This window comes from Burkholderia sp. APQ4-4ca, from assembly GCF_057837105.1.
In genome coordinates this window covers 162,830-206,973 of sequence record NZ_JBYQCG010000242.1, presented here as the reverse complement: position 1 = coordinate 206,973, position 44,144 = coordinate 162,830, and the positions used below count along the sequence as shown (strand labels likewise).

Here is a 44,144-nt window from a genome sequence, read left to right as displayed (position 1 = left end):
GAAGGTCGAGCACGTCGTGCATATCGACCAGCCGTATTTCTTCGGCGAAGCGCAGCCGGGCGAGACGCCGGAAGCATTCGGCCTCGCGCGGGCGCAGCAGCTCGAAGCGAAGATCCTCGAACTCGGCGCGGAGAACGTCGCGGCATTCATCGGCGAGCCGTTCCAGGGCGCGGGCGGCGTGATCTTCCCGCCGTCGACGTACTGGCCGGAAATCCAGCGGATCTGCCGCAAGTACGACATCCTGCTCGTCGCCGACGAAGTGATCGGCGGCTTCGGCCGCACCGGCGAATGGTTCGCGCACCAGCACTTCGGCTTCGAACCGGACCTGATCACGATGGCGAAGGGCCTCACGTCGGGCTACGTGCCGATGGGCGCGGTGGGCATTCACGAGCGCGTCGCACGCCCGATCATCGACAACGGCGAATTCAATCACGGCCTCACGTATTCGGGCCATCCGGTGGCGGCGGCCGTCGCGGTCGCGAACCTGAAGCTGCTGCGCGACGAAGGCATCGTCGAGCGCGTGAAGACCGATATCGGCCCGTATTTCCAGCGCCGGTTGCGCGACACGCTGGGCGACCATCCGATCGTTGGCGAGATCTCGGGGAGCGGGCTGGTCGCGGGCGTTCAACTGGCGCGCGATCGTGAGCGGCGCGAGCGTTTCGATGCGAGTGTCGATATCGGCACGATCTGCCGCGACTTCTGCTTCAACGGCAACCTGATCATGCGCGCGACTGGCGACCGGATGCTGCTGTCGCCGCCGCTCGTGATCCGCGAGGCGGAGGTCGACGAGATCGTCGACAAGGCGAAGCGCGCGTTCGATGCGACGGCGGAGCGGGTGGGGGACGTGCGGTAAACAGGGCGGACCTGCGTGAGGAGGGCGCGGCGTCGAATGACGCGGCGCCCGTATCGCGCCGGGCACGCGCGACGCCAAAACGAAAAGGGCCTGCGTCGTGAGACGCAGGCCCTTGAATTCTTTGGTGGGCGCCGTCGCAGGTAAAAGGCGAATCGGGCTTGTTCTTTCGTAGCGTCAATGAAACAAACTGCCGCTGGTTTAGTGAAGTGCCTGTCAACGGTGACAGGTAGGCCGACGTGACCGGTATGCGAAAATTATGCGCTTGATCCGGAGCGTTGCCCATGCCGACATGCCCGAGCTTCTTTGAAGCCTTCCAGACGAACATGACCGCACTGCATATGCCCGTTCCGACAACGCTTTTCGCGACGCTACAAACGTCGGTTGCGGCTGTCAGTACGATGATGGGGACGCTAAAGGCGCTTGGCCCCGACGCGACGGTGGGCGAAATGCTCGGTGCGACCACGCTAGTCGAAAAGGTGGGTGTTGTCGGTTCGATCCTTGGCAGCGCCTACCTGGGCGCGGTCATCGGTAGCCTGATGGTCGCAACCGATTCGACATTAGCTTGCGGCGCAGGCAAGGGCAACGCGAACACGTCGCTTGCAGTCGCTCGATGGGGCACACGCTATGGGCTGGCGATTCATCCGCTCGTTATGGCGCAAATCCTGCGGCATCCGGAAGTTCTCGCGCCCGGCCCGCATAGCTATTTCGGGTTGAAGACGAACACGGCGATCCGAGGTGCGCGATGAAGTGGATTGCCGACCGCCTACTTCTTATCGGCACGGCGATAGTCTGTTTCGCCGTTGCTTGGGCCATCATCGCCGGAACCGGCGAATGGTTCCCCACCGTCATGATGCTGATCGCCTTCGCAACGCTATGGGGCGATAACGCCCGCCTGCGAAAGCTACTCGAACAAAACGGCATCGATCCGCGACGGCGCAAGCGTTAATACGGGAATCGTAAGGGGCGGTGCGCGGAAACGTGATGGCATTGTGAGCGAGTTAGGCTTAGAGTCACCGCAAAAGAAAAAGGCCCTCGGCTTACGCCTGAGGGCCTTTGTTCTTCGGGCTTCACACACCGATGAATCCTTGGTGGGCGGTACTGGGATCGAACCAGTGACCCCTGCCGTGTGAAGGCAGTGCTCTACCGCTGAGCTAACCGCCCAAAGAAGAATCAAATTATGTCAGAGCTTTTGGGGTTCGTAAAGCCCTTTCTGCAAATTTTTTCAAATGCCCCGCAACCACCGGTTCGCCGGCCGCGTGCTCAGCCCGCGAGCGCGGGCAGTGCGTCGATCGATGCGCGCACGTAGTCGGCAAAGCGCAACGCCACCGGTTCGGCGGTGCCGCTGCGTTTCAGCGCGAGCGTGCGCGATTCGAGCGACGCGTCCTTCAGCGGCACGAACGCGAGCCGGTCGCTTTTCGCCTGCTGCAGCACGCGCGGCACCAGCGCGATGCCCATCCCGAACTCGATCATCGACAGGATCGTCTGCCACAGCCGCGCCTCGTGGCGGATCAGCGGACTGAACCCGGCGTTCACGCACTGCGCGATGATCAGGTCGTGATAGTGCGGCGCGGCGTCGCGCGGAAACAGGATGAACGGTTCCGCGGCCAGCGCGGCGAGTACGACCTGGCGGCGCCGCGCGAGCGGATGCGCCGCGGGCAGGCAGCATACGAACGGCTCCGCATAGACGGGCACCGATTCGACGTCGGCTGGGAAGCGGCCCCAGTGCGCATAGCCGAGATCGATCTGGCCGCGCTGGATCGCCTGCACCTGCGCGTGCGTGTTCATCTCGCTCAGCACGACCTCTACGCCCGGATAGTCGGCCTCGAAGCGCCGCACCGCATCGGGCAGCCCGCGATACAGCATCGAGTGGACGAAGCCGATCCGCAGCCGCCCCCCGAGGCCGGATGCCGAACGCACCGTGAGCCGCTCGGCTTCGGCCGCCTGCAGCAACAGCCGCCGTGCTTCGCCGAGCAGCACCTCGCCCGCGTTGGTCAGCGCGACGGTCTTGTTGGTGCGCGAGAAGAGCTGCACGCCGAGCGCGTCCTCGAACTTGCGGATGTCGAAACTCAGCGCCGGCTGCGAGATGAACAGGCGCTTCGCCGCGCGCCCGAAATGCAGCTCCTCGGCGACCGCCACGAAGTAGCGCAACTGCCTTAGTTCCATGGTGTCTCCTCCCGGCGTCGACATCGATAAGCGATATCTATCGTACCGGACAAATCCTGTATTGGACGCTTATCGACTGCGCGCCTACGCTCTCCGGAAGGCTTGATGCAGGACCAGCCGGCCGTGGTGGCACGCGGCCCCGGCAACTGCGCAGGCAACCCAGGAGACGCATGCATGAACGACACCGCTCGCACGCCGGACGCCGGCGCATCCAACATCCCCGACAGCCGGGGCCTCAATTTCTTCACCGTCGATCCCGATCTCGGCGCGTTGCTGAAGCTGCATCTCGGCGACGCGCACTATGCCGAACTCGAGCCGCGGCTGCGTGCGCTCGGCGCGCGCGTATCGGGCGAGCTCGACGAATGGGCGTCGCGCGCGGACAAGCATCCGCCCGTGCTCGAGCATCGCAACCGGCGCGGCGAGGCCGTGCAGCGGATCGACAAGGATCCGGCGTACGTCGCGCTCGAACGCGTCGCGTATGCGGAACTCGGGCTCGCGTCGCTGAGCCATGGATCCGACACCGTGCCGCCGCTCGTCAAGTACGCGCTGACGTTCCTGTTCGTGCAGGCGGAATTCGGGCTGTGCTGCCCGGTCAGCATGACCGATTCGCTGACGCGCACGCTGCGCCGTTTCGGCGATCCCGCGCTCGTCGCGCGCTACCTGCCGAGGCTCGCGTCGCGCGACTTCGACACGCTGTATCAGGGCGCGATGTTCATGACCGAGCAGGCGGCCGGCTCCGACGTCGGCCGGATCACGACGCGCGCGACCTGCGAAACCGACGCGCACGGCGAGACCGTCTGGCGCCTGACCGGCGACAAGTGGTTCTGTTCGAATGCGGACGCCGATCTCGCGATGGTGCTCGCGCGGCCCGACGGCGCGCCGGACGGCATCAAGGGCCTTGCACTGTTCCTGCTGCCGAAGACGCTGCCGGACGGCACGCGCAACCGCTACCGGATCGTGCGCCTGAAGGACAAGCTCGGCAGCCGTTCGATGGCGAGCGGCGAGATCGCGCTCGAAGGCGCGCAGGCCTGGCTGATCGGCGAGATCGGCCGGGGCTTTCACCAGATGGCCGACATGATCAACATGTCGCGTCTGTCGAACGGCGTGCGCGCGGCGGGGCTGATGCGGCGCGCGCTGAACGAAGCGCTGCACGTCGCCGCGCATCGCGACGCGTTCGGCCGCAAGCTGATCGAGATGCCGCTGATGCAGCGCCAGTTGATGAAGATGCTGCTGCCGGCCGAGGCCGCGCGCGCGATGTTCATGCAGATCGCGTTGCTGCTGCCGCAGGCGGATGCGGGCGACGAGCAGGCGGCGCGCTGCGTGCGGATCCTGACGCCGCTGATCAAGTTCCGCGCGTGCCGCGATGCGCGCCGCGTGACGGGCGATGCGATGGAAGTGCGCGGCGGCACCGGCTATATCGAGGAATGGAGCGACGCGCGGCTCGTGCGCGACGCGCACCTCGGATCGATCTGGGAAGGCACGAGCAACATCGTCGCGCTCGACGTCGCGCGCGCCGCGCAGCGCGAGCATGCGCTCGACGCGCTGCGCACGTTCCTCGGCGATCGTCTGGGCGCGGCGCCGCTGCCCGACGCGAGCCGCACGGCGCTGCGGCGCATTCTCGCGCGGGCGTGCGATGCGCTCGCACGGGTCGCCGGGGAAGGCGACGACGCGCGTGTGCGGCAGGCCGCGTCCGCGCTGTATTACGCGAGCGCGGCCGTGTTGATGGCCTGCGAGGGCGCACGGCTCGCGCCGGATTTCAGGCGTCTCGCGCTCGCGCACCTGATCGTGCGGCACAAGCTGTTGCCGGTCGATCCGGTCGCGCCGGCATCGCGCGACGATGAATCGGCTGCGTCCGACGCGCTGCTGCGCGGCACGCCGGTGCCGCTCGACATGGCGCTCGATCTGCTGCCGGAGGTCGAGCGATGAGCACGGCGACCGAGAACACTCCGCGCGGCGCGCTGCACGGCCTGAAGGTCGTTGACCTGAGCCGCGTGCTCGGCGGCCCGTACTGCACGCAGGCGCTCGCCGACCACGGCGCGACGGTGATCAAGATCGAGCCGCCCGACGGCGACGAGACGCGCGGCTGGGGGCCGCCGTTCCTTGGCGAGACGGCCTGGTATTTCATGGGCGTGAACCGCAACAAGGAAGGGCTCGCGCTCGACCTGTCGCGCGACGAAGGGCGCGCGATCCTGTGGCGGCTGCTCGAAAGCGCCGACGTGCTCGTCGAGAACTTCAAGCCGGGCACGCTCGCGCGCTGGGGGATGGACTACGCCCGCGACCTGCAGCCGCGCTTCCCGCGCTTGATCCATTGCGCGGTGACGGGCTTCGGCGACGACGGCCCGCTCGGCGGGCTGCCGGGCTACGACGCGGTGATTCAGGCGATGGCCGGGCTGATGAGCGTCAACGGCGAGCGCGATGGCGCCGCGACGCGCATCGGTTTGCCGATCGTCGACATGGTCACGGGGCTAAACGCGCTCGCCGGCATCCTGCTGGCGCTCGCGGAGCGCGACAAGAGCGGCCGCGGCCAGTCGATCGACGTGGCGCTGTACGACTGCGGCGTGTCGCTGCTGCATCCGCATCTGCCGAATTTCTTCGGATCGGGCCGCGTGCCGGAGCGCAGCGGTAACGCGCATCCGAACATCGCGCCGTACGACAGCTATCGCACGGCGACCGTGCCGATCTTTCTCGCGGTCGGCAACGACCGGCAGTTCGCGCGGCTCGTCGCGCATCTCGGCGCGCCGGCGCTCGCCGACGATCCGCGCTTCGTCGACAACCGCAGCCGCTGCGCGCACCGGCCCGAACTGAAGGCCGAACTGGAAACGCGGCTCGGCGCGCACGCGTGCGAGCCGCTCGCGCGCGACCTGATGGCGGCCGGTGTGCCGTGCGGGCCGGTGCGCACGGTGGCCGACGTCGCGCACGATCCGCATGCGCTGCATCGCGAGCTGTTCGTCGAGATCGGCGCGTATCGCGGCACCGCGTCGCCGGTGAAGCTGTCGCGCACGCCGGCGACCTACCGGTCGGTGCCGCCCGCGCTCGGCCGCGACACGCGCGCGGTGCTTGACCGGCTCGGCGTCGATCGCACGCTCCAGCAGCAACTGCTCGATGCCGGCGTGCTGAAGGTCGCGCCGGACGAGACGTGACGGGCGAGGGCACCTGCGGACGAGCGCCGTCCCGAACCGACCGATCGCAACGTCAGCGTCAACCCCAGGCAACGCAACGTAGCGCAACCCCGCCAGCCGGCGGCGCAAGGCCGGCCAACCGGCCGCGCGCGACAGCCGCGCCGCCGATCACAAACTTGGAGACATCGATGAGCCGTCCGCAATCCTCGCCCGCCGCACCGCCGCGGCCCGGCCGCGCCGCCCTCGCGGCGTTCGTCGGCACCACGATCGAATGGTACGACTTCTACATCTACGGCACGGCCGCCGCGCTCGTGTTCGGCAAGGTATTCTTTTCCAGCACGATGGATCCCGGCGTCGCGACGCTGCTCGCGTTCGTCACGTTCTGGGCCGGCTTCGCCGCGCGGCCGCTCGGCGGGATCGTGTTCGGCCATCTCGGCGATCGCGTCGGCCGCAAGACCGCGCTCGTGATCACGCTGGTGATGATGGGGCTCGCGACGACCGGCATCGGCCTGCTGCCCGGCTACGCGTCGATCGGCGTCTGGGCGCCCGCGGGCCTCGTCGTGCTGCGCGTGCTGCAGGGCATCGCGGTCGGCGGCGAGTGGGGCGGCGCGGTGCTGATCGCGAGCGAGAACGCGCCGAAGCATCGCAGCATCCTGTATGCGGCGTTCGCGCAGCAGGGCTCGCCCACCGGCAACCTGCTGGCCACGGCCGCGTTCTTCGCGCTGAGCGCGCTGCCGACGCCGTCGTTCCTGATGTGGGGCTGGCGCATTCCGTTCCTGCTGTCGGCCGTGCTCGTGATCATCGGGATGGTGATCCGGCTGCGCCTCGAGGAGTCGGTCGACATGCAGCGCGTGCTTGCGCGCAAGCGCACGGTGAAGCTGCCGCTGCGCGACGTCGTGCGCGACCACTGGGTCGTCGTGCTGCTGGCGGCCGGCACGCTGCCGGTGATCAACGTCACGTATTTCCGCAGCACGTTCGCGCTGTCGTGGGCGACGAAGACGCTCGGTTACGCGCAGGGCACGTTCCTCGGCATCCTGTCGATCTCGCTCGTCGTCCAATTCCTGATGCAGCCGGTCGGCGCGTGGTTCGTGTCGAAGGTCGACATGCGGCGCGCGATGTGCTGGATCCTGATCCCGGAAATCGTGCTGATGCCCGTGATGTTCCATGCGCTCGCGACGCGTTCGTACTGGGTCGCCGTCGCGGGCATGTGCATTTCGACGATTCCGTCGGCGATGTTCTACGGCGCGGTCGGCGGGGTGCTCGCGCGCGTGTTCCCTGCCAACATCCGCTATACGGGCCTGTCGCTCGCGTATCAGTTGAGCGCGCTGGTCGTCGGCGGCGGCACACCGGTGCTCGCGCAGGCGATCCTCAATGCGACCGGCAGCATCGTCGGCGTCGCGATCGCGTCGGGGCTCTATGCACTCGTGTCGCTCGCGTGCATGCTCGCGCTGCTCAATCGCACCGGGTATCGCGCCAACGAGTTGTCGAGCGCCGAACGCAGCGATGCGGCCGAGTGGGGTGTCGAGAGCACGGGGGCGGGAAGCCCCGCGGGCGAAGCCGTGCAACCGGACGATCGCGGCACGTTGAAACCGGCGGGTTGAGCCGGCAGGCATGGCGTCATGCGATGCGGTGAGGTGAGGTGGCGATGCGGCGAATCCACGGCGTCAGGCGTCGGACGGCCCGCGTCGCGTTGCCTTCGCGCGCGTCGGATCACGCATCCCAAAAGCAAACGGCACCGTGCGATACACGGTGCCGTTCGGGCGTTTGCTTCACATCGCGACGACGCCGGCACGGCCGGCCGTCTCGCGTCGCGTCGTCGCTCAGCCTTCCGTCGGCGGCACGTAGCCGGACGCCTGGTCCGCGCCCTCGCCGAAGAAGTACTTCTCCGTCTGCTTCATCAGATACTGGCGCGCGCGCGGGTCGGCCATGTTCAGGCGGTTTTCGTTGATCAGCATCGTCTGCTGCTTGAGCCAGCCTTGCCACGCTTCCTTCGAGACGCTCTCGTAAATGCGCTTGCCGAGTTCGCCCGGCAGCGGCGGGAAATCGAGGCCTTCGGCTTCCTTGCCGAGCTTCGCGCATTGGATCATTCGAGCCATCGTGTACTTCTCCTGTAATCGGTCTGGGGGGAAGGGCAGTCGTGCCTGCGCTCAGAGCTGCTTCATCAGCACGAGCGACTTGCGCTGCCAGTTATAGAGTTTGCGACGGTCTTCCGGCAGGTCGTCGACGCTGACCTTGACGAAGCCGCGCTTGAGGAACCAGTGCTCGGTGCGCGTCGTGAGCACGAAGATGTGCGTGAGGCCGCGCGCGCGGGCGCGCTGCTCGATGCGCTTGAGCAGGCGTTCGCCGTCGCCCGAGCCTTGCGCTTCCGGCGCGACCGTCAGGCACGCCATCTCGCCGATCTTTTCCTGCTGATACGGATACAGCGCCGCGCAGCCGAACAGCACGCCATCGTGCTCGATCACCGAGAAGTGGTCGATGTCGCGTTCGATCTGGTGGCGGCCGCGCCGCACCAGCGTGCCGTCGGATTCGAGCGGCTCGATCAGCGACAGGATGCCGCCGACGTCGTCCGGCGTCGCCTCGCGCAGGCTTTCGAGGTTCTCGTACGAGATCATCGTGCCGACGCCGTCGTGCAGGAACAGTTCGAGCAGCATGCTGCCGTCGAGCGATTGCGGGATCAGGTGGGCGCGGGTCACGCCGCCGCGGCATGCGCGGATCGAATGCTTCAGGAAGAACCCGTCGTCGCCCTGGATGTTGCCGGAATCGAGCAGCTCGGCCGCCGCGTCGAGCGACATTTCACGCACCAGCTCGCCTTCGTCGTCGACGATGCCGGGCCCTTCGGTCAGGAAGATGATCTTGTCGGCGCGCAGCGCGATCGCGGCCGCCGACGCGACGTCTTCCATCGACAGGTTGAACGCCTCGCCGGTCGGCGAGAACCCGAGCGGCGACAGCAGCACGAGCTTGCGGCTCGCGAGCGAATGACGGATCGATTCGGCATCGATCTTGCGCACGATGCCCGTGTGCGCGAAATCGACCCCGTCGAGAATCCCCACCGGCCGCGCGGTCACGAAGTTGCCCGACACGACGCTGATGTGCGCGTGCGCCATCGGCGAGTTCGGCAGACCCTGGCTGATCGCGGCCTCGATGTCCAGACGCACTTCGCCGGCCGCTTCCTTCGCGGATTCGAGCGCGCGCGCATCGGTGATGCGCAGCCCGTGCGAAAACTCGGATTCGACGCCGTGCAGGCTCAGTTGCTCCTCGACCTGCGGGCGCGACCCGTGCACCAGCACGATCTGGATGCCCATCGCCTGCAAGAGCGCGATGTCGGACACGAGCGCGTTCAGCAGCCCCTGCTGCACCACCTCGCCGCCGAACCCCACGACGAACGTGCTGTTGCGGAACTTGTGGATATAGGGCGCGACGGAGCGCATCCAGTCGACGAACTGCGCGTGGCTGGCGGCCGAATCGTCGGCTACCGGCGGCGTCGCGGCGCCGGTCTGGGCGGGAGGGAGGTCGGTTTGGGAATTCATGGGCGGGATTATAATGCGCCCCCATGTCGAATGTTTCTAAAAGTCCCGCGCCGACGCGGGCCAATACGCCGTCGGCGAAGCACCCGGATGGTGCGGCCGATGCGCGCGAGCAGCAAGGCCAGCCGCCGCGCCGGCAGCAGGACAAGCCGGCGGGCCAGCCGGCACCCGCGCCGCGCGGGCCGCGCCATGACGAACGGCGCGGCGACGCGCGCCAGCCGGCCGCGAAGGGCGCGCCGCAGCCGGCGGGCGAGCGCGCCCCGCGCCGCGAGCGTGCGCCGCGCGCCGCCGTTCCGCCGAATCCCGTCCCGCCGATCACCTACCCCGAAAGCCTGCCCGTGTCGGGCAAGCGCGACGAAATCGCGCGCGCGATCGCCGGTCATCAGGTCGTCATCGTTTGCGGCGAAACGGGCTCGGGCAAGACCACGCAGTTACCGAAGATCTGTCTCGATCTCGGCCGCGGCCTCGGCGCCGGCGGCACGGGCCTGATCGGCCATACGCAGCCGCGGCGCCTGGCCGCGTCGTCGACCGGCCGCCGGATCGCCGAGGAACTCGGCACGCCGTTCGGCGAGGTGGTCGGCTACAAGGTGCGCTTCACCGACAACCTCGCGCCGGGCGCATCCGTCAAGCTGATGACGGACGGCATCCTGCTCGCCGAGACGCAGACCGATCCGCTGCTGAAGGCGTACGACACGCTGATCATCGACGAGGCGCACGAGCGCAGCCTGAACATCGACTTCCTGCTCGGCTACCTGAAGGAAATCCTGCCGCGGCGGCCGGACCTGAAGCTGATCGTCACGTCCGCGACGATCGACGCCGACCGCTTCGCGCGCCATTTCGGCACCGACGAACGTCCGGCGCCCGTGATCGAGGTGAGCGGGCGGCTGTATCCGGTCGAGATGCGCTATCGGCCGGTGGCCGAGGATCGTCCTGCGGTGAAGAACGCCGAAGGCACGGGCGGCCGCGATCGCGTGAAGACCGCGCGCGAAGCCGAACGCGACCTGATGGACGCGATCGTCGACGCGGTCGACGAGCTGTGCCGCGAAGGCCCCGGCGACGTGCTGGTGTTCCTGCCCGGCGAGCGCGAGATTCGCGAGGCGGCCGAGGCGCTGCGCAAGCACCATCCGCCGCACACGGAGATCCTGCCGCTGTTCGCGCGGCTGTCCGCGGCCGACCAGGACAAGGTGTTCAAGGCGTCGAACGCGCGCCGGATCGTGCTCGCGACCAACGTGGCCGAAACGTCGCTGACGGTGCCGGGCATCCGCTACGTGGTCGACACCGGCCTCGCGCGCGTGAAGCGCTATTCGTACCGGAACAAGGTCGAGCAGCTGCAGGTCGAGTCGATCTCGCAGGCCGCCGCGAACCAGCGCGCGGGCCGCTGCGGCCGCGTGGCCGACGGCGTGTGCATCCGCTTGTACGAGGAAAGCGACTACCAGGCGCGCGCGCGCTTCACCGATCCGGAAATCCTGCGCTCGTCGCTCGCGTCGGTGATCCTGCGGATGAAGTCGCTGCACCTGACCGCGATCGAATCGTTCCCGTTCCTCGAACCGCCGCCCGGCCGCGCGATCGCGGACGGTTATCAGCTGCTCAACGAACTGGGCGCGGTCGATGACGACAACGCGCTGACGCCGCTCGGCCGCGAGCTCGCGCGGCTGCCGCTCGACCCGCGCGTCGGCCGGATGATTCTCGCCGCGCGCGACCAGCAGTCGCTGCGCGAGGTGCTGATCATCGCGAGCGCGCTGTCCGTGCAGGACCCGCGCGACCGCCCGATCGAAGCGCAGGAGCAGGCCGACCAGGCGCATCGCCGGTTCGCCGACGAGCGCTCCGAATTCCTGCAGTGGTTGAAGATCTGGGCGTGGTTCGAAGAGGCCGTCGCGCACAAGAAGTCGAATCGCCAGTTGATCGACGCATGCCGGCAGAATTTCCTGTCGCACCTGCGGCTGCGCGAGTGGCGCGACGTCCATTCGCAGTTGCTGACGGTCGTGCGCGAGCACGGCTGGCGGCTCAACGAAGTCGAGGCCACCTACGAGCAGATCCATCTGGCCCTGCTGACGGGCCTGCTCGGCAACCTCGGGATGAAGGCCGACGACGATCCGCACTACCTCGGCGCACGCGGGATCAAGTTCTACCTGTGGCCGGGCTCCGCGCTCGCGAAGAAGGCCGGCCGCTGGGTGATGGCGGCCGAGCTCGTCGAGACGAGCCGGCTGTACGCGCGCTGCCTCGCGAAGATCGAGCCGGAGTGGGTCGAGAAGATCGGCGCGCACCTGCTGAAGAAATCGCTGTCGGAGCCGCACTGGGAGAAGCGTCCTGCGCAGGTCAGCGCGTTCGAGCGCGCGACGCTGTACGGGCTGCCGATCTACCACCGGCGGCGCGTCGCGTTCGGCAAGCAGGACCCGGCGCGCGCCCGCGAGCTGTTCATCCGCGGCGCGCTGGTCGAAGGCGAATTCGACACGAAGCTGCCGTTCTTCGCGCACAACCGCAAGCTGCTCGCCGACATCGAGCAGCTCGAGCACAAGTCGCGCCGCCAGGACGTGCTGGTCGACGACGAACTGATCTACGCGTACTACGACCACGCGATTCCGGAAGGCATCCATACGGGCGCCGCGTTCGAGCGCTGGTATCGCGACGAGGTGAAGAAGGGCGGCCAGCCCGACGACAAGCAGCGGCTGCTATATCTGTCTCGCGACGACCTGATGCGCCACGAGGCGGCCGGCGTGACGACCGACCTGTTCCCGAAGCGCGCGACGATGGCCGGCGTCGAGATGGCGCTCACGTACCACTTCGAGCCCGGCACGCCGCGCGACGGCGTGACGCTCGCGGTGCCGCTCTACGCGCTGAACCAGGTCGACGCGCGCCGTTGCGAATGGCTCGTGCCCGGCATGCTGAAGGAGAAGGTGCAACTGCTGCTGAAGTCGCTGCCGCAGAAGCTGCGCCGGCACTGCGTGCCGCTGCCCGAGTACGCGGCCGGCTTCGTCGAGCGGATGGGGCGCGAGCGCTTCGGCGCCGGCGGGCTCGTCGAGGCGCTGATCGCCGACGTGCGCGGCGAGACGCAGGTCGCGATGAAAACGGCCGACTTCAAGCTCGAGACGTTGCCCGCGCACCTGTTCATGAATTTCAAGGTGATCGACGAGCACGGCCGCCAGCTCGCGATGGGGCGCAACCTCGCGCAGCTTCGCCAGGAGCTGGGCGCGCAGGCGCAGCAGCAGTTCCAGAAGATCGCGGCGGCGTCGACGATCGCGACCGGCGGCGACGCCGGCGCGGGCGACGCAGGCGACACGCCGGCGCCCGCCGCCGCGCCGGGTTCGGCGGCGAAGGGCGGCAAGCCGGGCAAGGGCGCGGCGCCGCAGACGGCCGCCCCGGCGGAAGGCGGCGCGACCGCGCTGTACGAGAACCTGACGACGTGGAATTTCGGCAAGCTGCCCGAGCTGCTGGAAATCCGCCGGCGCGGCCAGACGCTGTACGGTTACCCGGCGCTCGTCGACCGCGGCACGCATTGCGACGTCGAGGTGTTCGATTCGCCGGAGGAGGCCGCGCGCATCCACCGGGCCGGTTTGCGGCGGCTGTTCGCGCTGCAGCTGAAGGAGCCGATCAAGTTCCTGGAAAAGAACCTGCCGGGCCTGCGCGAGATGGCGATGCAGTACATGTCGCTTGGCACGCAGGACGAGCTGCGCGACCAGTTGATCGACACGGCGCTCGACCGCGCGTGCCTGCAGGATCCGCTGCCCGACGACGACGCGAGCTTCCACGCGCGCCGCGACGAGGGCCGCAGCCGCCTGAACCTGCTCGCGCAGGAAATCGCGCGGCTCGTCGGGCAGATCCTGGCCGAATACGCGGGCCTCGTGAAGAAGCTCGCGCAGGCGAAGCCGTTCGCGCAGGCCCATGCGGACCTGCAGCAGCAACTGGCCGCGCTGGTCGGCAAGCGCTTCGTGATCGACACGCCTTACGCGCAGCTTGCGCACTTCCCGCGCTACCTGAAGGGCATCGCGCTGCGGATCGACAAGCTGAAGGCCGATCCGGCGCGCGACGCGAAGCAGTCGGCCGAGCTGCTCCCGCTCGCCCAGCAGTACCAGCGCGCGGTGTCGCAGCGCGGCGGCGTCGTCGATGCGCGGCTCGCGGAATTCCGCTGGCTGCTCGAGGAATTGCGGATTTCGTTGTTCGCGCAGGAACTGCGCACGCCGATGCCGGTCTCTGTCAAGCGCCTGCACAAGGTCTGGGAGTCGATGCAGCGCTAGCGCGACATCGGTTGGCCGGGCTGGACGGGCGGCCGGCCCGGGCTCGCACCGCGGCGCCGGCGGCAGTGGCTCGTCCGGCCGCCGCGGCGTGCGGCGAGGTGACGCAACGGCGGCGCAAAAGCGGTGCAACACCGGCATGGGTCAACCGGAGGGGCCCGCCGAACGTTCTACAATGACAGCTGTTCCACGACGTGAGTCTTCATGCGCACTTTCCTTTCCTTCGGCCGCACGCTTGCGCTGGCCGCCGCCGTGCTGGCGCCCGCCGCACACGCGAATAACGTGATCGTCCTCAATTCGGCCGAAGCGACGCTTTCCCTGATCGACGAGCAGACCCGCGAAGTCGTGTCCACGATGCCGACCGGCAAGGAACCGCACCACTTGATGGCGACGCCCGACAATTCGTCGCTGATCGTCGCCAATTCGGTCTCGAACAGCCTGATGTTCGTCGATCCGAAGACGGGCAAGCTGCAGCGCACGGTCGAAGGCATCGAGGATCCGTACCAGCTCGGCTTCTCGCCCGACAAGAAGTGGTTCGTGTCGACCGGGCTGCGCCTCGACCGGCTCGACATCTACAGCTACGACGGCCGCGACCTGCATCTCGTGAAGCGCCTGCCGCTCGCGGTGATGCCGAGCCACCTCGCGTTCACGAAGGACAGCAAGACGGTGCTCGTGTCGCTGCAGGTGTCCGGCGAGATCGCGGCGGTCGACCTCGCGACGCAGACGGTCAAGTGGAAGATGCCGGTCGGCAAGGTGCCGGCGGGCCTGTGGATGACGCCCGACGACAAATACCTGCTGGTCGGCATGACCGGCGCCGATTACGTCGCGGTCGTCGACTGGCGCAATCAGAAGGTCGTGAAGACGATTCAGACGGGCAAGGGCGCGCACAACTTCCGCTCGCTCGCCGACGGCGCGCACGTCGCGATCACGAACCGGGTCGCGAATACGATCAGCATCATCGACGAGATCACGCTCACCAAGGTCGGCGACATCACCGGCCTGCTGCCGGGCCCGGACGACATGGAGCTGTCCGCCGACAAAAAAACGCTGTGGGTGACGTTCCGTTTCGCGAAGAAGGTCGGGATCATCGATCTGGCGTCGCGCAAGCTGGTGCAGACGATCGCCGTCGGCCGTTCGCCGCACGGCATCTACTTCTACGACCGCGCGCCGTGGAAGGCGGCGAACGGCGCGTGACGGGCGGAGGCGAACGATGCTGCACCTGATCGATGCGTTCGTGTCGGACGTCCAGACCTGGCTGTACGTCGACGTCGTGCAGCCGTTCCTCTTCAAGTTCAACCTGATGGACTACGACGAGGACACCTACGACGCGCTGTACTGGGTGATCGTCGGCGCGCTGCAGATGGTGCTGATGTTCGCGCTGCTGCGCCCGCTCGAGGCGCTGCTGCCGGTCGAGCGCTGGAAGAACCGCCGCGCGGTGCGGGTCGACGTGATCTACACCGCGATCTCGAAGCTCGGCATCTACGCGCTGTTTTTCTTCTTCGCGCTGCAGCCGGTATTCGACAACCTCCAGGCGTGGCTGCGCCTGCACGGCGTCGCGAACGTGAACCTCGACTATCTGTGGCCGGGCGTGACCTCGCGGCCGATCGTCGCGTTCGCGATCTACCTCGTCGTGCTCGACTTCGCCGGCTACTGGTATCACCGCTGGCAGCACAAGTTCGGCATCTGGTGGGAGCTGCACGCGGTCCATCACAGCCAGCGGCAGATGTCGCTGTGGTGCGACGACCGCAACCACCTGCTCGACGACGTGCTTCAGTCGTGCTTCTTCGCGGCGATCGCGCTCGTGATCGGCGTGACGCCGTCGCAGTTCGTCGTGCTGACCGCGGTCACGAACTTCCTGCAGAGCATCCAGCATACGAATGCGCGGCTGTCGTACGGCCGCATCGGCGAGCGCCTGCTCGTCAGCCCGATCTTCCACCGCCGGCACCATGCGGTCGGCTATGGCCACGAAGGCACCAAGTACGGCTGCAACTTCGGCGTGCTGTTCCCGTGGTGGGACATGATGTTCGGCACCGCGTCGTGGAACCGCACGGTCGAGCCGACCGGCATCCGCGAGCAGGTCGAGGGCGTGTCCTACGGCGACGGCTTCTGGTCGCAGCACGGCCTCGCGTTCGTGCGGATCTTCCGGCGCCTGTTCCCCGCCAAGCGCGGCGCGGCGTCCGCCTGATCCCGAGCGGGCCCGTCTCCCGTTGAACGACTTTTCCACGCGGCCCGCCTGCGCTTTGGCGCACGCGGGCCGCGTGGTTTATCCTTTCCCCGTTTTTCTCCGTCAATCCAGATTTCATAGGCTCGCATGAACGACCTGCTGCGTTCCTTCGTCCGGGCGCTCGCCAGCGCGCTGCACCCGCGCATGCTGTGGCTCACCCTGATGCCGTTCGTCGTGTCGGCGCTGCTGTGGGGCGTCGTGCTGTGGTTCTCGTGGCAGACGCTGCTGGATCTCGCGCGCGGCGCGCTCGACGGTTTCGTGCTGACGGCCGCGCTGTATCGCGCGTTCGATGCGATCGGCATGTCGCAGCTGCATGCGGTCGTCGCGCCGTTCGTGGTCGTGTCGCTCGCGATTCCGCTGATCGTGCTGACCGTGCTGCTGCTGATCGCGACGATCTCGATGCCGGTCGTGATCAAGCACCTGTCGAACCGGCAGTTCGCGGCGCTCGAGCCGAAGCGGGGCGGCACCTTCTTCGGCAGCGTGGTCAATTCGCTCGGCGCGGCGATCGTCGGCGTCGTGCTGCTCGTCGTCACGATCCCGCTGTGGCTGATCCCGCCGTTCTTCGCGCTGCTGCCGCCGGTGATCTGGGGCTGGCTCACGTACCGCGTGATGACCTACGACGCGCTCGCGCTGCATGCGAGCCGCGACGAGCGCCGCGCGCTCGTGCGCCGGCACCGCTGGCCGCTGATCGGCATCGGCGTCGCGACCGGGCTGCTCGGCACCGTGCCGACCTTCGTGTGGGTGTCGTCGGTCTGGATGATGGTGCTGTTCCCGTTCGTGGCAGCGGCGATGATCTGGGTTTACGCTTTCATCCTCGTCTTCTCGGCGCTGTGGTTCGGGCACTACTGCCTGCGCGCGCTGGAAGACCTGCGCGCCAGTGCGCGCGCCACCGCAATCGACATGGGGCAGGCATGAGCATCGGCATCATCATCATCGGCGACGAAATCCTTTCGGGCCGCCGGCAGGACAAGCATCTGGCGAAGGTCATCGAGCTGCTCGGCGCGCGCGGGCTCGCGCTCGACTGGGCCGAATACGTCGGCGACGATCCGGCGCGCATCACCGCGACGCTCGCGCGCGCGATCGCGTCGGGCGACATCGTGTTCTCGACGGGCGGGATCGGCGCGACGCCGGACGACCATACGCGCCAGTGCGCGGCCGCCGCGCTCGGCGTGCCGCTCGAGCTGCATCCGGACGCGAAGGCGCTGATTGCGGAGCGCATTCGCGAAACGCATACCGATCCGGCCACGCCGGTCGACTTCGAGTCGCCGGAGAACCAGCATCGCTTCAACATGGGCGTGTTCCCGGCCGGCGCGACGATCATCCCGAACGGCTACAACCGGATTCCGGGCTTCTCGGTCGGGGATCTTCACTTCGTGCCGGGCTTCCCGGTGATGGCGTGGCCGATGATCGAATGGGTGCTCGACACGAAGTACGCGCATCTGCATCACGCGACGCCGCATGCCGAGCGCTCGCTGTACGTGTTCGAGCTGCCGGAATCGACGCTCACGCCGTTGATGGAGAAGATCGAGCGCGATTTCCCGGGCGTGCGCGTGTTCAGCCTGCCGAGCGTCGGCGACGCGGAGCGCGGCGGCATCTATGCGCGCCGTCACATCGATCTCGGCGTGAAGGGCGAGCCGGAAGCGGTCGCGGCCGCGTTCGTGAAGCTGCGCGAAGGCGTGCACCTGCTCGGCGGCGACGTCGTGGAGCCCGATACGCCGCGCGCGTGAGCGGCGGCCCGCAACGACACGGCCGCACCAAAAGCAACGGGCCGCGCAATGCGGCCCGTCATCGGCATGTCATCGCCCGGCTCGACGATGAGGCTATCGCAACCGGTGGGCGCGGCGCGCCGTCAGGCGCCGATCCATGGCAGTTTGCGGAAGCACCAGCCGTCGACCGTCTTGCGGTGGCCTTCGGCGTCCTTCGCGCCTTCGAAGCCTTCGAGCAGGTCGAACGCCTTCGTGAAGCCGGCCTGCGCGGACGCGACCGCCGCGAGCTTCGAGCGCGCGGCGCTGCGACACAGGAACAGGATGGGCGTATCGGCCGGGAGGGCCGCCTTCAGTTCGTTGACGAATTCGGCGTTCGGCACGCCGCCCGGGTAGCGCGTCCATTCGACGTGCAGGTACTGGCCGTCGCCGACGAGCGGGCGGCCGATCCAGTCGAGTTCGGCGCGCGTGCGCACGTCGACGAGGCGCGCCGACGGGTCGAGCTGCAGCAGTTCGAATGCCTCGACCGGCAGCAGCGCGCCGGCATAGTCGAGCGCGCCTTGTGCGCGGCGTTCGTCGGCCTTCGCGTAAAGCTGGTCCAGCGTACTCATGGCGGGGAGTCTCCGTATCGGTCAAACGGTCATTCTAGCGCGACGGCGCCGCACGGAAGTCCGCATGCGGCACGGTGCGCGTGGCGGCCACGGGATCACCAAAAAGGTGCAGAATGGCCGGCATGCACCAGAATGGATGTATGGCGCCGACGGATCCACCAGATTGCACCATTTCGGTGCTATGGCGCATGCGCCGGTGCGGCGCCCGGCCCCGGAATCGCGCAACGAAGCTCCGCTGCGGCGCGGGCCGGCGTGATTCGCGTCGGTTTTGCGATGGTTGGCACGGAAGCTGCTATATAGAATTCGGTCGAATCGGGGCGCGCTGCGCCAAAGCAAGACCCCGGTCAGCTCGATAAACGAGGCGGTTTCCCAGTCCGCCGGAATTGTTCAATCAGGAGAAGAGGTTATGAGTAAAACCGTCGCCGACGTCATGCAGCTCGTGAAGGACGAGGACGTCAAGTTTGTCGATTTCCGCTTCACGGATACGCGCGGCAAGGAACAGCACGTGTCGGTGCCGGTTTCGGCGTTTGACGAAGACAAGTTCGAAAGCGGTCATGCATTCGACGGTTCGTCGATCGCGGGCTGGAAGGGCATCGAGGCGTCGGACATGCTGCTCATGCCGGATCCGAGCGCTGCCTTCGTCGACCCGTTCTACGAAGAGTCGACCCTCGTGCTGACCTGCGACGTGGTCGAGCCGGCCGACGGCAAGGGCTACGAGCGCGATCCGCGTTCGCTCGCGAAGCGCGGCGAAGCGTACCTGAAGAGCACGGGCATCGGCGACACGGCGTACTTCGGTCCGGAACCGGAATTCTTCATTTTCGACTCGGTCCAGTGGAACACGGACATGTCGGGCTGCTTCGTGAAGATCAACTCGGAAGAAGCGCCGTGGTCGGCAGGCAAGGAATTCGAAGGCGGCAACACGGGCCACCGTCCGGGCACGAAGGGCGGCTACTTCCCGGTCGCGCCGGTCGACACGTTCCAGGACATGCGTTCGGAAATGTGCCTGCTGCTCGAACAGCTCGGCATCCCGGTCGAAGTGCACCACCACGAAGTGGCGGGCCAGGGCCAGAACGAAATCGGCACGAAGTTCTCGACGCTGGTTCAGCGCGCCGACTGGACGCAATGGTCGAAGTACATCATCCATAACGTCGCGCACTCGTACGGCAAGACGGCGACGTTCATGCCGAAGCCGGTGGTCGGCGACAACGGTTCGGGCATGCACGTTCACCAGTCGATCTGGAAGGACGGCCAGAACCTGTTCGCGGGCAACGGCTACGCCGGCCTGTCGGAACTGGCGCTGTTCTACATCGGCGGCATCATCAAGCACGCCCGTGCACTGAACGCGATCACGAACCCGACGACGAACTCGTACAAGCGTCTGGTCCCGCACTTCGAAGCACCGGTCAAGCTCGCTTACTCGGCACGCAACCGTTCGGCATCGATCCGCATTCCGCACGTGTCGAACCCGAAGGGCCGCCGTATCGAAACGCGCTTCCCGGATCCGATGGCGAACCCGTACCTGTGCTTCACGGCGCTGATGATGGCCGGCCTCGACGGGATCCAGAACAAGATCCACCCGGGCGAAGCCGCGGACAAGAACCTGTACGACCTGCCGCCGGAAGAGGATGCAAAGATCCCGACCGTGTGCGCGGGCCTCGACCAGGCACTCGAAGCGCTCGACAAGGATCGCGAATTCCTGACGCGCGGCGGCGTGTTCACCGACGGCATGATCGACGCGTACCTCGCGCTGAAGGAGCAGGAGCTGGCGAAGTTCCGCATGACGACGCACCCGATCGAGTTCGAGATGTACTACTCGCTCTAATCGGCGATGGCGCTTCGATTCAGCGCCGTCATGCCGGTTCGTTCCCGTCGCGCGGCTTGCGGCGGGAGCGGCGGAGTCTGAAAGGGGACGGCGTCCGGCCGTCCCTTTTTTGTTCCGACGATTTTCATTTTCTGCCCGGTGAGGCGCGACAAGCACGCAGATGGTTCTGAAGAATCTGATCAAGGCGAAAACGGGGCAGCCCGAACGACTGACGGACGACGAGCGGCTCGCGCGCTCGGGTCTGCTGGCGGGGCTCGAAGCGCTGCCGACGGTCGTGATCGTGCTCGACCGCAAGACGCTGCGGGTCGCGTTCGCGAACCCGTCCGCGGAGGCGATGCTCGACATCTCGCGGCGGCAGCTCGCGCAGCGGCCGTGGGGCGAGATTTTCCCGAACGCGAACGAGCTCGCGTCGACGATCACCGCGATCGGCCAGGAACGCTTTCACGCGACGCACCTCGATACCGTGCTCGACCGGCCCGGCCGCGAACCGCTGCACGTGCATGCGATCGTCGGCTTCCTCGAGAACGCGCCCGATTTCGTGCTCGTCGAGCTGTTCGAGAACGAACGGCAGTCGCGCACCGATCGGGAAGAGCGCATCCACGACCTGACCGCGGTCAACAAGCAACTGATCCGCAACCTCGCGCACGAGATCAAGAACCCGCTCGGCGGCATTCGCGGCGCAGCCCAACTGCTCGAATTCGAACTGGGCGAGCGCGAGCGCGGCGAGTTGCGCGAATACACGCAGGTGATCATCAAGGAGTCCGACCGCCTGCAGACGCTCGTCGACCGGTTGCTGGAGCCGCACCGGCATCCGCACATCGTCGGCGACGTGAACATTCACGAAGTATGCGAACGCGTGCGCGCGGTGATGCTCGCGGAATTCCCGCGCGGGCTCACGATCGAGCGCGATTACGACGTGAGCGTGCCGGACCTGCGCGGCGACAAGGAGCAGTTGATCCAGGCGCTATTGAACATCGTGCGCAACGCGGCGCAGGCGCTGCGCGAGCGGATCGCGCAGGGCGACGCGAAGATCGAGCTGCGCACGCGCATCGCGCGCAAGATCACGATCGCGAAACGCCTGTACAAGCTGGCACTGGACTTGCACGTGGTCGACAACGGGCCCGGCATTCCGGAGGAGATCCGCGACCGGATCTTCTACCCGCTCGTGTCCGGACGCGACGACGGCAGCGGCCTCGGCCTCACGCTCGCGCAGACCTTCGTGCAGCAGCACGACGGGATGATCGAGGTCGAAAGCCGGCCCGGACGTACCGAATTTCAGATTCTGCTGCCGCTCGACCATTGAGCGGCGGCATTGCGATTCACCCATACCTGACCGACCTATGAAGCCGATCTGGATAGTAGACGACGACCAATCGATCCGCTGGGTGCTTGAAAAGGCACTCGCCCGGGACAGCTTCGCGACGAAGAGCTTCGCGAACGTGCGCGACGCGCTGGCCGCGCTCGACCACGAGACGCCGCAGGTGCTCGTGTCCGACATCCGGATGCCGGGCGGCTCGGGCCTCGAGTTGCTGCAGGCGATGCACGAGCGGCTGCCGGGCCTGCCCGTCATCATCATGACGGCGTTCTCCGATCTCGACAGCGCCGTCGCGGCGTTCCAGGGCGGCGCGTTCGAATATCTCGCGAAGCCGTTCGACGTCGACAAGGCGGTCGAGCTGATCCGTCGCGCGGTGGAAGAAAGCCTGCGCGGCGGTGCGCCGCAGGACGAGCGCGTGGCCGAGGCGCCCGAGATGCTCGGCCAGGCGCCCGCGATGCAGGACATGTTCCGCGCGATCGGCCGGCTGTCGCATTCGGCCGCGACGGTGCTGATCACCGGCGAATCCGGCACCGGCAAGGAGCTCGTCGCGCGGGCGCTGCACCGTCACAGCCCGCGCGCGAACGGACCGTTCATCGCGCTGAACACGGCGGCGATTCCGAAGGACCTGCTCGAATCCGAACTGTTCGGCCACGAGCGCGGTGCGTTCACCGGCGCGCAGACGACGCGGCAGGGCCGCTTCGAGCAGGCCGAGAACGGCACGCTGTTCCTCGACGAAATCGGCGACATGCCGTTCGACCTGCAGACGCGCCTGTTGCGCGTGCTGTCGGACGGGCAGTTCTATCGGGTCGGCGGCCACAACCCGCTGCGCGCGAACGTGCGCGTGATCGCGGCGACGCACCAGAATCTCGAGTCGCGCGTGCGGCAGGGGCTGTTCCGCGAGGACCTTTACCACCGGCTCAACGTGATCCGGCTGCGCCTGCCGCCGCTGCGCGAACGCAGCGAGGACATCGCGCTGCTCACGCGCCACTTCCTGCAGAAGAGCGCGCGCGATCTCGGCGTCGAGCCGAAGCGCGTGTCCGACGACGCGCTCGCGTACCTGACGTCGCTGCCGTTTCCCGGCAACGTGCGGCAGCTCGAGAACCTCGCGAACTGGCTGACCGTGATGGCGCCCGCGCAGACGGTCGAGATCAAGGATCTGCCGCCCGACCTCGTGCCGGCCGGTGCGCCGGTCGTCGCGACGGGCGACGGCGCGGACGTGCACGGCAGCGGCAGCCACGCGACGGCGGCGCCTGCCGCGATCGGTGCAGCCCCGACGGCCGCGCCCGCCGCCAGCGCGGCGAACGGCGGCGCGCCGGCCGGCTACCCGCTATGGGAGCACGGGCTGCGCACCGAAGTCGCGCGGTTGTTGCGCGAGAACTCGGCCGACGTGATGGACGAACTCGCACGCCGCTTCGAGGCGGCCGTGATCCGCGAGGCGCTCGATTTCACGCGCGGCCGCAAGGTCGAGGCCGCGGAGCGGCTCGGCATCGGCCGCAACACGATCACGCGCAAGATCCAGGAACTCCATCTGGAGCCCTGACCGAGCACGATTCGCGGCATGCGCGGGCCCGCGCATGCCGCGATCGGACATAATCGCGGTTTGCACGCCGTTTGCCATTCCGCCGATCCTCCATGTCCGATTCCTTTCGCTGGCCCGCCGGGGCCGACCCGTTCCGTTTCCTCGAAGCGCTCGACAGCAAGCGCGCCCGCACGTGGGTCGACGAGCAGAATGCGCGCACGCGCGCCGCGCTGCGCGACGACGATGAATATCGCGCGCTGACCGCGCGTCTCGCGAAAGCGTATCTGCCGCACGAACGCCCGGTGATTCCGACCCGCTGGCGCGACTGGGCGTACGACCTGTGGCAGGACGATCTCCATCCGAAGGGACTGTGGCGCCGCACGCGCTGGGCCGACTGGCGGGCCGGGCAGCCGGCGTGGGAAACGCTGCTCGACGTCGACGCGCTCGGCGCCGAAGAGGGCGAGTCGTGGGTGTTCGAGCAGGACGCGATCCTGTATCCGGACGGCGATCGGGTGCTGCTGTCGCTGTCGCCGGGCGGCGCCGACGCGGTCGTCGTGCGCGAATTCGATCTCGTCGCGCGCCGTTTCGTCGACGGCGGTTTCACGATCGACGCGCCGGGCCATCACACGGTCGGCTGGATCGACCGCGACACCGTGTACGTGAGCTGGGATCGCGGCGAAGCGGATGCGACCGCGGCCGGTTATCCGTATGAAGCGCGGCGCTGGGTGCGCGGCACCGCACTCGCCGATGCGCCCGTCGTGTTCAGCGGCGAGCCGGACGACATCAGCGCCGGCGCATGGTACGACCCGATCGACCGCCGCCATGTCGCGTGGCGCAGCGTCGACTTCTTCGACGCGCACGCGTACCGGCTGACCGACGCGGGCGAATGGGCGCGCTACGACGTGCCGACGCATGTCGAAGTCGGGTTCTGGGAAGGCTGGCTCGTGCTGGAGCCGCGCCTCGACTGGGATTGCAACGGCGTGCGCCACGCGGGCGGCTCGCTGCTCGCGATCCGCGAGCAGGCGTTCCTCGCCGGCGCGCGCGAATTCACGACGCTGTTCGCGCCGCAGCCGACGACGTCCGCCTGCACGTGGACGCACACGCGCACGACGCTGATCGCGAGCTGGCTCGACGACGTGCACAACCGCACGATGCTGTGGCAGCCGCGGCAGGCCGACGACGGGTCGTGGACGTGGGACGCGCGGCCGTTCGACTGGCCGGGCGATGCGCAGATCGACGTCGAACCCGTCGAGTCGACGTTGAACGACGAGGTGTACGTCGACGTCGACACCTATCTCGATCCACCCGAATGCTGGCTCGCCGACCTTGCCGATCGCGCGGCCGATGCGCGGTCGCGCCGCGTGCTGCTCGACCGGCCGCCGGTGCAGTTCGACGCGGCCGGGCTCGTCGTGCGCCGCGCGAGCGCACGTTCGCGCGACGGCACGGTGGTGCCGTACACGCTGATCGGGCCGCGCGATGCGCTCGATGCACCGGAAGGCGTGGCGCGCGTCGCGCGGCCGTGCTTGCTGTCGGGCTATGGCGGCTTTGCGATTCCGAACCTGCCGGGCTACAGCGATGCGTTCGGGATCGGCTGGCTCGAGCGCGGCGGCGTGATGGCGTTCGCGCACATCCGCGGCGGCGGCGAGTTCGGGCCGCGCTGGCACGTCGACGCGCAGCGCGAACACCGGCAGCGTTCGTTCGACGATTTCATCGCGGTCGCCGAGGATCTGGTCGCGACCGGCGTGACGCGCGCCGCGCAGCTCGGGATCGAGGGCGGCAGCAACGGCGGGCTGCTGGTCGCCGCGTGCATGATGCAGCGGCCCGAGCTGTTCGGCGCGGTGCTGTGCCGCGTGCCGCTGCTCGATATGCAGCGCTATCCGAAACTGCACGCGGGCGCCGCATGGCTCGACGAATACGGCGACCCGGACGATCCGCGCGAAGGCGCGGCGCTGGCCGCGTATTCGCCATATCACCGCGTGCGCGAAGGCGTCGCGTATCCGCCATTGCTGCTGACGACGTCGACGCGCGACGACCGCGTGCATCCCGCGCATGCGCGCAAGATGGCCGCGCGCATGCAGGCGCTCGGTCACGAACGGGTGTGGTACTGGGAGAACACCGACGGCGGCCACGGCAGCGCCGACGATCTCGAACGCGCGGAAGCCGACGCAGCCGAATTCGGTTTCCTGTGGGCCCATCTCGGGCCGGCGCCCGCGCGGCGCTGATCGCGCGCGGGCCGCCTGGGCCTGTTGTCAGCGTGAACAGGCCCTGGACGATCAGCCTACGATCGCGACGACGGGCGTGTGGTCGGACGGCTGTTCCCACGTGCGCGGCACGCGATCGACCTCGCACGACGTGCAGGTCGCCGCGAGCGCCGGCGACAGCAGGATGTGGTCGATGCGCAGCCCCGCGTTGCGGCGGAACGCCATCATCCGGTAGTCCCACCACGTGAAGGTTTTCTCGGGCTGTTCGAAACGGCGGAACGCATCGACGAAGCCGAGTTCGATCAGCTGCGCGAAGTGCGCGCGCTCCTGCGGCGACACGAGGTTCTGGCCTTCCCATTTCGCGGGATCGTGCACGTCGCGGTCTTCCGGCGCGATGTTGTAGTCGCCGAGCAGCGCGAGCTTCGGGTAGCGCTGCAGCTCGGTGCGCAGCCACGCCTGCAGCGCGTCGAGCCACTGCATCTTGTAGACGAACTTGTCGGAGTCGAGCGCCTGGCCGTTCGGGAAGTACGCGGACACGATGCGCACGCCGTCGATCGTCGCGGCGATCACGCGCTGCTGCGAATCGTCGAAGCCGGGGATGTTGCGCACGACGTCCGATTCGTCGACGGCGAGCGTGTCGCGCGCGAGGATCGCGACGCCGTTGTAGGTCTTCTGGCCGGTGAACCAGCTGCGGTAGCCGGCCGCCTCGAGATCGGCGCGCGGGAATTTCTCGTCCGGCAGCTTCAGTTCCTGCAGGCACAGTACGTCGGCTCCGCTTTGCGCGAGCCAGTCGAGCACGTGCTGTTTGCGGACGTTGAGCGAGTTGACGTTCCAGGTGGCGATTTTCATGAACGGGAAGGGTGCGTGCGGCGTGAATGCGAAGGCCGCCATCTTACCGCGAGCATGGGGTGCGAACGCGCGCGTCATGCGGGTTCGGGCACGAGTCGCGCATCGCCTCGTGGGCAGCGGCCGCAGAAATTGTGACAAAAGTATTGACGTGAGTACTTCCTCACCCTATAATTTATTTCTCTGACGCGGGGTGGAGCAGTCTGGCAGCTCGTCGGGCTCATAACCCGAAGGTCACAGGTTCAAATCCTGTCCCCGCAACCAAGCACACTAGGCGATGTGCCGCGCAATTGACCGATGCGCACTTCGTCTACGAAAAACCCGGCTCCGTGCCGGGTTTTTTGTTTTTCGCGTCCGGCTTCGTTATTTCGGTGCGCCGGGGCTCCCCGGCAGGAAGCCGTTCTCGAGCAGATAGGTCGTCGTGTTGACCAGCGTGGCCCGCCCGTTGGGCGTGCCCGACAGCACCGCGCACTTGTCCTTGCCCGTATTCAGCCGGATCGATCGCTCGGCCGTCGGGTAGTCCACATCCTTCAGGTAGAAATGCGGCAGCGACGTCGTGTGGCGCGCGTACGGCACGCATGGGCGTTGCATCGGGTCCTTCGACGCCGCGTTGAACGGCAAGTACTCGTCGAACAGATAAGCCGAGCTCGACAGGCCGCCCCAGTCGGCCGGCACCGCAATGCTGCCCGTCGGCGTCGTGGTGCCGGTGGCGACGTCCGTGATGAAGCCGTCGACGGTGGAGCGCCCGTCGCTGCGATCGGCCTGCTTCACGGCGATCTGCAGCCGATAGGCATGGCCGGTTTTCCACGGGTAAGCGATCGAGCACGACGTTCCGGCACCGCCGTCGGCGCCGCTGCGGCAATTCGCGGACAGCGGCGTCGTACCGGTGCCGAACGCGCTGAAGATCACCAGGTTGCTGCCTTGCGTGCGCGGCTGGATGCCGGTGTAGATCGGGTGCCCGCCGTGGTCGGACGACACCTGGTTGGCCCAGTAGTAACTGTGGTTGGCGTTGGTCGGCACGACTTCGGGCGTGATCTCCCACGTCATGCGATCGAAGCCGTCCCCGGGCGTCGAGGCCGCCGATGCGGTGATGTTGGGGTCGGCGTGCGCCGTGAGCGTGGACGAGACGGCGAGCAACGCGCCGAGTGCGATGCTGAGTTTCTTCATCTTCCTGTTTCCGGTTGGTGGAAAAGAGACCGCGACGAGCAGCGTCGAATGGGCGCCGCTGCTCGCGTACCAATTTGCGGTCACTTTATTACCAATGGATAACCAGTCGTGTCGGCGCGCCCGCGCGAACCGCGTCGGGTGATTCGCGGGCCGGGCGCGCCAGGCCCGTGTGGCGGGCGAGAGCACGGAGTCGGGCGCGCGGCGAGGCGCGCCCCGGGAGAATGAATCCCGCCGCGCGGAACAATGCGGCGATGCCATCCGGCGACGGTTGCCGCTGCGCGATGGCGCGCGTCGTTCAACGCGCGGCCCACTCGACGGCCGCCTTCGCGTGCAGCGCGGTCGTATCGAATACCGGCAGCGGCGAATCGTCCGCGCCGATCAGCAGCGTGATTTCCGTACAGCCGAGGATCACGGCCTGCGCGCCGTGCTTCGCCAGTTCGTCGATGATCGACACATACGTTGCGCGCGAGGCTGCCGAGACGACGCCATGGCACAGCTCGTCGTAGATGATCCGGTGCACGTCGTCGCGCCCGCGTTCGTCCGGCACCATCACGTCGAGCCCGAACTTCCCGCGCAGCCGTTGCGCATAGAACGGCAGCTCCATCGTGTAGCGCGTGCCGAGCAGGGCGACGCGCTCGACGCCCGCGTCGCGCAGCGCGTTGCCGGTCGGGTCGGCGATGTGCAGGAACGGCAGCGTCACCGCGGCTTCGATCGCGTCGTGCACGCGATGCATCGTATTGGTCGTCAGGACGACGAGATCGGCGCCGGCCGCTTCGAGCTGCCGCGCGGCGTCGGCCATCCGTTCGCCGAGCGCGGCCCAGTCGTGCGTGCGCTGCAGCGCTTCGATCTCGGCGAAGTCGACCGTGACCAGCACGCTCTTCGCGTTGTGATGGCCGCCGTGCAATGCCTTCGAGTGCCGGTTGATCATCCGGTAGTACTCCGCCGACGATTCCCAGCTCATGCCGCCGATCAGTCCGATCGTTTTCATCCGTCACCTTTGCGTTTCGTGTACCGCGGCAGACGAGTATAGGCGTCGCTGCCCGCGCCCGGCCGGTACGGTCCGCGCAAACCGGCCCGGTACGGCGTAGCCGATCTTGGGTGGCCGGGCGGCCGGCTCCGGACAATACGCGGCAGTTGAAACCGGCACTGTGTTTTTGTACAGTATCGGCACCGTGAGCCCGACCACCATTCCGCCTGCCGATCCGCCCCAGCCGCCGCCCGGCGACGCGCTGCCGCGCATGCGCAAGATCATTCACTGCGACTGCGACTGTTTCTACGCATCGGTCGAGATGCGCGACGACCCGTCGCTGCGCAACCGGCCGCTCGCGGTCGGCGGCCGGCCCGACCAGCGCGGCGTGATCGCGACCTGCAACTACGAGGCGCGGCGCTACGGCGTGCATTCGGCGATGTCGTCGGCGCTGGCGATGCGCAAGTGTCCGGACCTGCTGATCCTGCCGTCCGCGATGGACAAGTATCGTGCGGCGTCGCGGCAGATCATGGCGATCTATCGCGACTACACGCCCGACGTCGAGCCACTGTCGCTCGACGAGGCGTATCTCGACGTCAGCGGGTCGGAACGCTGCCAGGGCAGTGCGACGCTGATTGCGCGCGAGATCCGCGAGCGGGTGCGCGATACGGTCGGCGTGACCGTGTCGGCGGGCGTCGCGCCGAACAAGTTCATCGCGAAGATCGCGTCCGACTGGAACAAGCCCGACGGGCTGTTCGTCGTGCGGCCGCACGAGATCGACGCGTTCGTCGCGGCGCTGCCGGTGCGCAAGCTGCACGGCGTCGGCAAGGTGACGGCCACGCGGCTCGACCGGCTCGGCATTCAGACCTGCGCGCAGTTGCGCGACTGGCCGCTGATCGACCTGCACCGCGAATTCGGCGCGTTCGGGCGCCGGTTGTACGAACTGTCGCGCGGGATCGACGAGCGGCCCGTGCAGGCCGACCAGGAGCGCAAGTCGGTCAGCGTCGAGACGACCTACGTGACCGACCTGACGACGCTCGAGCAATGCGCGGACGAAATCCGCCGCCTCGTCGTGCAACTCGACGCGCGCATCGATCGCGCCGGCGCTGCGCGGTCGATCCGCAAGCTGTACGTGAAGATCCGCTTCGCCGATTTCCAGCGCACGACGGTCGAGTGCGTGGCCGACGCGACGAATGCCGAGACGGCCGTCACGCTGCTCGCGAAGGGGTTGTCGCGGCGCGCGCAGCCGGTGCGGCTGCTCGGCGTCGGCGTGCGCATCGACGAGGACACGGCCGAGCGCCACGGGCAGTTCCTGCTGTTCGACGACGCAGTGGGCGACGACACGCCCGCGCCATGAAAAAAGGCACCGCCGAAGCGGTGCCTGTCGATGCAGCCTGAACGGCCGGAAGGGCCGGGCCGCGCGCTCAGTGCGCGGCCTCGGCCATCCCGTTGTGGCGCAGCAGCGCGTCGATCTGCGGCTCGCGGCCGCGGAACGCCTTGAACGACTCCATTGCCGGACGGCTGCCGCCGACCTCGAGGATTTCTCGGCGATAGCGCGTGCCGGTTGCCGCATCGAGCACGCTGCCGCCGGTGGCGGCCGCTTCCTCGAACGCCGCGTACGCGTCGGCCGACAGCACCTCGGCCCACTTGTAGCTGTAGTAGCCGGCCGCGTAGCCGCCCGCGAAGATGTGGCTGAACGTGTTCGGCCAGCGCGAGAACGCCGCCTGCGGGATCACGTGATAGCGCTCGTTGATCTCGCGCGCGAACGCGGTCACGCCGGTGGCGCCGGCCGGGTCGAAGTCGACGTGCAGCAGCATGTCGAACATCGAGAACACGATCTGGCGCAGCGTGCCGAGCCCGCTCTGGAAATTCTTCGCGGCGATCATCTTGTCGAACAGCTCGCGCGGCAGCGACGCGCCCGTATCGACGTGCGACGACATCGACGACAGCACGTCCCATTCCCAGCAGAAGTTCTCCATGAACTGCGACGGCAGTTCGACCGCATCCCATTCGACGCCGTTGATGCCCGACACGCCGAGCTCGTCGACGCGCGTGAGCATGTGGTGCAGCCCGTGGCCGAATTCATGGAACAGCGTGATGACCTCGTCGTGCGTGAAGCATGCGGGCTTGCCGCCCACCGGCGCGGAGAAGTTGCAGGTCAGGTACGCGACGGGCGTCTGCACGTCGCTGCCGCGCTTCGCGCGCGAACGCGCATCGTCCATCCACGCGCCGCCGCGCTTGCCTTCGCGGGCGTACAGGTCGAGATAGAACTGCGCGACGAGCGAGCCGTCGCGGTTCTCGACGCGGAAGAAGCGCACGTCCTTGTGCCACACCGGCGCGTCGTCCGGCTTGATCTTCACGCCGAACAGCGTTTCGGTGACGGTGAACAGGCCCTTCAGCGCGGCCGGTTCCGGGAAGTACTGCTTGACCTCGTTTTCCGAGAACGCGTAGCGCTGCTGGCGGAGCTTCTCGGCCGCGTACGCGACGTCCCACGGCGCGAGTTCGGCGAGGCCGAGCTCCTTCGCGGCGAACGTGCGCAGCTCGTCCCAGTCCTTGTCCGCGTGCGGGCGGGCACGTGTCGCGAGATCCTCGAGGAACGCGATCACCTGCTGCGGCGATTCGGCCATCTTCGGCGCGAGCGACACTTCGGCGAAGTTGCGGTAGCCGAGCATCCGCGCCTCTTCGCGGCGCAGCTTCAGTGCGTCGGCGACGATCGCCGTGTTGTCCCATTCGGCCTTGCCGGCGCCGTACTGCGGCCCGAGCTCCGACGCACGCGTCGCATAGGCACGGTAGAGCGTTTCGCGCAGCGCGCGGTTGTCCGCGTACTGCAGCACCGGGAAGTACGACGGGAAATGCAGCGTGAATTTCCAGCCTTCCTTGCCGTCCTTCTGCGCGGCTTCGCGGGCGGCCTCGATCGCGTCGCCGGGCAGGCCGGCGAGCTCGGCTTCGTCCTTCGCGAAGTACGCGTACGCATTGGTCGCGTCGAGCACGTGATCGGAGAACGCCTTCGACAGCGCGGCCTGCTGTTCCTGCAATTCCGCGAAGCGCGGCTTCTGGTCCTCGGGCAGTTCGGCGCCCGACAGGCGGAAGTCGCGCAGCGCATTGTCGAGGATCTTCTTGCGCTCGGCGGACAGCGTCGCGTATTCGGCGCTGGCGGCGATCGCCTTGTACTTTTCGTACAGCGCGAGATTCTGGCCGACGCTCGACCAGAACTCGGTCACGCGCGGCAGGTTTTCACCGTAGGCGGCGCGCAGTTCGGGCGTGTCGGCGACCGCATTCAGGTGGCCGACGATGCCCCACGCGCGGCCGAGCGGCTCCGTGGCCCGCTCGACCGTCTCGACGACGGCGGCCCAGGTCGACGGCGTCTCGCTCGCGCTCGCCGTTTCGACCGCACGGCCGGCGGCATCGAGCAGCGTATCGAGCGCGGGTGTCACGTGTTCCGGGCGGATCTCGCCAAAACGGGGCAGGCCGGAGAAGTCGAGGAGCGGATTGGAGTTGGCGCTGGCGGACATTAAGACTCCCTGTCTGTTGCCGGATGAACCGGGGTGAAAAGGGTGAGGCGCGATGAGGCGGCGCCCGATACCGACATTATTGGGGCGCATCGTGCGCTTTCCAATCGTTAGTTTCTAATGACGCGATTGACGCAGGGTCGGATGCGGGCGGCCGGCAAGGCGTGGCCGGCAAGGCGCGGCCGGCGAGGCGCGTCCCGCGCGCCGGCAGGCGCGATGCAGCCGCGCGATGGCGGCTGGCGAGGCGCCGGCGCGCGCAACCGCCGCCGGCCGGGCAAATGCAGCGTCAGGCTGCGGCGGCCGCCGCGCGTTCGGCGGATTCGATCGTGTTGATCAGCAGCATCGTGATCGTCATCGGGCCGACGCCGCCCGGCACCGGCGTGATGTAGCCGGCGACTTCCTTCACGCCCGCGAAATCGACGTCGCCGCACAGCTTGCCCGCGTCGTCGCGGTTCATGCCGACGTCGATCACCGTCGCGCCCGGCTTCACCATGTCGGCGGTCAGGATGTTGCGCTTGCCGACCGCGGCGACCACGATGTCGGCCTGGCGCGTATGCGCGGCGAGGTCGCGCGTCTTGCTGTGGCAGATCGTCACGGTCGCGCCGGCGTCGAGCAGCATCATCGCCATCGGCTTGCCGACGATGTTCGAGCGGCCGATCACCACCGCATTCGCGCCTTGCAGCGCGATGCCGTGCGCTTCGAACATCTTCATCACGCCGTACGGCGTGCACGGACGGAACAGCGGCTTGCCGGTCATCAGCGCGCCCGCGTTCGCGACGTGAAAGCCGTCGACGTCCTTCTCCGGCGCGATCGCCTCGATCACCTTGTGGCTGTCGATATGCGCGGGCAGCGGCAACTGGACGAGGATGCCGTGGATCTTCGGGTCGCGGTTCAGTTCGTCGATGCGCGCGAGCAGGTCGGCTTCCGACAGCGTGGCCGGGTACGCATCCTTCTGCGAGAAGAAGCCGTTGTCCTCGCATGCCTTGATCTTGTTGCGCACGTAGACTTCGCTCGCCGGGTTCGCGCCGACGAGGATCACCGCGAGACCGGGCTGGTGGCCGCGGGCGGTCAGCGCGGCGGCGCGTTCGGCGGCCTGGGCGCGCAAGGTCTTCGAAAGGGCGTTGCCGTCGATGAGGAGGGCTGTCATGGTGGTGGGTCCTGCCGGGAAGTTGGAATGCGGGCGTACGGCGCTCGAAGCGCCGTAGCAAAGCACGTAATTATACCGTTCGCCTGCCGCCGTCCGACAGCGAATCAACGGGAAGCGTCATGGCCGCGGCGCGCGTGCGCCGGGGAGGAACGGCCGCCGCCGCGCGAGTGGGCCGCATCGCGCGGGGCGGCAAATACCGGTTGCGGGCCGGCCGGGGCGGGCCGTGCCGCCGCGGCCGGAGAACCCGCTCAGGCCTGCTTCTTCGACAGCGCGAGGCGCAGCAGGTCGGCCACCGTGTTGACGTTGAGCTTTTCCATGATGTTCGCGCGGTGTGCCTCGACCGTCTTGATGCTGATGCCGAGGTCGTCGGCGATCTGCTTGTTCAGGCGGCCCGCGATGATCCGTTCGAGCACCTGCTGCTCGCGCGCGGTCAGCTTCGACAGGCGTTCGCTCGCGGCACGCTGCTCCTGGACGCTCTTGCTTTCGCTTCGGGCCTTGTCGAGCATCCGCTCGACGAGCTTGCGCAGCTCGGCTTCGTCGAACGGTTTCTCGATAAAGTCCATCGCACCCTTTTTCATCGTCGACACGGCCATCGGCACGTCGCCGTGGCCCGTGACGAAGATGATCGGCAGCGCGGCATTGTCGGCGATCAGGCGTTCCTGCAATTCGAGGCCGCTCATGCCGGACATCCGCACGTCGAGGATCAGGCACGCGATCTGGCCGGCCTGCTGCGCCGGCTGATACGCATCGAGGAACTGCTCGGCGCTCGAGAAGCATTGCACGCGATAGCCGTTCGCCTCCAGCAGCCAGCGCAGCGAGTCCCGTACGGCCTCGTCGTCGTCGACGACAAAGACGGTTTCCTGAGTGGTGGTGACAGGGCTATTCATAGTTCTCCCGTAACGGTATGTGATGCCGATGCCTCGCGCCCCCCTTGGCCGAGATCAGCGGGTTCCCCAATGGGCAGGCTGCAGTGGAACGTCGCGCCGGAAATGCGGCCATCCGGCTCGACGTTGTTGACCACCCACAGACGCCCCCGATGCGATTCGATGATCGAACGGCAGATGTTCAGCCCCATGCCCATGCCATCGGACTTGGTGCTGTAAAACGGTTCGAACAGGCGCTCGGCGGTCGCTTCGTCGACGCCCGGGCCCTGGTCGATCACACGGATGTCGACGAAGCCGGCGTCGATGTCGGCGACGACGCGGATCACGCCGTCCACCGACGCGGGTTTCACGTCGGCCATCGCCTCGGCTGCGTTTTTCATCAGGTTCACGAGCACCTGCTCGATCAACACGGGGTCGACATAAATAATAGGCATTCTTGCGAGGATTTCCGTGACGATCCGGATCCTGCGCTTCCTGGCCTCGATTTCGGCGAGCCCGACCGCGTCGGCGACGATGTCCGCGACCCGCGCCGGCTGGCGCTTCGGCTCGCTGCGCTTCACGAATTCGCGGATCCGCTTGACGATCATCCCCGCGCGCAGCGCCTGCTGCGCGGTCTTTTCCAGCGCGGGCTGGAGCGTCTCCGGCGTGCCGCGGCCGCTCTTCACGAGCGCGAGCGTGCCCGAGCAGTAGTTGTTGATCGCGGCGAGCGGCTGATTCAATTCGTGAGCAATCGACGACGCCATTTCGCCCATCGTCATCAATCGGCTCGTGAACTGCAGCTTTTCTTCCTGCTGGTGCGCAAGTTCCTGCGCCTTCTTGCGGGTCGTGATGTCGGTCGCGATCTGCATCTGCGCGAGGTGGCCGTCCACCCACTGGATGTACTGACGACGCACCTCGAACCACTTCTGGATGCTCTCGACGTACACCTCCTGCGCGTCCGCCGTGCTGCTCGTCAGCGCGGCGGCGGGCAGGCCCGCGAACGCGTCGACCATGTCGATCGAGTCGGACGAGGCCTGCGCGCGGTCGAAGCCGCCGCCGGACAACTCCAGATGGCCGTCCGGGCGAATGCCGAACAGGTGGCGGTAGTAGCGGTTCGCGAACAGCAGCTCGGCTTCGTCGGCGGCGAGCACCGACACCGCGGCGTCGAGGCTTTCGAGCACCGTCGTGAAGCGTTCGTGCGCGGCCGCGAGTTCTTCCCGCGCGCGCTTCGGCTCGGTGATGTCGGTCATCGACGACATCCAGCCCGTCTGGCGGCCCGAACTGTCGATCAGCGGCGACACGTACAGGCGTGCATGGAACAGCGTGCCGTTCTTGCGCCGCACGCGCAGCTCGAAGCCCGAGCTCGGCGCCTTGCCGCGCAGCGTCATGTCGAGCTGGCGCTGCATTTCCGGGTACGCGTCGCGCGGCCAGTACGGGAACGGCGCGACCTTGCCGACCAGATCGGTCTCGTCCCAGCCGGTCATCCGGCAGAACGCGGGGTTCACGTGCGTGATGCGGCCGTGCATGTCGAGCACGCGCATGCCGATCAGCACCGAGTTTTCCATCGCGCGGCGGAAGAACGCTTCCGCGTACAGCGCCTGCTGCGCCTCGAAGCGCTGGCGGGTGTGTTTCCACAGGCTCCAGAGGCTCCACAGCACGAAGCACGACAGGCCGGCGACGAGCCACACGAGCGTGTTGTTGGTCAGGTTCGTGAGTTGCGGGAACGCATACACGCGCACCGTCAGCCCCTGGCCGGGCGGGTCGAGCGGGAGATCGTAGTGCGAGTCGCGCGGCAGGCGCGGGCGTGTCGACGTGGACGACAGTTCGCGGTTGTTCGAATCGGTGATCGAGATCTTGTACTTCGACGACAGTTCCTGCGGAATGTCGTGCTTCAGGATGCCCTCGACCGAAAACACCGCGGCGAGCGAGCCGAGATATTCGCGGTCGCCGCGCATCACGGGCGTCTGCAACGTGATGAAGCCGTTGCCGAACTCGTCGTAGATCAGCGGCGAATAGGCCTGGCGGCGCGTGCTGCGCGCCTCGTCGTACGCGCCGCGCACGGCGTCCTGCATCTGCGCGTCGCCGGGCTTCGCGAGCCGCTGCCCGAGCAGCGGCGGATGCACGGTCGGCCAGCGCTGCACGCCCGGCGCCGTGTACCAGTTCAGGTAGAGGATTTCCGGATGCGTCTGCATCACGTCCGCGACGGCCATCTGGAACGCGTTCTGGTCGAGGCGGCCGGATGCGAGGTCGCGCGACAGCGCCTGCAACTGTTCCTGCGCGCCCGTCATCGACAGGCGGATCTGCTGCTGGGCCCACGCGACGTTGCGAAACAGGGTGTCTTCCTGCTGCTGCTGTTCGCGCCGGTTGAGGCTCCACAGGATGAGGCTCATCACGACGAGGAACACCAGGATCGACAGCAGCGGTGTCAGCAAATAGGAATTGGACCACCACGGTCCGTGGTGCCAACGAGACGGCTGCGACTCCGCCGGCGGGCCCGGCGGTCGCGCCGAGCGTGCGAAAAGCCGATCGGTCAACATGGCAGGATTGTAGCGCAGCGCAATACATGGAAAACCGATGCCGGATATGTTGAACGGAAACGGTTTTGTTCCGACGAGACGGGCCGCGGAGCCCCGGAATATGGGTGCAGCGCAGCAATATTTCGCATGACGAGAAAAGATCTCATAATTCGAAAATTGTGTTGCGCGCGGCCGTCCACGCTCATTACAATCCGTCGGAGCTTGCCCGCAGCCGGTCGCGCCGCGTCGTCTGCACGAGAGCGATCCTCACATTCCAGGACCCAGGAGACGAGAATGTCCGCTGTACCGAACGAAGTGATGAAGTATGTCGCCGCCGAACGTGACGACGACCCGCAAGAAACCGTCGAGTGGCTGGAGTCGCTCGATGGCGTGATCTCCTCCGTGGGCACCGGCCGTGCGCATTACCTGATCGAAAAGCAGATCGAATTCGCCCGCATGCACGGCGAGCACCTGCCGTTTTCCGCCAATACCCCGTACATCAACACGATTCCGCTCGAAGCCCAGGCGAAGATCCCGGGCGACCAGGACATCGAGCACCGCATCCGCTCGTACACGCGCTGGAACGCGCTGGCGATGGTGCTGCGTGCAGGCAAGGACACGAACGTCGGCGGCCACATCGCATCGTTCGCGTCGGCCGCGACGCTCTACGACGTCGGCTACAACCATTTCTGGCACGCGGCGTCCGACCAGCACGGCGGCGATCTCGTGTTCGTGCAGGGCCACTCGTCGCCGGGCGTGTACTCGCGCGCGTTCCTGCTCGGCCGCCTGAAGGAAGAGCAGCTCGACAACTTCCGCCAGGAAGTCGACGGCAAGGGCATTTCGTCGTACCCGCACCCGTGGCTGATGCCGGATTTCTGGCAATTCCCGACCGTGTCGATGGGTCTGGGCCCGATCATGGCGATCTACCAGGCGCGCTTCATGAAGTACCTGGAGTCGCGCGGCATCGCGAAGACGGAAGGCCGCAAGGTATGGGCGTTCCTCGGCGACGGCGAGACGGACGAGCCGGAATCGCTCGGCGCGATCGGCATGGCGAGCCGCGAGAAGCTCGACAACCTCGTGTTCGTGATCAACTGCAACCTGCAGCGTCTCGATGGCCCGGTGCGCGGCAACGGCAAGATCATCCAGGAACTCGAATCGGAATTCCGCGGCGCCGGCTGGAACGTGATCAAGGTCATCTGGGGCAGCCGCTGGGATGCGCTGTTCGCGCGCGACAAGTCGGGCGCGCTGATGCGCCGGATGATGGAATGCGTCGACGGCGAATACCAGACGTACAAATCGGAGTCGGGCGCGTACGTTCGCGAACACTTCTTCAACTCGCCTGAACTGAAGGCGCTCGTCGCCGACTGGTCGGACGACGACATCTGGGCGCTGAACCGCGGCGGCCACGATCCGCACAAGATCTACGCGGCGTTCCACGAAGCCACGAACACGAAGGGCGCGCCGACCGTCATTCTCGCGAAGACCATCAAGGGCTACGGGATGGGCGAGTCGGGCCAGGCGATGAACATCACGCACCAGCAGAAGAAGCTGCCGGTCGAGCAACTGAAGAAGTTCCGTGACCAGTTCCGCCTGCCGATCACCGACGAGCAGATCGCCGACGTGCCGTACCTGAAGTTCGACGAAGGCTCGAAGGAACTCGAATACATGCGCCAGAAGCGCATGGACCTCGGCGGCTACCTGCCGCATCGCCGCGAAAAGGCGACGTCGCTGCCGGTGCCGGCGCTCGACGCGTTCGAGCCGCTGTTGAAGGGCACGGGCGAAGGCCGCGAGATCTCGACGACGATGGCGTTCGTGCGGATCCTGAACATCCTGCTGAAGGACAAGGCGCTCGGCAAGCGCGTCGTGCCGATCGTCCCGGACGAATCGCGCACGTTCGGCATGGAAGGGCTGTTCCGTCAGATCGGCATCTGGAACCAGGAAGGCCAGAAGTACGTGCCGGAAGATTCCGACCAGCTGATGTTCTACAAGGAATCGCAGACCGGCCAGATCCTGCAGGAAGGCATCAACGAAGCGGGCGGCATGTGCGACTGGATCGCGGCGGCGACGTCGTATTCGACGCACGGCGAGATCATGGTGCCGTTCTACATCTTCTATTCGATGTTCGGCTTCCAGCGGATCGGCGACCTGGCATGGGCCGCGGGCGACATGCGTTCGCGCGGCTTCCTGCTGGGCGGCACCGCGGGCCGCACGACGCTGAACGGCGAAGGCCTGCAGCACGAAGACGGTCACTCGCTGCTGTGGGCGGCATCGGTGCCGAACTGCGTGAGCTACGACCCGACGTTCGGCTACGAACTCGCGGTGATCATCCAGGACGGCCTGCGCCGCATGGTGCAGGACCAGGAAGACGTGTACTACTACATCACGGTGATGAACGAGAACTACGAGCACCCGGCGATTCCGCAGGGCGAGCACGTGGCGGCCGACATCATCAAGGGCATGTACGCGTTCAGGAAGGCCGACGCCGACAAGAAGGCGCCGCGCGTCCAGCTGCTCGGCGCGGGCACGATCTTCAACGAAGTGATCGCCGCCGCCGACCTGCTCAAGAACGACTGGGGCGTCGCCGCCGATCTGTGGAGCGTGCCGAGCTTCACCGAACTCGCGCGCGAAGGCCATCAGGTCGAGCGCTGGAACCTGCTCCATCCGACCGAGGAGCGTCGCCTGTCGCACGTGCAGAAGTGCCTGAAGGACACGCAGGGCCCGGTCATCGCATCGACCGACTACGTCCGTGCGCTGGTCGACCAGATCCGCGGCCAGATCGATCGCCGCTTCGTCGTGCTGGGCACCGACGGCTTCGGCCGTTCGGACACCCGCGAGAAGCTGCGTCACTTCTTCGAAGTCGACCGTCACTGGGTCACCGTCGCCGCGCTCAACGCGCTGGCCGACGAAGGCACGATCGAGCGCAAGGTGGTCGCGGACGCGATCGCCAAGTACAACCTCGATCCGTCCAAGCCCAACCCGATGACCGTTTAACGCACACGCCGTGTGATGCCGCGCGCCGCTCCGGCGAGGAGCGCGCGCGGCCATGGAGACAGAAACAGATGAGTCAAGCGATCGAAGTGAAGGTGCCGGATATCGGCGATTACAAGGACGTGCCGGTCATCGAGATCGGCGTGAAGGTCGGCGATACGGTCGAGCCCGAGCAGTCGCTCGTCACGCTCGAGTCGGACAAGGCGACGATGGACGTCCCGAGCCCGGTGGGCGGCGTCGTGAAGGAAATCAAGGTCAAGGTCGGCGATTCCGTGTCGGAAGGTTCGCTGATCGTCCTGCTCGAAAGCGGCGCAGGCGCGCAGGCGAACGGCGCGGCCGCGCCGGCAGCCGCTCCGGCCCCGGCAGCAGCGCCGGCCCCGGCCGCTGCCGCACCGGCAGCATCCGGCGGCACGCTCGAAGTGAAGGTGCCCGACATCGGCGACTACAAGGACGTCCCGGTGATCGAGATCGGCGTGAAGGTCGGCGACACGGTCGAGAAGGAACAGTCGCTCGTCACGCTCGAGTCGGACAAGGCGACGATGGACGTGCCGAGCCCGGCCGCCGGCGTCGTGAAGGACATCAAGGTCAAGGTGGGCGATTCGGTGTCGGAAGGCACGCTGATCGTGCTGCTCGAAGCCGCCGGCGCATCGGCTGCCGCCGCACCGCAGGCCAGCGCACCGGCTCCGGCCACTGCCGCGCCGGCGCCCGCCGCCGCACCGGCACCCGCGAAGGCTGCGCCGGCACCGGCTGCCGCGGCGCCGGCCGCCGCACCGTCGGGCGAATATCGCGCGAGCCACGCATCGCCGTCGGTCCGCAAGTTCGCACGTGAACTCGGCGTCGATGTCGCGCGCGTGCAGGGCTCGGGTCCGAAGGGCCGCATCACGAAGGAAGACATCACGGGCTTCGTGAAGGGCGTGATGACGGGCCAGCGCGCGGCGCCGGCCGCGGCAGCCGCGCCGGCAGGCGGCGGCGAGCTGAACCTGCTGCCCTGGCCGAAGGTCGATTTCTCGAAGTTCGGCCCGTTCGAGGCGAAGCCGCTGTCGCGCATCAAGAAGATCTCGGGCGCGAACCTGCATCGCAACTGGGTGATGATCCCGCACGTCACGAACAACGACGAAGCGGACATCACCGAGCTCGAAGCGCTGCGCGTGCAGCTGAACAAGGAACACGAAAAGGCGGGCGTGAAGTTCACGATGCTCGCGTTCGTGATCAAGGCGGTCGTCGCCGCGCTGAAGAAATTCCCGACCTTCAACGCGAGCCTCGACGGCGACAACCTCGTGTTCAAGCAGTACTTCCACGTCGGTTTCGCGGCCGATACGCCGAACGGCCTCGTCGTGCCGGTGATCCGCGATGCGGACAAGAAGGGCCTCGTCGACATCGCGAAGGAAATGAGCGACCTGTCGAAGGCCGCGCGCGAAGGCAAGCTGAAGCCGGACCAGATGCAGGGCGGCTGCTTCTCGATCTCGTCGCTCGGCGGGATCGGCGGGACGAACTTCACGCCGATCATCAACGCGCCGGAAGTGGCGATCCTCGGGTTGTCGCGCGGCCAGATGAAGCCGGTGTGGGACGGCAAGCAGTTCGTGCCGCGGCTCATGCTGCCGCTGTCGCTGTCGTATGACCATCGTGTCATCGATGGCGCGGAAGCCGCGCGGTTCAATGCGTATCTCGGAGCGTTGCTCGGGGATTTCCGTCGCATCATTCTTTGATGAGCGGGGTGGGGCTCGCGGGGGCGTGGGTTTGTGTTCGGTTTTTGTCCACGCCTTTTCGTTGAACCTGTTGCGCTAACGGTCTATTAGCGTCGCCCCTGCGCGGGGCGGCGGTCACTTTTCTTTGTCTTCCAAAGAGAAGTAACCAAAAGAAAGGCGCGTCCTTGGGCGGACGGCAAAGGTGGTCCTGCCCAGGTTCGCTGCTTTTGTCAGGCCGTAGCCGTAGTCAGGTTCTCTCGCGGGTTCCTCCCCCTCTGTCTGCAGTCAATCAAGAAGGGGACAGTCATGAGTCTCATCGAAGTCAAGGTTCCGGATATCGGCGATTTCAGCGGCGTCGATGTCATCGAAGTCAACGTCAAACCCGGCGACGTGATCGAAAAAGAGCAAACGCTCATCACGCTCGAATCCGATAAAGCCTCCATGGAAGTGCCCAGCGACGTCGCCGGCACCGTCAAGGAAGTCAAGGTCAAAGCCGGCGAGAAAGTCTCGCAAGGCACCGTCATCGCCCTCGTCGAAGCCTCGGCAGGCGCCGCCGCGCCCGCACCCGCGAAAGCGCCCGAAGCGCCGAAGCCCGCAGCCGCCGCACCGGCTCCGGCCGCAGCCGCGCCCGCGCCGCAAGCCGGCAGCTACAGCGGCGCCGCCGACATCGAGTGCGACATGCTCGTGCTCGGCGCCGGCCCCGGCGGCTACTCGGCGGCGTTCCGCGCCGCCGACCTCGGCATGAAGACCGTGCTCGTCGAACGTTACTCGACGCTCGGCGGCGTGTGCCTGAACGTCGGCTGCATCCCGTCGAAGGCGCTACTGCATACGTCGCTCGTCGTCGAGGAAGCCGCGGCGCTCGCGTCGCACGGCATCACGTTCGGCAAGCCGCAAGTCGATCTCGACAAGCTGCGCGACTTCAAGGGCGGCGTCGTCAAGAAACTGACGACGGGCCTTGCCGGCATGGCGAAGGCGCGCAAGGTCGAAGTGGTCACCGGCGTCGGCGCGTTCGTCGATCCGTTCCACATGGAAGTGCAGGGCGAAAACGGCAAGAAGGTCGTCAAGTTCAAGCAGGCGATCATCGCCGCGGGCTCGCAGGCCGTGAAGCTGCCGTTCATGCCGGAAGACCCGCGCGTCGTCGATTCGACGGGCGCGCTCGAACTGCGCCAGTTGCCCCAGCGCATGCTGGTGATCGGCGGCGGCATCATCGGCCTCGAAATGGCGACGGTCTACTCGACGCTCGGCGCCGAGATCGACGTCGTCGAAATGATGGACGGCCTGATGATGGGCGCCGACCGCGATCTCGTGAAGGTCTGGGAAAAGTACAACGCGAAGCGCTTCGGCAACGTGATGCTGAAGACCAAGACGGTCGGCGCGGAAGCGAAGGAAGACGGCATCTACGTGAAGTTCGAGGGCGAGAAGGCGCCGGCGGAAGCGCAGCGCTACGACCTCGTGCTCGTCGCGGTGGGCCGCAGCCCGAACGGCAAGAAGATCGGTGCCGACAAGGCCGGCGTCGCGGTCACGGATCGCGGCTTCATCGACGTCGACAAGCAGATGCGCACGAACGTGCCGCACATCTTCGCGATCGGCGATATCGTCGGCCAGCCGATGCTCGCGCACAAGGCCGTGCATGAGGGCCACGTCGCCGCGGAAGCCGCGCACGGCGAAAAGGCGTACTTCGACGCACTGCAGATCCCGTCGGTGGCCTACACCGATCCGGAGGTGGCGTGGGCCGGCAAGACCGAAGACCAGTGCAAGGCCGAAGGCATCAAGTACGGCAAGGCCGTGTTCCCGTGGGCCGCTTCGGGCCGCGCGATCGCGAACGGCCGCGACGAAGGCTTCACGAAGCTGATCTTCGACGAGGAAACTCATCGCGTGATCGGCGGTGCGATCGTCGGCCTGAACGCGGGCGACCTGATCAGCGAAGTGTGTCTCGCGGTCGAGATGGGCGCGGACGCGGAAGACATCGGCAAGACGATCCACCCGCACCCGACGCTCGGCGAATCGGTCGGCATGGCCGCCGAGCTGTACGAAGGCGTCTGTACGGACCTGCCGCCGCAACGCAAGAAGTAACGCGATCGGCACGGCCGGCCACGCGCCGGCCACGAAAAACGCCGCCGCCCGGGTAAACCGGGCGGCGGCGTTTTGTTTTGCCTGGCGTACGACAGGGGCGATCGTGACGGGCCCGTTTGTCACCCGTGCCTGTGCCGGCGCCAGAAACGAAAAAGCCGCGCTGGGCGCGGCTCTTTCAGGAGCAGGGGACGCTTACGCGGCCGGCTTGCTCGAACGACGTGCGGCGGCGGCGGTTGCAGCCTTCGTTGCGACGGCAGCAGCGGCGTTGAAGTTCGTTTCAGCGATTTCCACCGCTTGCTTCGTGGCCTTCTGAACCGTTTCGTACGTGGTGTTCGCTGCGTTCAGCGCCGACTTCAGTGCGGCGACAGCCGTTTCCGAACCGGCCGGGGCGTTCTTCGCGACGTTGTCGACGAGTGCCTGGACCTTCTTGTTCTGCTCGTCGAATTGCGCTTCGGCGACCTTCGCGAACTCGGCTTGCGTCGACGATGCGATTTCGTACAGGTGACGGCCGTACGACAGCACCTTTTCCGCGACCGGCTGCGACAGGCTCGCTTGCAGCGCGATCAGTTCCTGCGCGTCCTTCACTGACAGCAGACGCTGCGCGTTTTCCTGGCTCTCGGTCAGCGTCGACTTCACGACTTGCAGGTTGAGTTCGATCAGCTTTTCGACGCCTTCGAACGCCTTGGTCGTCAGACCGAAGAGGCTTTCGAGATTGGCTTTTTGGGCGGCGGCGATTTGCTCGGGGGTCAGCAAGGACATGTCAGGCTCCTGAAAAGCGATCGCGTCGATCGCAAGATAAAGGGCACTACGCAGGGGAACTTCGGCGCCACGTGCTTTGTGCAACGCAGCAATGAGGCCTATTTTAGGGCAGAGAACGCGGATGTCAAGCACTTTTTGTGCGTTGCACAATCGCGACAAATTATCGATAAAACAACGAGTTATCGCACCCGTTAGGAATCGGTTTCAGGCGCGTTCCCACATGGTGCGCACGGTGCCGGGGCAAACGCGCCGCACCATGATCACGCACAGGTAAACCTGACAGGCCCTTGGAACGTTATCCTTCTGTTCCTGTCGAAAAACGCGCCGTTTGGATGCGCGTG

The 44,144-nt window shown here is 67.1% G+C and carries 32 protein-coding genes and 2 tRNA genes; 21 read left to right on the top strand and 13 right to left on the bottom strand.

Annotated features, from left to right (window positions below; all coding sequences use genetic code 11):
- The 3 genes from AC3IFE_RS32470 to AC3IFE_RS32460 all read left to right on the top strand — a co-directional run.
- Positions 1-853, top strand: an 853-nt coding sequence (locus AC3IFE_RS32470; RefSeq protein ID WP_489194399.1) for an aminotransferase class III-fold pyridoxal phosphate-dependent enzyme, incomplete at its 5' end; no start/stop codon positions are given.
- Between the two features lie 323 nt (positions 854-1,176).
- Positions 1,177-1,599, top strand: a complete 423-nt coding sequence (locus AC3IFE_RS32465; RefSeq protein ID WP_489194397.1) for a hypothetical protein — start codon at positions 1,177-1,179, stop codon at positions 1,597-1,599.
- Positions 1,596-1,799 (top strand): hypothetical protein, encoded by a 204-nt coding sequence (locus AC3IFE_RS32460; protein WP_124557644.1) that lies wholly within the window; start codon positions 1,596-1,598, stop codon positions 1,797-1,799. Before AC3IFE_RS32465 ends, AC3IFE_RS32460 begins: the two co-directional genes overlap by 4 nt.
- 140 nt (positions 1,800-1,939) lie before the next feature.
- On the opposite strand, the gene AC3IFE_RS32455 is transcribed toward AC3IFE_RS32460, so the two are convergent.
- A tRNA-Val gene (locus tag AC3IFE_RS32455) sits at positions 1,940-2,014 on the bottom strand.
- A gap of 99 nt (positions 2,015-2,113) precedes the next feature.
- Positions 2,114-3,016, bottom strand: a complete 903-nt coding sequence (locus AC3IFE_RS32450; protein WP_489194395.1) for a LysR family transcriptional regulator — start codon at positions 3,014-3,016, stop codon at positions 2,114-2,116.
- Between the two features lie 174 nt (positions 3,017-3,190).
- Between AC3IFE_RS32450 and AC3IFE_RS32445 the strand changes: the two genes are divergently transcribed.
- The 3 genes from AC3IFE_RS32445 (at position 3,191) to AC3IFE_RS32435 (ending at position 7,736) form a co-directional block, all read left to right on the top strand.
- Positions 3,191-4,942, top strand: a complete 1,752-nt coding sequence (locus tag AC3IFE_RS32445; protein ID WP_489194393.1) for an acyl-CoA dehydrogenase family protein — start codon at positions 3,191-3,193, stop codon at positions 4,940-4,942.
- Positions 4,939-6,156, top strand: a complete 1,218-nt coding sequence (locus AC3IFE_RS32440) for a CaiB/BaiF CoA transferase family protein (RefSeq protein ID WP_489194391.1) — start codon at positions 4,939-4,941, stop codon at positions 6,154-6,156. Before AC3IFE_RS32445 ends, AC3IFE_RS32440 begins: the two co-directional genes overlap by 4 nt.
- A 167-nt stretch (positions 6,157-6,323) precedes the next feature.
- A complete protein-coding gene (locus AC3IFE_RS32435) occupies positions 6,324-7,736 on the top strand; it encodes an MFS transporter (protein ID WP_489194389.1) in 1,413 nt (470 codons plus the stop codon).
- 219 nt (positions 7,737-7,955) lie between these two features.
- Here AC3IFE_RS32435 and AC3IFE_RS32430 read toward each other — a convergent pair whose 3' ends face one another.
- Together AC3IFE_RS32430 and argA are read right to left on the bottom strand one after the other, a co-directional pair.
- Positions 7,956-8,231 (bottom strand): oxidative damage protection protein, encoded by a 276-nt coding sequence (locus tag AC3IFE_RS32430; protein ID WP_009692666.1) that lies wholly within the window; start codon positions 8,229-8,231, stop codon positions 7,956-7,958.
- A 51-nt stretch (positions 8,232-8,282) separates the two neighbouring features.
- Positions 8,283-9,662: an amino-acid N-acetyltransferase gene (argA, locus tag AC3IFE_RS32425; RefSeq protein WP_089467834.1), complete on the bottom strand. Its 1,380-nt coding sequence runs from the start codon at positions 9,660-9,662 to the stop codon at positions 8,283-8,285.
- 23 nt (positions 9,663-9,685) lie between these two features.
- Here argA and hrpA point away from each other — a divergent pair, with 23 nt between their 5' ends.
- The 5 genes from hrpA (at position 9,686) to AC3IFE_RS32400 (ending at position 17,839) form a co-directional block, all read left to right on the top strand.
- The gene (hrpA, locus tag AC3IFE_RS32420; protein WP_489194386.1) at positions 9,686-13,891 is read left to right on the top strand and encodes an ATP-dependent RNA helicase HrpA; all 4,206 of its coding nucleotides are present in this window, start codon (positions 9,686-9,688) and stop codon (positions 13,889-13,891) included.
- 201 nt (positions 13,892-14,092) lie between these two features.
- Positions 14,093-15,082 (top strand): YVTN family beta-propeller repeat protein, encoded by a 990-nt coding sequence (locus tag AC3IFE_RS32415; RefSeq protein WP_489194384.1) that lies wholly within the window; start codon positions 14,093-14,095, stop codon positions 15,080-15,082.
- A 16-nt stretch (positions 15,083-15,098) separates the two neighbouring features.
- Entirely contained in the window at positions 15,099-16,073 is a 975-nt protein-coding gene (locus tag AC3IFE_RS32410) for a sterol desaturase family protein (RefSeq protein ID WP_489194382.1), read from the top strand.
- Positions 16,074-16,199: 126 nt separating this feature from the next.
- Positions 16,200-17,027, top strand: coding sequence for an EI24 domain-containing protein (locus AC3IFE_RS32405; protein WP_301740203.1), 828 nt, complete (start codon positions 16,200-16,202; stop codon positions 17,025-17,027).
- Positions 17,024-17,839, top strand: a complete 816-nt coding sequence (locus AC3IFE_RS32400; RefSeq protein WP_489194380.1) for a competence/damage-inducible protein A — start codon at positions 17,024-17,026, stop codon at positions 17,837-17,839. Before AC3IFE_RS32405 ends, AC3IFE_RS32400 begins: the two co-directional genes overlap by 4 nt.
- A gap of 122 nt (positions 17,840-17,961) precedes the next feature.
- Here the strand turns inward: AC3IFE_RS32400 and AC3IFE_RS32395 are convergent, their stop codons facing one another.
- Complete coding sequence (locus AC3IFE_RS32395) at positions 17,962-18,426, bottom strand: rhodanese-like domain-containing protein (protein WP_301740201.1); 465 nt, start codon at positions 18,424-18,426, stop codon at positions 17,962-17,964.
- A 406-nt stretch (positions 18,427-18,832) separates the two neighbouring features.
- On the opposite strand from AC3IFE_RS32395, the gene glnA reads away from it, so the two are divergent.
- The 4 genes from glnA to AC3IFE_RS32375 all read left to right on the top strand — a co-directional run bounded on the left by glnA (position 18,833) and on the right by AC3IFE_RS32375 (position 25,304).
- Positions 18,833-20,248: a type I glutamate--ammonia ligase gene (gene glnA / locus AC3IFE_RS32390; RefSeq protein WP_017331833.1), complete on the top strand. Its 1,416-nt coding sequence runs from the start codon at positions 18,833-18,835 to the stop codon at positions 20,246-20,248.
- A gap of 160 nt (positions 20,249-20,408) precedes the next feature.
- Positions 20,409-21,551 (top strand): nitrogen regulation protein NR(II), encoded by a 1,143-nt coding sequence (glnL, locus tag AC3IFE_RS32385; RefSeq protein WP_179233407.1) that lies wholly within the window; start codon positions 20,409-20,411, stop codon positions 21,549-21,551.
- Between the two features lie 37 nt (positions 21,552-21,588).
- Positions 21,589-23,103 carry a nitrogen regulation protein NR(I) gene (gene ntrC / locus AC3IFE_RS32380; RefSeq protein WP_489194376.1) on the top strand — a complete coding sequence of 505 codons (1,515 nt, stop codon included), beginning with the start codon at positions 21,589-21,591 and terminating at the stop codon, positions 23,101-23,103.
- A 92-nt stretch (positions 23,104-23,195) separates the two neighbouring features.
- Positions 23,196-25,304 carry a prolyl oligopeptidase family serine peptidase gene (locus AC3IFE_RS32375; protein WP_489194374.1) on the top strand — a complete coding sequence of 703 codons (2,109 nt, stop codon included), beginning with the start codon at positions 23,196-23,198 and terminating at the stop codon, positions 25,302-25,304.
- A gap of 51 nt (positions 25,305-25,355) precedes the next feature.
- Here AC3IFE_RS32375 and xth read toward each other — a convergent pair whose 3' ends face one another.
- A complete protein-coding gene (xth, locus tag AC3IFE_RS32370) occupies positions 25,356-26,132 on the bottom strand; it encodes an exodeoxyribonuclease III (RefSeq protein ID WP_089467989.1) in 777 nt (258 codons plus the stop codon).
- 184 nt (positions 26,133-26,316) lie between these two features.
- Between xth and AC3IFE_RS32365 the strand changes: the two genes are divergently transcribed.
- Positions 26,317-26,393 (top strand) — tRNA-Met (locus AC3IFE_RS32365).
- A 99-nt stretch (positions 26,394-26,492) separates the two neighbouring features.
- Here the strand turns inward: AC3IFE_RS32365 and AC3IFE_RS32360 are convergent.
- Positions 26,493-27,296 carry a DUF3472 domain-containing protein gene (locus AC3IFE_RS32360; protein ID WP_489194372.1) on the bottom strand — a complete coding sequence of 268 codons (804 nt, stop codon included), beginning with the start codon at positions 27,294-27,296 and terminating at the stop codon, positions 26,493-26,495.
- Between AC3IFE_RS32360 and AC3IFE_RS32355 the strand changes: the two genes are divergently transcribed.
- On the top strand, positions 27,280-27,438 hold the full coding sequence (locus tag AC3IFE_RS32355) for a hypothetical protein (protein ID WP_301740197.1): 159 nt from the start codon (positions 27,280-27,282) through the stop codon (positions 27,436-27,438). The two genes, AC3IFE_RS32360 and AC3IFE_RS32355, sit on opposite strands and share 17 nt — an antisense overlap.
- A 153-nt stretch (positions 27,439-27,591) precedes the next feature.
- On the opposite strand, the gene AC3IFE_RS32350 is transcribed toward AC3IFE_RS32355, so the two are convergent.
- On the bottom strand, positions 27,592-28,284 hold the full coding sequence (locus tag AC3IFE_RS32350; protein ID WP_089467823.1) for an aspartate/glutamate racemase family protein: 693 nt from the start codon (positions 28,282-28,284) through the stop codon (positions 27,592-27,594).
- 160 nt (positions 28,285-28,444) lie between these two features.
- Between AC3IFE_RS32350 and dinB the strand changes: the two genes are divergently transcribed.
- Positions 28,445-29,620 carry a DNA polymerase IV gene (gene dinB, locus AC3IFE_RS32345; RefSeq protein ID WP_301740195.1) on the top strand — a complete coding sequence of 392 codons (1,176 nt, stop codon included), beginning with the start codon at positions 28,445-28,447 and terminating at the stop codon, positions 29,618-29,620.
- A 67-nt stretch (positions 29,621-29,687) separates the two neighbouring features.
- On the opposite strand, the gene AC3IFE_RS32340 is transcribed toward dinB, so the two are convergent.
- From AC3IFE_RS32340 to fixL, 4 genes are all read right to left on the bottom strand, one after another.
- The gene (locus AC3IFE_RS32340; protein WP_489194368.1) at positions 29,688-31,775 is read right to left on the bottom strand and encodes a M3 family metallopeptidase; all 2,088 of its coding nucleotides are present in this window, start codon (positions 31,773-31,775) and stop codon (positions 29,688-29,690) included.
- 283 nt (positions 31,776-32,058) lie between these two features.
- On the bottom strand, positions 32,059-32,919 hold the full coding sequence (folD, locus tag AC3IFE_RS32335) for a bifunctional methylenetetrahydrofolate dehydrogenase/methenyltetrahydrofolate cyclohydrolase FolD (protein WP_089467820.1): 861 nt from the start codon (positions 32,917-32,919) through the stop codon (positions 32,059-32,061).
- A 248-nt stretch (positions 32,920-33,167) separates the two neighbouring features.
- Complete coding sequence (fixJ, locus tag AC3IFE_RS32330; protein ID WP_006493245.1) at positions 33,168-33,806, bottom strand: oxygen response regulator transcription factor FixJ; 639 nt, start codon at positions 33,804-33,806, stop codon at positions 33,168-33,170.
- A complete protein-coding gene (fixL, locus tag AC3IFE_RS32325) occupies positions 33,803-36,319 on the bottom strand; it encodes an oxygen sensor histidine kinase FixL (RefSeq protein ID WP_089467818.1) in 2,517 nt (838 codons plus the stop codon). The genes fixJ and fixL overlap by 4 nt, the downstream gene beginning before the upstream one ends.
- A gap of 273 nt (positions 36,320-36,592) precedes the next feature.
- Here fixL and aceE point away from each other — a divergent pair, with 273 nt between their 5' ends.
- The 3 genes from aceE (at position 36,593) to lpdA (ending at position 43,044) form a co-directional block, all read left to right on the top strand.
- Positions 36,593-39,289 (top strand): pyruvate dehydrogenase (acetyl-transferring), homodimeric type, encoded by a 2,697-nt coding sequence (aceE, locus tag AC3IFE_RS32320; RefSeq protein ID WP_089467817.1) that lies wholly within the window; start codon positions 36,593-36,595, stop codon positions 39,287-39,289.
- A gap of 68 nt (positions 39,290-39,357) precedes the next feature.
- A complete protein-coding gene (gene aceF, locus AC3IFE_RS32315) occupies positions 39,358-40,992 on the top strand; it encodes a dihydrolipoyllysine-residue acetyltransferase (protein WP_489194363.1) in 1,635 nt (544 codons plus the stop codon).
- Between the two features lie 285 nt (positions 40,993-41,277).
- On the top strand, positions 41,278-43,044 hold the full coding sequence (gene lpdA / locus AC3IFE_RS32310; RefSeq protein WP_489194361.1) for a dihydrolipoyl dehydrogenase: 1,767 nt from the start codon (positions 41,278-41,280) through the stop codon (positions 43,042-43,044).
- A gap of 192 nt (positions 43,045-43,236) precedes the next feature.
- Here lpdA and AC3IFE_RS32305 read toward each other — a convergent pair whose 3' ends face one another.
- A complete protein-coding gene (locus AC3IFE_RS32305) occupies positions 43,237-43,803 on the bottom strand; it encodes a phasin family protein (RefSeq protein WP_089467814.1) in 567 nt (188 codons plus the stop codon).
- Positions 43,804-44,144: the final 341 nt, after the last annotated feature.

Bases quoted from the DNA above. Each gene is read 5' to 3' on its own strand.
- ntrC (WP_489194376.1), top strand. From the start codon at position 21,589: ATGAAGCCGATCTGGATAGTAGACGACGACCAATCGATCCGCTGGGTG.
- AC3IFE_RS32415 (WP_489194384.1), top strand. From the start codon at position 14,093: ATGCGCACTTTCCTTTCCTTCGGCCGCACGCTTGCGCTGGCCGCCGCC.
- AC3IFE_RS32435 (WP_489194389.1), top strand. From the start codon at position 6,324: ATGAGCCGTCCGCAATCCTCGCCCGCCGCACCGCCGCGGCCCGGCCGC.
- AC3IFE_RS32410 (WP_489194382.1), top strand. From the start codon at position 15,099: ATGCTGCACCTGATCGATGCGTTCGTGTCGGACGTCCAGACCTGGCTG.
- AC3IFE_RS32340 (WP_489194368.1), bottom strand. From the start codon at position 31,775: ATGTCCGCCAGCGCCAACTCCAATCCGCTCCTCGACTTCTCCGGCCTG.
- AC3IFE_RS32360 (WP_489194372.1), bottom strand. From the start codon at position 27,296: ATGAAGAAACTCAGCATCGCACTCGGCGCGTTGCTCGCCGTCTCGTCC.
- AC3IFE_RS32445 (WP_489194393.1), top strand. From the start codon at position 3,191: ATGAACGACACCGCTCGCACGCCGGACGCCGGCGCATCCAACATCCCC.
- hrpA (WP_489194386.1), top strand. From the start codon at position 9,686: ATGTCGAATGTTTCTAAAAGTCCCGCGCCGACGCGGGCCAATACGCCG.
- AC3IFE_RS32440 (WP_489194391.1), top strand. From the start codon at position 4,939: ATGAGCACGGCGACCGAGAACACTCCGCGCGGCGCGCTGCACGGCCTG.
- AC3IFE_RS32375 (WP_489194374.1), top strand. From the start codon at position 23,196: ATGTCCGATTCCTTTCGCTGGCCCGCCGGGGCCGACCCGTTCCGTTTC.
- folD (WP_089467820.1), bottom strand. From the start codon at position 32,919: ATGACAGCCCTCCTCATCGACGGCAACGCCCTTTCGAAGACCTTGCGC.
- fixL (WP_089467818.1), bottom strand. From the start codon at position 36,319: ATGTTGACCGATCGGCTTTTCGCACGCTCGGCGCGACCGCCGGGCCCG.
- lpdA (WP_489194361.1), top strand. From the start codon at position 41,278: ATGAGTCTCATCGAAGTCAAGGTTCCGGATATCGGCGATTTCAGCGGC.
- glnA (WP_017331833.1), top strand. From the start codon at position 18,833: ATGAGTAAAACCGTCGCCGACGTCATGCAGCTCGTGAAGGACGAGGAC.
- AC3IFE_RS32350 (WP_089467823.1), bottom strand. From the start codon at position 28,284: ATGAAAACGATCGGACTGATCGGCGGCATGAGCTGGGAATCGTCGGCG.
- AC3IFE_RS32355 (WP_301740197.1), top strand. From the start codon at position 27,280: ATGCTGAGTTTCTTCATCTTCCTGTTTCCGGTTGGTGGAAAAGAGACC.
- AC3IFE_RS32305 (WP_089467814.1), bottom strand. From the start codon at position 43,803: ATGTCCTTGCTGACCCCCGAGCAAATCGCCGCCGCCCAAAAAGCCAAT.
- AC3IFE_RS32430 (WP_009692666.1), bottom strand. From the start codon at position 8,231: ATGGCTCGAATGATCCAATGCGCGAAGCTCGGCAAGGAAGCCGAAGGC.
- AC3IFE_RS32400 (WP_489194380.1), top strand. From the start codon at position 17,024: ATGAGCATCGGCATCATCATCATCGGCGACGAAATCCTTTCGGGCCGC.
- AC3IFE_RS32460 (WP_124557644.1), top strand. From the start codon at position 1,596: ATGAAGTGGATTGCCGACCGCCTACTTCTTATCGGCACGGCGATAGTC.
- glnL (WP_179233407.1), top strand. From the start codon at position 20,409: ATGGTTCTGAAGAATCTGATCAAGGCGAAAACGGGGCAGCCCGAACGA.
- fixJ (WP_006493245.1), bottom strand. From the start codon at position 33,806: ATGAATAGCCCTGTCACCACCACTCAGGAAACCGTCTTTGTCGTCGAC.
- aceF (WP_489194363.1), top strand. From the start codon at position 39,358: ATGAGTCAAGCGATCGAAGTGAAGGTGCCGGATATCGGCGATTACAAG.
- AC3IFE_RS32405 (WP_301740203.1), top strand. From the start codon at position 16,200: ATGAACGACCTGCTGCGTTCCTTCGTCCGGGCGCTCGCCAGCGCGCTG.
- aceE (WP_089467817.1), top strand. From the start codon at position 36,593: ATGTCCGCTGTACCGAACGAAGTGATGAAGTATGTCGCCGCCGAACGT.
- AC3IFE_RS32450 (WP_489194395.1), bottom strand. From the start codon at position 3,016: ATGGAACTAAGGCAGTTGCGCTACTTCGTGGCGGTCGCCGAGGAGCTG.
- xth (WP_089467989.1), bottom strand. From the start codon at position 26,132: ATGAAAATCGCCACCTGGAACGTCAACTCGCTCAACGTCCGCAAACAG.
- AC3IFE_RS32465 (WP_489194397.1), top strand. From the start codon at position 1,177: ATGACCGCACTGCATATGCCCGTTCCGACAACGCTTTTCGCGACGCTA.
- argA (WP_089467834.1), bottom strand. From the start codon at position 9,662: ATGAATTCCCAAACCGACCTCCCTCCCGCCCAGACCGGCGCCGCGACG.
- AC3IFE_RS32395 (WP_301740201.1), bottom strand. From the start codon at position 18,426: ATGAGTACGCTGGACCAGCTTTACGCGAAGGCCGACGAACGCCGCGCA.